Source organism: Kineococcus sp. GCM10028916 (genome assembly GCF_042674865.1).
Taxonomy (GTDB): Bacteria; Actinomycetota; Actinomycetes; order Actinomycetales; family Kineococcaceae; genus Kineococcus.
This window is the reverse complement of sequence record NZ_JBHTFM010000006.1, coordinates 286,766-343,719: the sequence shown is the minus strand read 5'-3', so window position 1 is coordinate 343,719 and position 56,954 is coordinate 286,766. Positions and strand designations below refer to the sequence as shown.

General features: G+C 73.0%; 55 protein-coding genes (2 of these 55 running past the window's edge). 34 read left to right on the top strand and 21 right to left on the bottom strand.

Annotated features, from left to right (window positions below; all coding sequences use genetic code 11):
• On the bottom strand, nt 1-958 hold the 5' portion of the coding sequence (locus ACFQ46_RS08795) for an extracellular solute-binding protein (RefSeq protein WP_380259118.1). 407 nt of this gene lie to the left of the window's left edge; only the first 958 of its 1,365 coding nucleotides appear in the window; its start codon is at nt 956-958; its stop codon lies beyond the left edge, outside the window.
• A 302-nt stretch (nt 959-1,260) separates the two neighbouring features.
• On the opposite strand from ACFQ46_RS08795, the gene ACFQ46_RS08790 reads away from it, so the two are divergent.
• Both ACFQ46_RS08790 and ACFQ46_RS08785 read left to right on the top strand, forming a co-directional pair.
• On the top strand, nt 1,261-3,147 hold the full coding sequence (locus tag ACFQ46_RS08790; RefSeq protein ID WP_380259117.1) for a glycoside hydrolase family 2 protein: 1,887 nt from the start codon (nt 1,261-1,263) through the stop codon (nt 3,145-3,147).
• 157 nt (nt 3,148-3,304) lie between these two features.
• Nucleotides 3,305-4,732, top strand: a complete 1,428-nt coding sequence (locus ACFQ46_RS08785) for a CAP domain-containing protein (protein ID WP_380259116.1) — start codon at nt 3,305-3,307, stop codon at nt 4,730-4,732.
• 118 nt (nt 4,733-4,850) lie between these two features.
• Here ACFQ46_RS08785 and ACFQ46_RS08780 read toward each other — a convergent pair whose 3' ends face one another.
• The gene (locus ACFQ46_RS08780) at nt 4,851-5,705 is read right to left on the bottom strand and encodes a helix-turn-helix domain-containing protein (RefSeq protein ID WP_380259115.1); all 855 of its coding nucleotides are present in this window, start codon (nt 5,703-5,705) and stop codon (nt 4,851-4,853) included.
• 102 nt (nt 5,706-5,807) lie between these two features.
• Here ACFQ46_RS08780 and ACFQ46_RS08775 point away from each other — a divergent pair, with 102 nt between their 5' ends.
• From ACFQ46_RS08775 to ACFQ46_RS08755, 5 genes are all read left to right on the top strand, one after another.
• A complete protein-coding gene (locus ACFQ46_RS08775) occupies nt 5,808-6,344 on the top strand; it encodes a nuclear transport factor 2 family protein (protein WP_380259114.1) in 537 nt (178 codons plus the stop codon).
• An 89-nt stretch (nt 6,345-6,433) separates the two neighbouring features.
• Nucleotides 6,434-7,489, top strand: coding sequence for an alpha/beta hydrolase (locus tag ACFQ46_RS08770; protein ID WP_380259113.1), 1,056 nt, complete (start codon nt 6,434-6,436; stop codon nt 7,487-7,489).
• Nucleotides 7,490-7,675: 186 nt separating this feature from the next.
• Nucleotides 7,676-8,101 (top strand): hypothetical protein, encoded by a 426-nt coding sequence (locus ACFQ46_RS08765; RefSeq protein ID WP_380259111.1) that lies wholly within the window; start codon nt 7,676-7,678, stop codon nt 8,099-8,101.
• Nucleotides 8,102-8,165: 64 nt separating this feature from the next.
• Nucleotides 8,166-9,221: an aldo/keto reductase gene (locus tag ACFQ46_RS08760; RefSeq protein WP_380259110.1), complete on the top strand. Its 1,056-nt coding sequence runs from the start codon at nt 8,166-8,168 to the stop codon at nt 9,219-9,221.
• 151 nt (nt 9,222-9,372) lie between these two features.
• On the top strand, nt 9,373-9,699 hold the full coding sequence (locus ACFQ46_RS08755) for an ANTAR domain-containing protein (RefSeq protein ID WP_380259108.1): 327 nt from the start codon (nt 9,373-9,375) through the stop codon (nt 9,697-9,699).
• A 13-nt stretch (nt 9,700-9,712) separates the two neighbouring features.
• Here the strand turns inward: ACFQ46_RS08755 and ACFQ46_RS08750 are convergent, their stop codons facing one another.
• Nucleotides 9,713-10,450 (bottom strand): ANTAR domain-containing protein, encoded by a 738-nt coding sequence (locus ACFQ46_RS08750; RefSeq protein ID WP_380259106.1) that lies wholly within the window; start codon nt 10,448-10,450, stop codon nt 9,713-9,715.
• A gap of 65 nt (nt 10,451-10,515) precedes the next feature.
• Here ACFQ46_RS08750 and ACFQ46_RS08745 point away from each other — a divergent pair, with 65 nt between their 5' ends.
• Together ACFQ46_RS08745 and ACFQ46_RS08740 are read left to right on the top strand one after the other, a co-directional pair.
• A complete protein-coding gene (locus tag ACFQ46_RS08745) occupies nt 10,516-11,595 on the top strand; it encodes a DUF4037 domain-containing protein (protein ID WP_380259105.1) in 1,080 nt (359 codons plus the stop codon).
• 21 nt (nt 11,596-11,616) lie between these two features.
• Nucleotides 11,617-11,970 (top strand): hypothetical protein, encoded by a 354-nt coding sequence (locus ACFQ46_RS08740; protein WP_380259103.1) that lies wholly within the window; start codon nt 11,617-11,619, stop codon nt 11,968-11,970.
• A 7-nt stretch (nt 11,971-11,977) separates the two neighbouring features.
• Here the strand turns inward: ACFQ46_RS08740 and ACFQ46_RS08735 are convergent, their stop codons facing one another.
• Entirely contained in the window at nt 11,978-13,030 is a 1,053-nt protein-coding gene (locus ACFQ46_RS08735; protein ID WP_380259102.1) for a LacI family DNA-binding transcriptional regulator, read from the bottom strand.
• 295 nt (nt 13,031-13,325) lie between these two features.
• Here ACFQ46_RS08735 and ACFQ46_RS08730 point away from each other — a divergent pair, with 295 nt between their 5' ends.
• The 5 genes from ACFQ46_RS08730 to ACFQ46_RS08710 are packed head-to-tail and all read left to right on the top strand — an operon-like array spanning nt 13,326 to nt 18,325.
• Nucleotides 13,326-14,651 (top strand): extracellular solute-binding protein, encoded by a 1,326-nt coding sequence (locus tag ACFQ46_RS08730; RefSeq protein ID WP_380259101.1) that lies wholly within the window; start codon nt 13,326-13,328, stop codon nt 14,649-14,651.
• Nucleotides 14,652-14,692: 41 nt separating this feature from the next.
• The gene (locus ACFQ46_RS08725; RefSeq protein WP_380259236.1) at nt 14,693-15,577 is read left to right on the top strand and encodes a carbohydrate ABC transporter permease; all 885 of its coding nucleotides are present in this window, start codon (nt 14,693-14,695) and stop codon (nt 15,575-15,577) included.
• A 3-nt stretch (nt 15,578-15,580) separates the two neighbouring features.
• Nucleotides 15,581-16,471: a carbohydrate ABC transporter permease gene (locus tag ACFQ46_RS08720; RefSeq protein WP_380259100.1), complete on the top strand. Its 891-nt coding sequence runs from the start codon at nt 15,581-15,583 to the stop codon at nt 16,469-16,471.
• Nucleotides 16,472-16,487: 16 nt separating this feature from the next.
• Nucleotides 16,488-17,213: a ThuA domain-containing protein gene (locus ACFQ46_RS08715; protein ID WP_380161218.1), complete on the top strand. Its 726-nt coding sequence runs from the start codon at nt 16,488-16,490 to the stop codon at nt 17,211-17,213.
• Entirely contained in the window at nt 17,198-18,325 is a 1,128-nt protein-coding gene (locus tag ACFQ46_RS08710) for a Gfo/Idh/MocA family protein (RefSeq protein ID WP_380259099.1), read from the top strand. Before ACFQ46_RS08715 ends, ACFQ46_RS08710 begins: the two co-directional genes overlap by 16 nt.
• Here ACFQ46_RS08710 and ACFQ46_RS08705 read toward each other — a convergent pair.
• Together ACFQ46_RS08705 and ACFQ46_RS08700 are read right to left on the bottom strand one after the other, a co-directional pair.
• Complete coding sequence (locus tag ACFQ46_RS08705) at nt 18,315-19,160, bottom strand: alpha/beta fold hydrolase (RefSeq protein ID WP_380259098.1); 846 nt, start codon at nt 19,158-19,160, stop codon at nt 18,315-18,317. The two genes, ACFQ46_RS08710 and ACFQ46_RS08705, sit on opposite strands and share 11 nt — an antisense overlap.
• A gap of 16 nt (nt 19,161-19,176) precedes the next feature.
• Nucleotides 19,177-20,082: an aminoglycoside phosphotransferase family protein gene (locus ACFQ46_RS08700; protein WP_380259097.1), complete on the bottom strand. Its 906-nt coding sequence runs from the start codon at nt 20,080-20,082 to the stop codon at nt 19,177-19,179.
• Nucleotides 20,083-20,248: 166 nt separating this feature from the next.
• Between ACFQ46_RS08700 and ACFQ46_RS08695 the strand changes: the two genes are divergently transcribed.
• Entirely contained in the window at nt 20,249-20,644 is a 396-nt protein-coding gene (locus tag ACFQ46_RS08695; protein WP_380259096.1) for a hypothetical protein, read from the top strand.
• Nucleotides 20,645-20,658: 14 nt separating this feature from the next.
• Nucleotides 20,659-21,135, top strand: a complete 477-nt coding sequence (locus ACFQ46_RS08690) for a GNAT family N-acetyltransferase (RefSeq protein WP_380259095.1) — start codon at nt 20,659-20,661, stop codon at nt 21,133-21,135.
• A gap of 1 nt (nt 21,136) precedes the next feature.
• On the opposite strand, the gene ACFQ46_RS08685 is transcribed toward ACFQ46_RS08690, so the two are convergent.
• Entirely contained in the window at nt 21,137-21,517 is a 381-nt protein-coding gene (locus tag ACFQ46_RS08685; RefSeq protein WP_380259094.1) for a VOC family protein, read from the bottom strand.
• Between the two features lie 121 nt (nt 21,518-21,638).
• Between ACFQ46_RS08685 and ACFQ46_RS08680 the strand changes: the two genes are divergently transcribed.
• Nucleotides 21,639-22,178 (top strand): DUF1697 domain-containing protein, encoded by a 540-nt coding sequence (locus tag ACFQ46_RS08680; RefSeq protein WP_380259093.1) that lies wholly within the window; start codon nt 21,639-21,641, stop codon nt 22,176-22,178.
• Nucleotides 22,175-22,681: a DUF6328 family protein gene (locus ACFQ46_RS08675; protein ID WP_380259092.1), complete on the top strand. Its 507-nt coding sequence runs from the start codon at nt 22,175-22,177 to the stop codon at nt 22,679-22,681. The genes ACFQ46_RS08680 and ACFQ46_RS08675 overlap by 4 nt, the downstream gene beginning before the upstream one ends.
• On the opposite strand, the gene ACFQ46_RS08670 is transcribed toward ACFQ46_RS08675, so the two are convergent.
• From ACFQ46_RS08670 to ACFQ46_RS08650, 5 genes are all read right to left on the bottom strand, one after another.
• Complete coding sequence (locus tag ACFQ46_RS08670; RefSeq protein ID WP_380259091.1) at nt 22,678-23,679, bottom strand: ABC transporter substrate-binding protein; 1,002 nt, start codon at nt 23,677-23,679, stop codon at nt 22,678-22,680. The two genes, ACFQ46_RS08675 and ACFQ46_RS08670, sit on opposite strands and share 4 nt — an antisense overlap.
• Nucleotides 23,680-23,699: 20 nt before the next feature.
• Complete coding sequence (locus tag ACFQ46_RS08665) at nt 23,700-24,131, bottom strand: GNAT family N-acetyltransferase (RefSeq protein WP_380259090.1); 432 nt, start codon at nt 24,129-24,131, stop codon at nt 23,700-23,702.
• Nucleotides 24,132-24,147: 16 nt separating this feature from the next.
• Nucleotides 24,148-25,971, bottom strand: a complete 1,824-nt coding sequence (locus ACFQ46_RS08660) for a thiamine pyrophosphate-requiring protein (protein WP_380259089.1) — start codon at nt 25,969-25,971, stop codon at nt 24,148-24,150.
• Between the two features lie 51 nt (nt 25,972-26,022).
• Nucleotides 26,023-26,376 (bottom strand): YtxH domain-containing protein, encoded by a 354-nt coding sequence (locus ACFQ46_RS08655; RefSeq protein WP_380259088.1) that lies wholly within the window; start codon nt 26,374-26,376, stop codon nt 26,023-26,025.
• A gap of 63 nt (nt 26,377-26,439) precedes the next feature.
• Nucleotides 26,440-27,561, bottom strand: a complete 1,122-nt coding sequence (locus ACFQ46_RS08650) for an aminotransferase class V-fold PLP-dependent enzyme (RefSeq protein WP_380259087.1) — start codon at nt 27,559-27,561, stop codon at nt 26,440-26,442.
• Between the two features lie 70 nt (nt 27,562-27,631).
• On the opposite strand from ACFQ46_RS08650, the gene ACFQ46_RS08645 reads away from it, so the two are divergent.
• From ACFQ46_RS08645 to ACFQ46_RS08595, 11 genes are all read left to right on the top strand, one after another.
• Nucleotides 27,632-28,438 (top strand): NAD-dependent epimerase/dehydratase family protein, encoded by an 807-nt coding sequence (locus ACFQ46_RS08645; protein ID WP_380259086.1) that lies wholly within the window; start codon nt 27,632-27,634, stop codon nt 28,436-28,438.
• Nucleotides 28,439-28,779: 341 nt separating this feature from the next.
• Nucleotides 28,780-29,478 carry a metal-dependent transcriptional regulator gene (locus ACFQ46_RS08640; RefSeq protein ID WP_328292601.1) on the top strand — a complete coding sequence of 233 codons (699 nt, stop codon included), beginning with the start codon at nt 28,780-28,782 and terminating at the stop codon, nt 29,476-29,478.
• Entirely contained in the window at nt 29,475-30,416 is a 942-nt protein-coding gene (locus tag ACFQ46_RS08635) for a ribokinase (protein WP_380259085.1), read from the top strand. The genes ACFQ46_RS08640 and ACFQ46_RS08635 overlap by 4 nt, the downstream gene beginning before the upstream one ends.
• An 18-nt stretch (nt 30,417-30,434) precedes the next feature.
• Nucleotides 30,435-31,436, top strand: coding sequence for a Gfo/Idh/MocA family protein (locus ACFQ46_RS08630; RefSeq protein ID WP_380259084.1), 1,002 nt, complete (start codon nt 30,435-30,437; stop codon nt 31,434-31,436).
• Nucleotides 31,437-31,446: 10 nt separating this feature from the next.
• A complete protein-coding gene (locus ACFQ46_RS08625; protein WP_328292598.1) occupies nt 31,447-31,884 on the top strand; it encodes a nitroreductase family deazaflavin-dependent oxidoreductase in 438 nt (145 codons plus the stop codon).
• A gap of 185 nt (nt 31,885-32,069) precedes the next feature.
• Nucleotides 32,070-32,483, top strand: coding sequence for a hypothetical protein (locus ACFQ46_RS08620; protein WP_380259083.1), 414 nt, complete (start codon nt 32,070-32,072; stop codon nt 32,481-32,483).
• Between the two features lie 40 nt (nt 32,484-32,523).
• Nucleotides 32,524-33,198 (top strand): histidine phosphatase family protein, encoded by a 675-nt coding sequence (locus ACFQ46_RS08615; RefSeq protein WP_380259082.1) that lies wholly within the window; start codon nt 32,524-32,526, stop codon nt 33,196-33,198.
• On the top strand, nt 33,198-33,812 hold the full coding sequence (locus ACFQ46_RS08610; protein WP_380259081.1) for a nucleoside/nucleotide kinase family protein: 615 nt from the start codon (nt 33,198-33,200) through the stop codon (nt 33,810-33,812). The genes ACFQ46_RS08615 and ACFQ46_RS08610 overlap by 1 nt, the downstream gene beginning before the upstream one ends.
• 51 nt (nt 33,813-33,863) lie before the next feature.
• A complete protein-coding gene (gene ggt, locus ACFQ46_RS08605; RefSeq protein WP_380259080.1) occupies nt 33,864-35,657 on the top strand; it encodes a gamma-glutamyltransferase in 1,794 nt (597 codons plus the stop codon).
• A gap of 121 nt (nt 35,658-35,778) precedes the next feature.
• Nucleotides 35,779-36,159, top strand: a complete 381-nt coding sequence (locus ACFQ46_RS08600; protein ID WP_380259079.1) for a hypothetical protein — start codon at nt 35,779-35,781, stop codon at nt 36,157-36,159.
• Nucleotides 36,160-36,205: 46 nt separating this feature from the next.
• On the top strand, nt 36,206-37,603 hold the full coding sequence (locus ACFQ46_RS08595) for a threonine/serine exporter ThrE family protein (protein WP_380259078.1): 1,398 nt from the start codon (nt 36,206-36,208) through the stop codon (nt 37,601-37,603).
• Here the strand turns inward: ACFQ46_RS08595 and ACFQ46_RS08590 are convergent.
• On the bottom strand, nt 37,587-38,546 hold the full coding sequence (locus ACFQ46_RS08590; protein ID WP_380259077.1) for an MsnO8 family LLM class oxidoreductase: 960 nt from the start codon (nt 38,544-38,546) through the stop codon (nt 37,587-37,589). The genes ACFQ46_RS08595 and ACFQ46_RS08590 overlap by 17 nt on opposite strands.
• 57 nt (nt 38,547-38,603) lie before the next feature.
• On the opposite strand from ACFQ46_RS08590, the gene recC reads away from it, so the two are divergent.
• Genes recC through recD form a run of 3 tightly spaced genes read left to right on the top strand, consistent with a single transcriptional unit; the run spans nt 38,604 to nt 47,202 of the window.
• Entirely contained in the window at nt 38,604-42,008 is a 3,405-nt protein-coding gene (gene recC / locus ACFQ46_RS08585) for an exodeoxyribonuclease V subunit gamma (protein ID WP_380259076.1), read from the top strand.
• A complete protein-coding gene (locus tag ACFQ46_RS08580) occupies nt 42,008-45,361 on the top strand; it encodes a UvrD-helicase domain-containing protein (protein ID WP_380259075.1) in 3,354 nt (1,117 codons plus the stop codon). Before recC ends, ACFQ46_RS08580 begins: the two co-directional genes overlap by 1 nt.
• Nucleotides 45,358-47,202 carry an exodeoxyribonuclease V subunit alpha gene (gene recD / locus ACFQ46_RS08575; protein WP_380259074.1) on the top strand — a complete coding sequence of 615 codons (1,845 nt, stop codon included), beginning with the start codon at nt 45,358-45,360 and terminating at the stop codon, nt 47,200-47,202. The genes ACFQ46_RS08580 and recD overlap by 4 nt, the downstream gene beginning before the upstream one ends.
• Nucleotides 47,203-47,227: 25 nt before the next feature.
• On the opposite strand, the gene ACFQ46_RS08570 is transcribed toward recD, so the two are convergent.
• The 5 genes from ACFQ46_RS08570 to ACFQ46_RS08550 all read right to left on the bottom strand — a co-directional run bounded on the left by ACFQ46_RS08570 (nt 47,228) and on the right by ACFQ46_RS08550 (nt 50,649).
• On the bottom strand, nt 47,228-47,608 hold the full coding sequence (locus ACFQ46_RS08570) for a VOC family protein (RefSeq protein ID WP_380259073.1): 381 nt from the start codon (nt 47,606-47,608) through the stop codon (nt 47,228-47,230).
• Nucleotides 47,609-47,613: 5 nt separating this feature from the next.
• Nucleotides 47,614-48,126, bottom strand: coding sequence for a hypothetical protein (locus ACFQ46_RS08565; RefSeq protein ID WP_380259072.1), 513 nt, complete (start codon nt 48,124-48,126; stop codon nt 47,614-47,616).
• Nucleotides 48,127-48,136: 10 nt separating this feature from the next.
• On the bottom strand, nt 48,137-49,519 hold the full coding sequence (locus ACFQ46_RS08560; protein WP_380161243.1) for an NAD(P)/FAD-dependent oxidoreductase: 1,383 nt from the start codon (nt 49,517-49,519) through the stop codon (nt 48,137-48,139).
• 81 nt (nt 49,520-49,600) lie between these two features.
• Entirely contained in the window at nt 49,601-50,065 is a 465-nt protein-coding gene (locus ACFQ46_RS08555; RefSeq protein ID WP_380259071.1) for a VOC family protein, read from the bottom strand.
• Complete coding sequence (locus ACFQ46_RS08550) at nt 50,062-50,649, bottom strand: DNA-3-methyladenine glycosylase I (RefSeq protein WP_380259070.1); 588 nt, start codon at nt 50,647-50,649, stop codon at nt 50,062-50,064. Before ACFQ46_RS08550 ends, ACFQ46_RS08555 begins: the two co-directional genes overlap by 4 nt.
• Nucleotides 50,650-50,698: 49 nt before the next feature.
• On the opposite strand from ACFQ46_RS08550, the gene aroQ reads away from it, so the two are divergent.
• Both aroQ and ACFQ46_RS08540 read left to right on the top strand, forming a co-directional pair.
• Nucleotides 50,699-51,139: a type II 3-dehydroquinate dehydratase gene (gene aroQ / locus ACFQ46_RS08545; protein ID WP_380161246.1), complete on the top strand. Its 441-nt coding sequence runs from the start codon at nt 50,699-50,701 to the stop codon at nt 51,137-51,139.
• Nucleotides 51,140-51,186: 47 nt separating this feature from the next.
• Nucleotides 51,187-52,851 (top strand): FAD-binding oxidoreductase, encoded by a 1,665-nt coding sequence (locus tag ACFQ46_RS08540; protein WP_380259069.1) that lies wholly within the window; start codon nt 51,187-51,189, stop codon nt 52,849-52,851.
• Between the two features lie 66 nt (nt 52,852-52,917).
• On the opposite strand, the gene ACFQ46_RS08535 is transcribed toward ACFQ46_RS08540, so the two are convergent.
• From ACFQ46_RS08535 to ACFQ46_RS08525, 3 genes are all read right to left on the bottom strand, one after another.
• A complete protein-coding gene (locus ACFQ46_RS08535; RefSeq protein WP_380259068.1) occupies nt 52,918-54,498 on the bottom strand; it encodes a protease pro-enzyme activation domain-containing protein in 1,581 nt (526 codons plus the stop codon).
• A gap of 144 nt (nt 54,499-54,642) precedes the next feature.
• Complete coding sequence (locus tag ACFQ46_RS08530) at nt 54,643-56,292, bottom strand: SpoIIE family protein phosphatase (protein WP_380259067.1); 1,650 nt, start codon at nt 56,290-56,292, stop codon at nt 54,643-54,645.
• Nucleotides 56,293-56,341: 49 nt separating this feature from the next.
• Nucleotides 56,342-56,954: the 3' portion of an SDR family NAD(P)-dependent oxidoreductase gene (locus tag ACFQ46_RS08525; protein WP_380259065.1), read on the bottom strand. The gene runs 218 nt beyond the window's last position; 613 of the gene's 831 nt are visible here — the last part of the coding sequence; its start codon lies off the right edge, out of view; its stop codon occupies nt 56,342-56,344.

The window sequence follows — 56,954 nt, the reverse complement described above, 5'->3', positions numbered from 1 at the left end:
GCACCATGCCGAACTTCAGGTCCTTGATCCCCTGGGCGGTCGTGATCTCCCACTCGCCCTGCAGGTAGAAGGCGGACTTGCCGGTGAACATGTCGGTCTGGGAACCGGCGTAGTCGGCGGCCTTGCTGATGAGGCCGTCGTTGGCCAGCTTCTGGATGTACTCCAGGGTCTTGGCCGCCAGGTCCTCGTTGAAGGTGATCTCCGTCCCGGCCCCGGAGAGGAAGTCGGTGGCCCCCTCCTGCTGCGAGTACAGGGTCTGGAAGAACCGCCAGGGGGTGGCGAACTCGTTGACGTTGGCCACGCTGAGGCCGAGGCCGCCGGTGGCCTGCTTCGCCGCCGTCAGGGCGGCTTCCCACGCCTCCACGCCCTGGATCGGCTTGAGCTTGCCGTCGCCGTCCAGCAGCCCCGCCTTCTCGCAGACCTCGGAGTTGTAGAACATGACGAACGGGTGGGTGTCCAGCGGAACGGTCCAGTCCTGGCCGTTCACCTTCTGGGCCGCCCAGACCTTCTGGTTGAAGTCCGTCGAGGTCAGCCCGACCGTGCCGAGCATCTCCTCGGTGATCGGCGTGAGCAGGCCGGCCTGCGCGAGGTTCGCCGCCCGGGTCAGGTGGGCGACCGCGACGTCCGGCGGCTGGTCGCCGATCGTGGCGAGCGAGACCTTCGTGTAGTACGGGTTGCCCCAGGCGAAGGTCGCCGCCTGCAGGGAGTCGGGGCCGGTGTCGACCACGTACTTGTCCAGCATGGTCTGCAGCCGGGCGCCGTCGCCGCCGCCGAAGAGGTTCCAGAAGGTGACCGTACCCGGGTCGAGCTGGCTGCCCACGAGTCCGGCGCCCAGGGGGGATCCGCACCCGGAGGCGCCGGCGACGAGGCCCAGCCCGCCGGCGGCGAGACCACCGCGCAGGAGGCCGCGCCGGCTGAGGGCACCCCGTGCCGGGGGTGTCGGGGGATGACTGTTCACTCGAGATCCGTCCCTGCCGTCGTTGGCGGTCGTGGCAGTGCGGCCCGGACGCCTGAGCGCCAGGAACCGCACCGTCCCGTTCAGTGCTGCGGAACTTAGCACGCCGTTTGCAACGCTGCATAGACCTTCGGAAGACCCGCCTTGCAACGATGCACAGGACGGCGTGGCCCGGTTGCCGGAGAGCCTGGCGACGGGGCAGAGTGGGGCGCGCACCGCTGGCGCGTCGTGCCCCCGGGAACGCTCCGGACGCCCGCCGATCGCGGCCAGCGACCTCCAGGCAGCAACCCACTGAGGAGAAGCTCGTGCCCGAAGACCAGACCACCGCCGTCGTCGTCGGAGGACCGGTTCCCCGTCCGGAGTACCCGCGTCCCTCCGTGGTCCGCACCGACTGGATCACCCTGAACGGGACGTGGGGGTTCGAGGTCGACGCCGGCGACTCCGGCCTCGAACGCGGACTGCTCGGACGCGACCTGGCCGGGACGATCACCGTGCCGTTCGCCCCGGAGTCCGAGCTCTCCGGGATCGGGAACACCGACTTCATGGCGGCGGTCTGGTACCGCCGCGAGGTGAGCATCCCGCCCGCCTGGGCCGGACGTCGCACGTTGCTGCACTTCGGAGCCGTCGACCACGACGCCACCGTGTGGGTCGACGGCGAGGAGGTCGTGCGCCACCGCGGCGGGTTCACCCCCTTCACCGCGGACCTCGGCCACCGCAGCGGCACCGTCACCGTCGTCGTCCGCGCCCGCGACGACCACCGCGGCCCGCAGGCCCGCGGTAAGCAGTCGACGCGCTACGACAACTACGAGTGCCTCTACACCCGCACGACGGGGATCTGGCAGACCGTGTGGGCCGAACCGGTCGCCGACGTGTCGCTGGGCCGGCCCCGGATCACCCCCGACGTCGCCGGTTCGACGTTTCACCTCGAGCAGCCGTTGCGGCGCACGGGGACCGGGTCCGTCGGTGACCGCGCCGGCTGGACCCTGACGGCGTCGGTCCGCGACGCCGCCGGGGAGGTCGTCGGCGCCACCGTGCGCGCCGACCTCGACCTCTCCCCGCGGCTCACCCTCGTGGTGCCCAGCGACCGCGTCCGGCTCTGGGCCCCGGAGGACCCCCACCTCTACGACGTCACCGTCACCCTCACCGACGCCGCGGGCGAGGTCGTCGACACCGTCGAGACCTACGCCGGGCTGCGCTCGGTCAGCATCGACGGCAAGGCCGTCCTGCTCAACGGCCGGCCGGTCTTCCAGCGCCTCGTCCTCGACCAGGGCTACTACCCGGACGGCCTGATGACCGCGCCCAGCGACGAGGCGCTGGTCAAGGACATCCAGCTCTCCCTCGACGCCGGGTTCAACGGTGCCCGCCTGCACCAGAAGGTGTTCGAGGAGCGCTTCCTCTTCCACGCCGACCGCCTCGGCTACCTCGTGTGGGGGGAGTTCGGCGACTGGGGTGCGATCGAGGAGGGCAGCAGCGTCCGCGGCGAGCACCAGCAGCCGACGTCGAACTTCGTGTCGCAGTGGCTGGAGGAGCTGGAGCGCGACTACTCCCACCCCTCCATCGTCGGGTGGTGCGGGCTCAACGAGACCCGTCAGCCGCTCACCGACCGCGGTCAGGTCCTCGACGACGTGACCCGGGCGATGTTCCTGGCCGCCAAGGCCATGGACACCTCGCGTCCGGTGCTCGACACGTCCGGCTACTCCCACCGCGTGCTCGAGTCCGACGTGTGGGACTCGCACAACTACACCCAGGACCCCGCGAAGTTCGCCGAGGAGATGTCCGGGCTGCCCCAGGGTCGCCCGCACACCAACTACGGCGGCCACGAGGGCGACTACGGCGTCGAGGGCATCCCCTGGTCGCTGCCGTACCAGGGCCAGCCGTGGTTCTGCAGCGAGTTCGGCGGGATCTGGTGGCGTCCCGACGTCGCGGCCAGCAACCCCGAGGTCGACCGGGGTGCGACCTCGTCCTGGGGCTACGGCGAGCCGCCGCGCACCGAGGAGGAGTTCCACCACCGCTTCGAGGGGCTGACGGGCGTCCTGCTCAACGACCCGCTGATGTTCGGCTACTGCTACACGCAGCTGACCGACGTCTTCCAGGAGCAGAACGGCGTCTACTCCTTCGACCGCAGCGACAAGCTCGACGTCGCCCGCGTCCGCGCCGCCCAGCAGCGACCCGCGGCCATCGAGAAGCTCTGACCCCTCCCGCCGGCGGTCTACCCCGAACGCCCGGGGGAGACCGCCGGTGAGGTGCGGTGACGGGACGCTCCGTCACCGGGAGTCGTCCGGGAGCGGCCGGACGGGGGTACCCGCCCGGTCGCTGTCGTGACACCGGCCCGGGGACGATCACTAGGGGGTGAAGAACCCTCGTGCTCGCCTCGTGGCCCCGCTGCTCGCCGCCCTCGTGGCGCTGCCCTGCGCCGGCGTCGCGCAGGTGGCGACCGCCGTCCCGGCGTCCGCGGCCGCCCAGGTCCTCACCCCGCTCGTGCCCGCCGCGACGCAGCAGCAGCAGATCCTCGACGGGCTCAACCGCGAGCGCGCCAAGGTCGGCGCGCCCGCGGTGACCCTCGACCCGACGCTGGAGACCGTCGCCCAGAACTGGGCCGACGTCCTCGGGCAGGGCGACGGGATGAAGCACAACCCGAACCTCTCCACGCTGCTCTCGGACTTCCCGCGCTGGGGGGAGATCGTCGCCACGGCGGACATGGGCAACGCCGACACCCACGGCCTCGAGAACGGCGACCTCGCCGTCGACACCTGGATGAAGTCCGACCCGCACCGCGCCGTCCTGCAGGACGGGCAGTACAACACCGTCGGCATCGGGCTGGTCTACACCACCCTGTACTCCGGTGGCCGCACCGTCTGGCGGTCCTACTGGGTCGCCGACTTCGGCTCGCCGCGTCGCACCCCGCTGGTGACCGCGAACACCGACGGTTCGCGCAGCTACGTGGGGATTCCCGTCAAGGGCGCGATCCTGCAGTCCTACGGGGCCACCGGGGCGAACTCCGGTTTCCTGGGCCTGCCGATGTCGCGCGAGATCGGGCCCCTGCGCGACGGCGGGTACGCGCAGACCTTCGCCGGCGGGTCGATCTACTGGAACCCCGCCACCGGCGCGCAGGTCGTCCGCGGCGCACTGCGCGACCGCTGGGCCTCCCTCGGTTTCGAGAACTCCTGGCTGGGTTACCCGACGGGTGCGGAGTTCGCCGTGCGGAACGGGTTCGCCCAGCGCTTCCAGGGCGGGATCGTCTACTGGTCGCCCGCGACGGGGGCCCAGGCCCTCGGTGGTGCGCTGCTCGACGCCTACGGCGCGACGGGGTACGAGAACGGCGCCCTCGGGTTCCCGACGTCGACCGCGGCCGCCCTGCCCGCCGGTTCCTACGCCGCCTTCCAGAACGGTTCGCTCTACTCCAGCGCGGCCGGCACCCACGTCGTCGCCGGTGCCGTCCGCTCGGCCTGGGGGGCGCAGGGCTGGGAGGGCGGGACGCTCGGCTTCCCGAGTTCGAACCCCTTCGGCGGCCTCGTCGGCGGCGGCTCCGGCCAGCACTTCACCGGCGGCTCGATCTACTCCAGCCCCGCCACCGGTACGCACACCGTCCCGACCTCCGTCCGCACCGTGTGGACTGCCCGCGGCTGGGAGACCGGTGCCCTCGGCTACCCCGTCTCCGAACCCCGCGCGGTGTCCGGCGGGCTCCAGCAGGACTTCCAGGGCGGCACGATCACCGTCGCCACCGGGAAGACCACAGTGGTGTTGCACTCGGTCGCCCGGGGAACGCGCGCGCTGTGACGGTGGTCGTCCCGGGTCGATCGCCCTTCGGATCGCGCGCTCACACAGCTCGTCGGGGTACTTCTCGGCCGCAGCCGTGGGGACCATCCTCCTCCGGGGGGCGTTGCTCGGAGGTCTCCTAGGCCCTCGACGCCCCCGCCACCAGCGCGAGGCGCAGTTTGGTGCTGTCCTCGGTGTCGGGTGCTGCGGTCAGCACCACGATCTTCAGTTCCTCCTCGCCACCGGTCAGGACGTCGCAGTCCACCGCGATGGGCCCGATCTCGGGGTGGGCGACGACCTTGCGGTCCTCCCGATGTGCTCCCACCACTCCGGCGCGCCACAGTTCGGCGAAGCGGGCGTTCGTTCGGACGAGGTCGTCGATGAGGCCGGAGAGTCGTCGGTCGTGGGGGAAGCGACCGGTGGCCCGTCGCAGGTCGGCGACCACCGCGGCTTGCAACGCGTCGCCGGCCAGTGACGTCACCGGCCATCGCGTCAATCGTGCGACCCGGCCGGGGACGGGAAAGGTGTCGAGGGCGAAGTTGCGTTGCGCCGGCGGGGTCGAGGAGGGGTCACCCAACAGTGCCGCCCAGGCGTGGTTCCACCAGATGAGCTGCCAGTCCGCGGCGAACACCGCGACGGCGGCGTCACCGAGGCGGGTCAGCATCCGGTTCAACCCCGGCGGGATGTGCTCGGGCATCACCGCATCGGCCGGCGGAACCAGCCCGGCGAGGCGGTAGAGGTGGTCCCGCTCCGCACGGGTGAGGTGCAGAGCGCGGGCCAGGGCGGCGACGACCTGCGCGGAGGGGGTGGCGAACCGTCCCTGTTCCAGGCGGACGACGTAGTCCACCGAGATCCCGGCGAGGTCGGCCAGTTCCTCGCGGCGCAATCCGGCGGCCCGGCGGGCCCGGCCACGGGGCAGACCGACCGCGCTGGGATCCAGCCGGTCGCGCCACGCCCGTAGCGTCGCTCCCAGGCCGGCGTCGTACGTCTTCACGATCGCATTCTGGGGCAACGCCCCGGGGTCGAGGGTGGGAACGGTTTTCCTGCTGTCGAGCTGTCTCTGGTTGATCGCTTCCCGTCCCTTCACGATGGCGTCATGAACAACACCACCACGAGCACGACGAGTCCCGCCGACGCTGGAACCCCGGACGCCACGACCACGGACGCGGCCCTCGCCCACCTCCTCGACCAGCTGGCCGTCCGGGACACGATCGCGCGGTTCGCCGACTGCGCGACCCACGCGGACTTCGACGCCTTCGCCACCTTGTGGGCGCCGGACGCGACCTGGGTGATCGGTGGCACCGAGGACCAGCCCTTCGAGCGGCGAGCGGAAGGGGCCGAGGACATCACCGCGCTCTTCCGCAGCCTGCGGGAGGAACGGGACTACTTCATCCAGTTCGTGACCCCCGGCGTGGTCGAGGTCGACGGCGACGTCGCCACCGCTCGCAGCCTGTGCCACGAGGCCGCGCGCGGACCCGGTGAGCGCTACTACCGCACCAACGGGGTGTGGACCGACACCTTCCGGCGCGCAGGGGAGCGGTGGGTGTTCACCAACCGCACGTACCGCTACCTGTGGTTGGACTTCTCCGCCTTCTCTGGTGACGTCTCCTGGGGCGGTGACGACGCGAAGTGAGGACTTCCGACCGAACCCCTGGTCGATCCTTCGACCAGACCGCCGGGCGGGTCCTCGAGGCTGAGCCGGTCCGGTGGCAACCCGCTGAGGTGTCGAGTCCCCACCTCAGCCGTCCTGTTCCCGTGGTCGTGGCCAGCGGAGTTCCGTACGTCCGTGGAGCCAACCGCTTCCAGACCCTGAACGTCTACCTGCCCGCGACCTCGGACACGTCGGCGCTGATCGGAACCCCGGTCACCGGGTTGCCCGGACTGGAGCGGGGACCGGAGCCGGGTGCGCAACCGGATCCACCGCGCTACCTCGTCCACGTCCACGGTGGGGCCTGGCGCGACCCCCACCTGAACGCCCGCTCCGTCGAGCCCACGGTGGCCCACGCCTTCACCGGCACCACTTCCGCCACGCCGGCCCTGCTCGGTGTGGTGTCGCTGAACTACACCCTCTCCCCCTTCCCCACCCACCCCACCGAGCCTCACGACCCGGCCACCGGTCCTCACCGGGACCCGGCGCGTGAGGCGGTGCACCCCGGTCACGTCGGCGACGTCCTGCACGGTCTGGACCTGCTGCGTTCCCTCGGCCTGACCGGTGGTTCCTACCTCCTCTCCGGTCACAGCGCGGGTGCCTGCATCGCCGCCCAGGCGGTCCTCCAGTCGCCGGCTCACCACGGGATCACGACGGTGGGGGAGGTTCCGCGTCCGGCGGCGCTGCTGGGTCTGAACGGCCTCTACGACCTGCCCGGGCTCATCGACGGTCTCGGTCCTTCGCACGAGCACCTGCGCGGGGAGTACGAGATGCTGCTGGGTCAGGCTTTCGGGGTCGATCAGAGCAGGTGGCCCGCCGCCAGCCCGGCGCTCTTCGACCCCGGGGTCGTGACCGGACGAGTGCAGGCCGGAAGGGCACCGCGGCTGGTCGTGCTGGACCAGAGCAGCCAGGACCAGCTCGTCCCGCTGAACCAGCTGGAACGTCTCACGACGAACCTGCGCCGGGTGAGCGGACTGAGGGTGGTGCGAGGTCACCGGTGCACGGGTAGGCACGCAGTCCCGTGGGAGGACGGCCTGATGATGTGGGAGGGCGTGGCCGACACCCTCCAGCTGCTGCAGCAGCCGGGTTCAGCCGTGCCCGTCGCTGCACCCACGTGGGAACACCCGTGAGTGCGGCGAAGTCGTCGTCATGACGCCCAGTCCGGCGCACCTGCGCGTGCACCCGTCGCCGCCGCCGACCTCAGGGCCCATGGCGACGAGCTCGACCGCCTGCGAGGAACGGGTGGGGCTCGCTACGGTTCGATCATGGACCGTGTCGCGTTGGCACCCACCCGAGCATCCCGGCGCGGTCGGGGCGTGTTCCGGGTGCACGCAGCCGGGTCGGTGGCCCTGCTCGCCCTGCTGGGTGCGCTGAGTTCCTGTTCGCACGACGACGCACCGAGCACCTCTTCGGCCGACCTCGACGAGGTCACCACGATCGTCGACGCCGCGGCGCTCGCCGCAGGTGGCTCGTCGATGGGGGGCGCCGCCGGTGACGCGCAGACCGACGGCAGCGTGTCCCTGGGGCTCACCGCGAACAGCACCGTCCGCGCGTTCTACGCCTGCACCGGCGGGGGCAGCATCGAGCTGAACCTCAACGGCACGGAGGAGGACCTGGACTGCGACGAGAAGACCCACGAGATCGAGGAGTTCGTCGTCCCCGACACCGGATCGGTGGTGTTCAGGGCGAGCAGGCCCAACGGCGTTCCCTCCGCGTGGGGTGTGGCGTTGGCCTCCACCTGAGCGGGAGCGGCCCTCACCGGGTGCCGGGGACGCCGGGTGCCGGTGGGGGAGTAGCGTCCGGCCCATGGAGTACCGACGACTCGGAAGGTCGGGACTGCGGGTCTCGACGATCACCATGGGAACGATGACGTTCGGTGGGCAGGGAGGTTTCGCCGCGGTCGGGAACACCGACGTCGCGCAGGCGCGCCGCCAGGTCGACCTGGCCCTGGACGCCGGCGTGAACCTCTTCGACACCGCGGACGTGTACTCCGACGGTCTCAGCGAGGAGATCACCGGTGAGGTCCTCGAGGGACGCCGCGACGACGTCCTGCTCGCCACCAAGGCCCGGATGGTCGTGGGCTCGGGCCCCAACGACGGCGGCGCCTCGCGGTACCACCTCGTCCGCTCGGCCGAGCGGAGCCTGAAGCGGCTGCGGACCGAGCACATCGACCTCTACCAGATCCACGAGTGGGACGGCCAGACCCCGCTGGAGGAGACCCTCGAGGCCCTCGACACGCTGGTGCGCTCGGGCAAGGTCCGCTACGTCGGTGTCTCCAACTACGCGGGCTGGCAGCTCATGAAGGCGCTCGCCGTCTCCGACGCGCACGGCTACCAGCGCTACGTCTCCCAGCAGATCCACTACACGTTGCAGTCGCGCGACGCCGAGGACGAACTCATCCCGCTGACCCTCGACCAGGACCTCGGGGTCCTCGTCTGGAGCCCGCTCGCGGGCGGGTTGCTGTCCGGGAAGTACCGGCGCGACGTCACCGCGCCCGCCGGTTCGCGACACCTGGGGGAGTGGAGCGAACCCCCGGTCCACGACGAGGGGAAGCTCTACGACACCGTCGACGTCCTCGTCGAGGTCGGAGCGGCGCACGGGGTCTCGGCCGCGCAGGTCGCCCTGGCCTGGTTGCTGGGGAGGGTCGGCGTCACCTCGGTCGTGATCGGTGCCCGCACCGAGGACCAGTTGGTCGACAACCTCGCCGCGGCCGACCTCGTCCTCACCGACGAGGAGCGGGCCCGCCTCGACGTGGTCAGCGCCGTCCCGCTGCGTTACCCGCACTGGCACCAGGCGGCGACGGCCGCCGACCGGCTCTCGCCCGCCGACCTCAGCCTGCTCGCCCCGCACCTCCCGGGCTGACGTCCGACGCGGTCCCCGCGGCGTCGGCGTGCCGCGGGGACCGCGTCCCCGTACCATTCGTCACGGCTTCGCACCGCCCAGACCTCGCTGCGCGAACCGCCTCTCCGTCGACCGACGGGACGAGGACGGCTCCAGTGGAGGACGCACGAGGATGCACGACGCTTCGCGCCGCAACGGACAGGCGCAGGTCGAAGACCGGTACGAGGCCCACGACGACGCCGAGACCCTGCGCAACGAGTTGACGCAGCTGCGGACCGCGCTCACCCGACGACCGGTCATCGACATGGCGAAGGGCGCCATCATGGCCCTCACCCGGTGCGACGACGACACGGCGTTCAAGCAGCTGTCGCAGGTCTCGCAGACCCACAACATCAAGCTGTTCGACCTCGCGAGCGCACTGCTCGCCGACCTGCGGGGCGAGTCCTCGGACGACGACGACACCCAGCAGCTCGTGCGGCGGACCTGGACCCGCCGCTGACGGTGCCGGCCGGTCAGGCCTGACCGGCCGGCGCGTCGGCGCCCACCCCGCCCGGCGTGGCCCCGACGACCTCGGTCGCCACGTCGAGGAGGCGACGGCGTCCGCTGCGGGCCTGCGTGCGCAGGAGGCCGAACGCCTCGTCGGGGTGGATCCGGTGCCGCTCGGCGAGGATGCCCTTCGCCTGCTCCAGCACGACGCGGCCCTCCAGCGCGGCCTGGAGCTGGTCGCGCAGGCGTTCTCCCTGCGCGCTGGCCTCGAGCTGGCTGATGCCGATGGCCGCGAACGACGCCATGGCGTGCGCGACGTCCGTCTCCACCGTGGAGTAGGGACCCTCGTGGTCGCGGAACAGGTTGAGAGCGCCGATGGTGCGCCCGCGCAGCTGCACCGGCACCGCGTGGACGGACACGATGCCGTGCTCGCTCGCAGCACGCGACCAGACGGGCCACCGGCGGGCCAGGTCGGCCGCGTCCGGGGACACCACGGGCCTACCCGAGCGGTGGCAGTCCAGGCAGGGTCCCTCGTCGGTCTCCAGCTGGAGGAGCTCCACCACCCGCGCCTCGCTCGAGGACGCCGCCAGCAGGCCCAGCCGACCCGCGCTGTCCTCCACCAGGAAACCCACGGCGCTCGCCGAGAGCAGCGTCGCGCAGTGCTGCACCACGCGGTGGGCGAGGTCGAGCGGGTCGCCCCGTTCGGCGAGGACCTGCGCGACGTCGTCGACCGCGGCCGCGACCCCCTCTGCACGAACCTCCACCTGGACCTCCTCCGAGTCGACCTGCACCGCTGGCGGTCACCTGCGGTGACTGCGAGGGTGGCCGGGTGTCCGGTGCCGAACTCGCACGATCCTTGCACGACGAGGTGGTGGCACCGCTGCTGCGACGGGAGTTCCCGGCGGCGTCCTGGGTCGCGGGTCGCTTCGGTGGGGGCTCCGACGTCCTCGGTCTCGACGACGAGGTCTCCACCGACCACGACTGGGGACTGCGGCTCACCGTCCTCACCGACGCGGCGACCGACGCCACCGACGTCGTGCGGTTCCTCGAGGAGGACCTGCCGGAGGAGTTCCTCGGCGCTCCCGTGCGGTTCCCGACGACCTGGGACGCGGTCGCCCGACACCGCGTGGAGGTCGCCCCGCTCGCGGAGTTCGTCGCCGGCCGTCTCGGGGTCGGGCCGGAGGACCCCTGGTCGGTCACCGACTGGCTCGCCTTCACGGGGCAGGCGGTGCTGGAGGTCGTCGCGGGACCCGTCTTCGCCGACGACGAGGGACGCTGGGCGGCGTTGCGCGACAGGCTCCGCTGGTACCCCGACGACGTGTGGCGCCACCTCGTGGCCTGTTCGTGGAAGCAGCTGGAACAGGAACTGCCCTTCGTGGGACGGGCGGGTTCCCGCGGCGACGACCTGGGGTCGCGCCTCGTCGCGGCCCGGCTCGTCGACGTCGCGGTGCGCCTGGGTCTGCTGCTCGACCGGGTCTGGGTCCCCTACCCGAAGTGGGTCGGGACGGTCTTCGCGCGGTCGGTGTCGGGAGGGACCGGGTCGCAGTTGACGGCCTGCCTGACGGCCTGCCTGACGGCCCCGGAGTGGCGTTCGCGGGAGGCCGCCCTGTGTCGGGCGCTGGAGGAGTTGCGCGAACGGCAGCGCGAGGTCGGTCTCCCCGTCGCCGACGTCGCCACCGGACGGTTCCACGACCGGGAGTTCCAGGGGGTCCCGGAACGGGCGAGCGAGGTGGTCCTGGAGACCGTCGAGGACCCGGGGGTGCGGGCCCTGCCCGTCGGGGTTGGGTCGGTGGACCAGTGGGTGAGCTCGGTCGACCTGCTGGTCGACACCACCCGGCGGCGGTCCGCGACGGCCGCGGTCGCGGGCCGCGCGTCGCCCGTGCGCGGGGACACGACCCCCGCCCCCTGACCCGGGTGGTAGGACGGGGGGGTGTTCTCCTCCGACCCGGGCGCGGCCCGCTCGATCCTCGCCGGCCGCCTGAGCCAGAGCGGCGAGACCCTGCTGGCGGAACTCCCGTTGTCCGGCGGGGCGCTGGGCGGGGCGGGCGCGCTCGCCGTCACCGCGCAGTCGGTGTGGCTGGCCCAGCCGCAACTCGTGGGTGCCCCGTCCGTCGCCTCCGTCCCGCTCTCCGACGTCGGACGGGTGGGCTTCCGGGCACGCCCGGTGTTCGGCGGACTCCGGGTCACGCTGGAGATCGCGGGTCACCCCGTGAAGCTGACCACCCCCGCCGGCGAGGACGAGGTCAGCGAGTTCCTGCGGGTCCTCGAGGCCGCGCGCACCTGAACCGGCGTCAGAACCTCGCCGTCGAACCGCGGACGACGAGTTCCGTCGCCAGTTCCACGTGGTGGGAGTCGAGCTGCTCCCCGTCGGCCATGCGCAGGACGGTGCGCAGGGCGACCCGGCCCATCTCGCGCAACGGCTGGCGCACCGTCGTCAGCGGGGGAGCGGCCATCGGGGCGAGCTCGGTGTCGTCGAAACCCGTGACGGAGAGGTCCTCCGGGATGCGCAGACCGAGGATGCGCGCCGCCTCCATGACCCCCAGGGCGATGGAGTCGCACCCCCCGACGACGGCGCTCGGCCGGTCGGGCAGGGCCAGGAGCTCGGCGCCGAGGCGCCGGCCGGCGTCGTACTGGAAGTCCTCGTTGCGGATGTGGTTCTCGGCCGGGACCAGGCCCGCGTACTCCATCGCGGCGCGGTACCCGTGCAGCCGGGCCTGGTTGCACGACGCGGCCGGGGGACCGCCGACGTAGGCGATGCGTCGGTGACCCTGGGCGATGAGGTGGTTCGTCGCGCTCATGCCCCCGGTGAAGTTGGTGGACCCGACGCTCGCGACCTCGGTGCGGGGCAGGTTCAGCGGGTCGATGACGACCAGCGGGATCTTGACCGCCGCGAGGGCGTCGACGTGGGCCCCGGTCAGCTCACCCGTCACGACGATGACGCCGGTGCGGCCCGACGCGGCCAGGGAACGGGCCCACGACCGCGGCGGCACGGTGAAGCGGCCGTTGCGCCGGTCCCGCAGGACGCCCACCACGATCGAGGCCCCCTGTTCCGCCGCCGCCTGCACGACCCCGTCGACGACCTGGGTGGAGTAGGAGGAGAAGTCACCGTCGATGAGGAACTCGACCGCCCTGGTCGTCGCGCTCGCGCGCCGGCCCGACGGGGGGTTGTAGTCGTGGCGCACCAGCAGGTCCTCGACGATGGCCCGGGTCTCGGCGGAGACGTCGTCGCGGCCGTTGACCACCTTCGACACGGTGGCGATCGACACGCCGGCGCTCGCGGCGATCGTGGCCAGCGTGGTCTTGTCCCTGGGGCTGTCCCGGGTGCGTTGCGGGTGGTCCAGCACGGGTCCTCCTCGACTCGGTGGTGAGGTGACTGTACGAGTGCAAGAGCCCCCGGCGCCAGCCCTTCTCGAAAAGTTTCGTGATGCGATCGCAACCTCGCGCCCCTACTGCGGCAGCGGATCGAGCACGAACTGGTCACGAGTTCACCGAGCCGCTTGACCGAGCCCCGATCGTCCTCTTATCGTTCCGGTCAGACGACGTGGTCGAAAGCTTTTCGATCATGTTTCGGCACCGGCCCACCAGGGTCTGGTGCGTTGAGCAGCCGCAGGGACGCGGCTCGGCACATCGGAGATCAGAGTGGATCACAACCGGACTTCGCGTCGGTCCTTCATCGCCCTCGCCACCGCGACCCCCCTCGTCGCCACGGTCCTCGCCTCGTGCGGCGACTCCGGCCCGGGGTCGGCGAGCTCCGACGGGGCGACCGACTGGATCCTGACGGGGGCCCCCAAGGAGGGCATCCGCCAGGGCGCCGTGGACGACTGGAACAAGGCGCACTCGGACCAGAAGATCACGACCAGCGCGTTCCAGAACGACGCCTACAAGGCCAAGATCAAGACCGCCATCGGCGCCGGTCAGGCCCCGACCATCATCTTCGGCTGGGGCGGCGGCACGCTGCGCAACTACGCCGAGTCCAAGCTGGTCGACGACCTGACCCCGTGGCTGACGGAGAACCCCGACGTCAAGAACCGCCTCTTCGACGCCGCCTTCGCCGCCGGCACCGTCGACGACAAGGTCTACGGCCTCCCCACCGAGACCGTGCAGCCGCTGGTGTTCTTCTACAACAAGAAGCTCTTCAAGCAGATCAACGCCGAGCCGCCCACCACGTGGGACGAGCTCATGGCGCTGGTGCCGAAGTTCAACGCCGCGAACATCGCCCCGATCTCCCTGGGCGGGCAGTCGCGCTGGACGAACATGATGTGGCTGGAGATGCTCTTCGACCGCATCGGCGGCCCCGAGCTGTTCGAGTCCATCTACAACGGCACCCCGGCCTGGACCGACCCGGCGGCCATCGACGCCCTCACCAAGGTGCAGGACCTCGTCAAGGCCGACGGCTTCATCAAGGGCTTCGCGTCCATCACGGCCGACTCCAACGCCGACCAGGCGCTGCTGTACACCGACAAGGCCGCCATGATGCTGCACGGCACCTGGACCTACGGCGGCATGAAGACCGACGGCGGCGACTTCGTCTCCAGCGGCAACCTCGGCTACATGAACTTCCCCGCCGTCACCGGCGGCAAGGGTGACCCGACGAACACCTTCGGCAACCCCGCGCAGTACGTGTCGATCTCCTCCAAGGCCACCCAGAAGGCCAAGGACGTCGCACTGGCCTTCTTCAAGAGCGGCCTGCTGCAGGAGAAGGAGGCCGAGGCCTACATCACCGAGGCCGGCGAGGTCCCGATCGTCAAGGGCATCGACGCCAAGTTCTCCGGCATGGACGACGAGGAGTGGCTGAAGTTCACCTACGACCTCGCCACCAACGCGCCGTCGTTCGCGCAGTCCTGGGACCAGGCGCTGTCCCCGACCGAGGCCGAGACCCTGCTGGACAACATCGAGAAGCTGTTCGGCCTGGCCATCACCCCGCAGGAGTTCGCGGCGAACATGAACGCGGCGATCGGCTCGTGAGCACGTCCGTGAGCGCGGCCCCCAGCACCACCCCGGCGAAGATCACGCCGTCGGCCCACACGTCGACGGGTCGACTGGGGTGGCTGGTTCTGCCGGCGCTGCTGTTCTTCGTCGTCTTCGCCGTGGTCCCCCTGATCGGGGTGTTCGTCCTCAGCTTCACCTCGTGGGACGGCATCGGCGCGATCTCCTTCACCGGGCTCAAGAGCTGGACCGCCGTGCTCACGGACCCGGGTCTCCCGCACGCCCTGTGGGTCACCCTGCAGATCATCGTGCTCTCGTGGATCGCCCAGACCCCGCTCTCGATCCTGCTCGGCGTCTTCATCTCCGGGCACCAGAAGTACCGCGCGGTGCTGGCGGTGCTGTTCTTCCTGCCGCTGCTGCTGTCCGCGGCGGCGGTCTCGATCGCCTACAAGGCGCTGCTCGACCCCAACTTCGGTCTGGGTCCGGGTCTGAAGCTCGGGTTCCTGACCCAGGACTGGCTGGGCAAGGGCACGCTGGCGATGGGCGTCGTGATCTTCATCATCGCCTGGCAGTGGATCCCGTTCCACTCCCTGATCTACCAAGGTGCGATCCGCCAGATCCCGACCTCGATGTACGAGGCCGCCCAGATCGACGGTGCGGGCCGGGTGCGTCAGTTCTTCTCCATCACGCTGCCGCAGCTGAAGAACACGATGATCACGTCCTCCACGCTGATGATCGTGGGCTCGCTCACCACGTTCGACCTCATCTTCGTCCTCACCGGCGGCGGACCGAACGACGCGACCCGCGCCCTCGCCCTGGACATGTACCTCACCGGTTTCCGGGCCAACCAGATGGGTCTGGCCTCGGCCATCGCCGTGATCCTCGTCGTGGTCGGCCTGATCCTGGCGCAGGTCCTGCAGCGCCTCGGTGGCAAGGAACGCAACTCCCAGCTGGAAGGTGCCTGACCGATGGCCACGCAAGCAGCCGCCACCCGTCCGGCCCGCAGCGGGAAGTCCGACGCTTCCGGCTCCCGCCGCAGTTCTACCGAGCGCAAGAACTGGTTCGGTGGAGCGTTCGGCTGGCTGTGGCTCCTCATCGTCCTGATCCCGATCTACTGGATCGTCATCACGAGCTTCAAGAGCTCCGCCGGCTACTTCGGCACCAACCCGCTGCTCCCGTCGGGTTCGCCGACGCTGGACAACTACAAGCTGGTGCTCGAGAACGACTTCGCCCGCTACTTCGCGAACTCCGTCATCGTGACGGTGGGCGCGACGATCCCCGCGGTGCTCATCTCGTTCATGGCGGCCTTCGCGATCGTCCGCGGTGCCGGCCGCTGGCTCAAGGCGGTCAACGCCCTGTTCCTCATGGGTCTGGCCATCCCGCTGCAGGCGACGATCATCCCGATCTACCTGATCATCATCAAGTCCGGGATGTACAACTCCCTCGGCGCGATCATTCTGCCCTCGATCGCCTTCGCCATCCCGCTGACGGTCCTCATCCTGAGCAACTTCGTCCGCGACGTCCCGAACGAGCTGTTCGAGGCCATGCGCATGGACGGTTCCAGCGAGTGGGGCACCATGTGGCGCCTCGCCTTCCCGCTGACCCGCCCCGCGCTGGTCACGGTGACGATCTACCAGGGCCTGCAGATCTGGAACGGCTTCCTGCTCCCGCTGATCTTCACCGACCGGGCCGACCTGCGCGTCCTGCCGCTGGCGCTGTGGACCTTCCAGGGCCAGTACAGCGTCAACATCCCCGCGGTGCTCGCCTCCGTCGTCCTGACGACCCTGCCGATCCTCGTGCTCTACATCCTCGGGCGTCGTCAGCTGCTCTCCGGCCTGACCGCCGGCTTCTCCAAGTGATCCGAAAGGCTCTTCCGTGACTCGCCAGGCTCTCGTCGTCCGCGGCGGCTGGGACGGGCACTCGCCCGTCGAGGCCACCGACCTCTTCATCCCGCACCTGGAGGCGAACGGTTTCACCGTCCGCGTCGAGGACCTCGGGACCGAGCTCGGCGGCAGTTCCCCCAGCACCCCGAAGGTCTACACCGACGCCGACTACCTCGCCACGGTCGACCTCATCGTCCAGTGCAACACCATGAACTCCATCGAGAAGGCGGAGTTCGAGGGGCTGCAGAAGGCCGTCGAGGCCGGTACCGGTTTCGCCGGCTGGCACGGCGGGATCGCCGACTCCTACCGCAACAACTCCGACTACCTGACGCTGGTGGGCGGGCAGTTCGGTTGCCACCCCGGCAAGCACCCCGACGAGCGCGAGGGTGGCCCGCAGGACAACTACATGCCCTACCGGGTCAACATGGCGCCCGCGGCGGCCTCGCACCCGATCACCGAGGGCATCGAGGACTTCGACCTCGTCACCGAGCAGTACTGGGTGCTGTCCGACGACTACATCGACGTCCTGGCCACCACCACGCAGGCCGTGCGCGAGTGGGACGCCTGGAACCGCCCGGTGACCTCCCCGGCGGTCTGGACGCGCCAGTGGGGCAAGGGCCGGATCTTCGTGGCCACCCCCGGCCACGACCCCGAGACGCTGAAGAACCCCAACGTGAAGACGATCATCGAGAGGGGTCTGCTGTGGGCAGCCCGTTGAAGGTCGGCGTCGTCGGCGCCGGTGTCATCTCCGCCCAGTACTCCGCGTCGCTGAAGAAGCTGCCGCAGCTGCAGATCACCGCGGTCAGCGACTTCGTCCCCGAGCGTGCGCAGGCCCTGGCCGACGAGCACGGCGCGCAGGTGCTGTCCCTGGACGAGCTGCTGGCCTCGCCCGACGTGGACGTCGTCCTCAACCTGACGCTGCCGCGCACCCACGCCGAGGTCGCACTGGCGGCCATCGCCGCGGGCAAGCACGTCTACGGCGAGAAGCCGCTGGCTTCGACCGTCGCCGAGGGGCGCGACGTGGTCAAGGCCGCGGCCGCCGCCGGGGTCCGGGTCGGTTGCGCCCCGGACACCGTGCTCGGCACCGGCGTGCAGACGGCCCGGGCTCTGCTCGACGCCGGTGAGATCGGGACGCCGCACTCCGCGACGGCGTTCATGACCACCCCGGGTCACGAGCGCTGGCACCCGCAGCCGGACTTCTACTACCAGCCCGGTGGCGGTCCGCTGCTGGACATGGGCCCGTACTACCTGACCTCGCTGGTGCACCTGCTCGGGCCGGTCGTCCGGGTCGTCGGCGCCTCGACCCGCCCCTCGCAGACCCGGACCATCGGTTCCGGTCCGCGGGCGGAGGAGTCGTTCCCCGTCACCATCGACACCCACATCACCGGGATCCTCGAGCACGCCTCAGGAGCGCTGTCGACGCTCATCATGAGCTTCGACACCTGGGCGGCACGCCTGCCCCGCATCGAGGTGTACGGCACTGGCGGGACGATCTCGGTGCCCGACCCGAACATGTTCGAGGGGTCGGTGGAGCTGTTCTCCGCGGCGACCGCGCCGGCGCCGGGTCCCGACGCCGACAACGACGCGAACTGGAAGGACGTCGGCGTGAAGGCCGGCTACCTGGACTCCGGTCGCGGCTACGGTCTGGCCGACCTGGCCATGGCCGTGGACGAGGGGCGTCAGCACCGTGCGAACGACGAGGTCGCCCTGCACGTCCTCGAGATCATGGAATCGGTGCAGCAGGCCGCGGACGGGAACACCTCGGTGACCCTGACCACGACGTGCGAGCGCCCCGAGGCGATCAGCTCCCCGGTCGACCTCACGAACTGAGCAGTTCCCGCACGGCCGCCGCCGCGGCCGGGTCGAAGAGCATCGTGGCGTGGTTCGCCTCGACGCGCTCCCACGTCAGGTGGGGGACGACCCGGTTGCCGGCGGCGATCGCGTTCCCGGAGAGGAACGCGGGTTTCGTGTCGTCGGCGCCGTGCGCGGCGGCGACGAGGTGGACCGGTGCGCCGGCGGCCACCAGGAGTCCCAGGTGCGGTGCGCGGGTGAGGCTGTCGACGGCGTCGGCCACGAGCCGACGCGCGTCCAGGTTCGGCCGGAACCCCTGAGCGCTGGGGCGCAGCACCGCCTCCGCCCAGGCCCGGAAACCCGGCTGCAGGTCCGGCCGGTTCGCCGCGGCCTTCCCCTCGGCGACCGCCGTGTAGGCGTCGGCGTCGGGGAAGTCCCGGACGAGGCGCCGGGTCTGCACGCCGAACGCTCCCCGGACGACGAGCGGTTTCAGCAGCATCGACGGTTCGGGGGCGACCCCGCCGTCGAGCAGGACCGTGCCGACCACCCGCCCGCCCAGTCCCTCGACGACCAGCGGGGCGAGGAACGCACCCATCGAGTGCCCCACGACGACGACGTGGCGCAGGCCGAGCTCGTCGACGCTGCGCACGACCTCCCGCGCCAGACCGGCCAGGCCCGGTCCCGCGGCCGCCGCCACCGAGAACCCCCGTCCGGGCAGGTCGGGAGCCACCACGGGGACGTCGAGGCGGCCGGCGAGGTCCGCCCACACCGCGGAGGTGCTGGTCAGCCCGTGCAGGGCGAGCACGACCGGTCCGTCGGGTGCGGGGGTCCCCCAGCTGCGGACGGCGAGACCGGCGACCTGTGCGAGAGCCATCGCGCCACCGTACGACTCAGACGTCCGGGGCCAGCCGGGCGGCGGTCTCGAGGAACGGGGCGGCCAGGTCCTCCGCACCCAGCGAGCGTGCGTACAGGCCGGTCGAGACCCGCTCGAGGAAACCCCACTCCCAGACGGTCTGCGGGTCCTGACCGGACTCCGTGGCCAGGGTCCGGCAGTAGCCGCGGAGCAGGTCCGCGGGGTCGCGCGCGGCGAGCAGTTGCGGGAACCAGTCGCGCAGCGCCACCCCGGGGTCGTAGGCAGGGTCGCCCGTGAAGCCGTCGGGATCGACGAAGACGACACCGAGCTCGGCGCCGCGTCGAGGTTCCGGGACGGTCAGCGTGTTCGCCGGCGCCGGGTCCCCGTGCAGGACGAGGGCGTGCTCGGGGTCGAAGGCCGCGGAGCGGCGCCGGGCGAACTCGAGGGCCCGCTCGAGCGCCGGACCCTCCCACCCGTCGATGCGGTCCGCCACGAACTCCAGCAGACCGGCCGCCTTGTCGAACGGTGCGTCGTGGTCTCCGGGGCGCTGCCACGCCGTCGGCAGCAACCGTCCCAGCCGCTCGATCTGCTCGCGGACCGGTCGCCCCGTCGTGGCCAGCGACGGGCCTAGGTGTTCCAGCAGCAGCGCCCGCTCGTCGTGGCGCAGCAGGCGCACGTAGCCCGCCCCGTCGGCCCGGGTCAGCACCCGCACGACGCGGTCGTCGTACAGACCCGGGACGGGGACCTTGAGGACGACCGTCGTGCCGTCCCCGGTCAGCGCGCGGGTGACGAACGCACCCGTCCCCCCGGCCAGCGTCTCGGTGACCCGGATCCGCCAGCGGTCCTCGAGCTCCGCGACGAGCGCCGGGAGCGCGGCGACCCAGTCGCTGCCCTGCGGGCCGGACTCGAGGGCACGAGCGACGACGACGTCCGGGAGTTCCACGTCCACGATCCTGCCGGACGTCGGGACGGGTTCACGCCGCCACCGCCCAGTCGCTCGCAACGGAGTTGGTCCCGCCGTTCTGCCGGGCCCTCCGACACGACCGCCCGGTCCGCCGGGGACGGGAAACGGCGTGGACCGGCCCGCGCCGACGTCGTAGCTTGGGCAGGTGGACGAGGTCGTGCGGCACGTCGAGTTCCGGGTCGCCGTCGAGGAGCTCGGGATCGGACGGCTGCCGACCGTCGAACCCGTCGTCGACGGTGTCCCGTTCCGCGAACTCATCGCATCGGACATGCACGCAGGGTTGGCCGATCTCGGCGTCCGCTGGCCCGCGCGGCACTTCCTCGGTGAGCCGGTCCTGGGCGCGGGTGGCCGGACCGGCGTCCTCGGCTGCACCTGCGGCGACTTCGGGTGCGGGCCGTTGACCGCCGCGGTCACGGTGACCGACGCGAAGGTCACCTGGTCGGAGTTCCGCGGCACGCCGGGCGACGGGGACCTGGGCGCGGTGCGGTGCGTGTTCGCCCGCCGTCAGTACGAGGCCGCGCTGCGGGCCACCGCGCTGTGACCTCCGACCGCGCTGTGACCGTCCGTCTCGCGGGACCCGGCGACTGGGACCTGCTGCCCGCGGTGGAGCGGGCCGCGGACGGACTGTTCCGTGACCTCGGCGTCGAGCTCCCCGACGACGTCTCGTCGGTGGAGGAGCTGCGCGCCGCGGAGTTCGTGCTCGTCGCCGGCGCGCCGCCGGTGGGTTTCGCGCGGGTCGAACGGGTCGACGGGCTCGCGCACCTCCAGCAGGTGTCCGTGCACCCCGCCGCCGCTCGTCGTGGGGTGGGGAGTTCTCTGCTGGCGGCGGTCCTCGACCGGGCCGCCGACCGGGGTTTCACCGGCGTCACGTTGACGACCTTCGCCGACGTCGCCTGGAACGGGCCGTTCTACCGTCGCCGAGGCTTCACGACCATGTCGGACCCCGGACGGGAACTCCTCGGGCACGTGGTGGCCGAGGAACCGCTGACCCGGTTCGGGCCCCGTGAGGTGCTGGTCCACCCGATCCGCTGAGTCAGTGGTCCAGGCAGAGGCAGAACGGGTGGCCGGACGGGTCGGCGTAGACCCGGAACCCGGGGTGGTCGCCGTCGTCCTGGACGGGGGTCGCGCCGAGGGCCAGGGCGTGCGGTTCGGTGCTCTCGTAGTCGGCGACCAGGAGGTCGAGGTGGAACTGCTGGGGAACCTCGCCGGCGGGCCAGGTCGGCGGGACGTGGTCGGGGGCCAGCTGGAACGCCATCGGGGCGCCGCCGTCGCCGCGGATCGTCACCCAGTCGTCGGCGGTGTCCTCCGGGTCGAGCTCCCAACCGAGCAGGCCCGCGTAGAAGGTGGCGAGGCCACGGGGGTCGGGGGTGTCCAGGACGACCATGCCGAGGCGGATACCGGTGGTGTCGGTCATGCGCCGAGCCTGACGCGACGGGGGCGTGCCTGTCCAGGGACGTGTTGCCGCCGGACCTGCACCCCGGCAGGGTGGGGGGCATGGACGGTCCGGACGTGGCGACCTCGGCGGGGGAGTCCTCGTGAGGTGGGTCGTCCTGCTGCGCGGGGTGAACGTCAACGGCGTGACGATCAAGAGCGCGCCGCTCTCGGCCGCACTGGGCCGGGCCGGTTTCACCGGGGTCCGTTCGGTGCTCGCCAGCGGCAACGTCACGCTCGTCGCGCCGTCGCAGGACCGGGAGACGGTGAAGGGTGAGGTCGAGGAGGCGCTGCGGGACGCGTTCGGCTACGACGCCTGGGTCGTGGTCCTGACCCCGGACCGCCTGGCGGAGATCGCTGCGGGGTACCCGTTCGCCCGCCACGACGACGTCGACCACCCGTACTGCGTCTTCGCCTCGGACCAGGGGCAGCTCGCGGAACTCGTGGCGTCGCACACCGCGAACGAGCAGGAGTCCGTGGCGCTGGCCGGCGACGTCGCGTACTGGCGCTGCCCCAAGGGCTCGAGCACCGACACCCCGTTCGCGAAGCTCGCTGCGGCGAGGCGGTGGAAGCCGGTGGTCACCACGCGGAACCTGCGCACAGTCGACAAGCTCGTCGCCGTCTCGACGGACGGCCGGTCGTGACCCCCCTCGATCCCGACGACCCCTACGCGGGACTGCGCAACGAGACCCCGACGGAACGGATGGACCGGAACTGGGTCGAGCTGCTGCAGGAACTCCGCGTCGTCCAGACCGGCGTCCAACTGCTCACGGGGTTCCTGCTGACGCTGCCGTTCCAGTCCCGGTTCGAGTCGCTGGACCGCTACCAGGTGACCGTCTACGTCGTGGTCCTGCTGCTGGCCGTCACGGCCGTGGTCCTGTTCATCGCCCCCGTCGGCTACCACCGGGCGCTGTTCCGGCAGCGCTCGAAGGAACGTCTCGTCGCGGCGGGCACCGCGTTCGCGAAGGCCGGGATGGCCACGGTGGGGGTCGTCGTGTCCGGCGGGGTGCTGCTGGTCGCGGACGTGATCGGCGGTCGTGTCGCCGGCTGGGTCGCCGGCGGCGCGGTCGCCACCCTCATCGTCGTGTGCTGGTACGTGTTGCCGCACAGGGTGTTGCGGCAGGTGCTGGCCTCCCGGGAGGGTTAGGCCAGCGCCGCCGCGAACTGCGGGACGAGGGCGTTCACGCCGTAGGGCACGGACAGGACGCTGTTGTAGGTCATGGCTCCGCGTTCGTCGACGCTGGGCAGCACGAGCCCACCGCGCTGCACGACCGGCAACTGCTGCAGGACGGGGTCGGCCTGCACCTCCGCGCGGTCGGCGTCGTCGGTCAGCACCACGAGCAGGTCGGCGTCGAGCAGGTCCAGACGCTCGGCGGAGAGGTCGATGAAGAAGCTGTCCCCGGTGTCCAGGGCGGCGACCGCCGGGGGCAGGACGAAACCGAGGTCGGCCATGAAGGCGCCCCGGGCGTCACCGGGGGTGAACACCCCGTACCTGCCCTGGTAGGGCAGGGCGACCAGGGCCGTCCGGCCGGCGAACTCCGGGTGGGCGGCCGCGGCGTCGGTGAAGGCCCCGTCGGCGGTCTCGACGAGGGCCTGTCCTTCCTCGCTCCGGCCCAGGGCGGCGGCGATGGTGAGCGTGTTCGCGCTGCGGTCGGTGCCGTAGTCGGTGCTCCCGACGGGCCGGGCCAGGACGGGGGCGATCCGGGAGAGCTGGTCGTACAACGCCTGGTCGATGCCGGAGACGAGCGCGAGGATCAGGTCGGGTCGCAGCGCCGCGATCTGCTCGACGCTGAACTCGGTGTCGGAGTCGATCTTCACGAGGTCACCCGTGAGCAGGTCCGCGGCCCAGGGGCCGAGACCGGTCTCGGGGTAGAAGGTGAATCCCGTGTTGGTGAGCGGTTGCCCGCCGAGGGCCAGCAGCGGGTCGGCGTCGGTGACCCCCAGCACCGCGACCCGGGTCGCGGGGGCCTCGACGACGGTCTCGCCGAAGGCGTGGCGGTAGCGGAACGGAAAACCGGCTGCGGTGGAGGCGGGTTCGGCGCCGTCCGCGGTGGACTCCGACGACCCGCACGCGGTGAGGGTGGCGCCGGCGAGGCTCAGGCCGGCGCCGGCGAGCAGGCGTCGGCGGTTCAGGAGAAGAGGCACGGACGGAGCTTAGCCTACCCTCACCGAGGTGGTCGCACCATGATCACATCGACGCCGTCCGTGTGGTCCTCGACGAAGCCGTGCCGCTCGTAGAGGCGACGGGCGTCGCTGCCCACGAGGACGTCGAGGAGCAGCGTGGTTCCCGTCCTGTCCGCCGCGGCAGTCACGTCCGCGAGCACCGCCCCGCCCTGCCCCGTTCCCTGCAGGTCCCGCGCGAGGTAGAAGTGCTCGATCCAGGTGCCCTCGGGGCTCGGCCGCACCGCGATCGAGCCGACGATCCCCTCCGGGCCGTCGAGCACCCGGGTGAACTCCGGAGCGAAGGAACCCAGGAAGTAGGCCCGGGCGCGGGTCGGGTCGAAACGCCCGACCCGCTCGAGGGACTCGCGCAGCACGTCCACCCGGAGTTCCGCGATCGCGGGACCGTCGGCGAGCCGCGCCGCTCTCCAGTGCACGTGGTGACCTCCGGAACTAGTCACCGGGCAGGTGCTTCCCCAGGGCCCGGGCCGCGGCGCCGATCGTCTCACGGACGCCTTCGACGACGATCCCCTTCGCCGCCGGGTCGCCCTTGAGCTGCGACTTCGCCGTCCCGAGGAGCTGGTCCAGGCTGACGTGCGGCGGGATCATCGGGACGTTCGGGTCGACCACGGCGTCGAGGACGTAGGGCCGGCGCGCCGCGAACGCCTCCTCGAGCACGTCGTCGACCTGGGCGGGGTCCTCGAGCCGCCGGCCTCCGAGACCCAGGAGTTGCGACCAGCCCGCGTAGGGGACGTCGGGGACGTCCATCGCGGCGTCGAAGGGGACCTCGCCCTGCAGGGCCCGCGCCTCCCAGGCGACGAACGACAACTGCCGGTTGCTGAGGACCACCACGACGAACCGCGGGTCGGACCAGGTCCGCCACCGCTGGGCCACGGTGATGAGTTCGTTGACCCCGTTCATCTGCATCGCGCCGTCGCCGATGAGGGCCAGCACCGGCCGGTCGGGGTGGGCCTGCTTCGCGGCGATCGCGTACGGGAGGCCACCACCCATCGACAGCAGCGTCCCCGACAACGAGGCCTGCATCGTCGGGCGCAGGTCGAGGTCGCGGGCGAACCAGCTCGTCGCCGTCCCGCAGTCCACGGCGATCTGGTGGTCGTCCTCCAAGCGGGACGACAGACCGCGGACGACGAGTTCCGGGTTCACCGGATCCGCCTTCGCCGCAGCGCGTTCCTCGCCCCACTCCCGCCACGTCGTGTTCCACCGGGTGATGTCGCGGCGCCACCCAGGGTCGGGTTCCGCCCCCGCCAGCATCGGCAGCAGGGCCTGCAGGGTGAGCTTCGCGTCCCCGACGAGGTTCACCTCGGTGGGGTAACGCAGCCCGCAGCGGGTTCCGTCGACGTCGATCTGGACCGCGCGGGCCTGACCGGGCGCGGGGTAGTACTCCGTGTACGGCATGGTGGTCCCGACCATCAGCAGGACGTCGCACTGCCGCATCAGGTCGTAGCTGGGGCGGGTGCCGAGCAGTCCGATGGACCCGGTGACCCAGTCGAGGGTGTCGTCGAGGACGGCCTTGCCCAGCAACGCCTTCGCGACCCCGGCCCCCAGGGCGTCGGCCACGGCGGTGAGTTCGGCGGTCGCCCCCAGCGCTCCGGCCCCGGCGAGGATCGCGACCTTCTTGCCCGAGCGCAGCAGTTCCGCGGCCTGTTCCAGCGCCTCCCGTCGGGGGATGCCGGGCAGCGACCCCGGTACGGCGGAGGTGTGGGTGAAACCGTGGGCGTCGGGAACCTCCAGGACGGCGTCGAGGTCCTGGACGTCGCTCGGGAGGATCACCGCGGTGACGGTGCGCCGTTCCAGCGCCGTGCGGGCGGCGCGGTCGATGGCGTGCTGCACCTGCTCGGGCTTCGTCACCTGGAAGACGAACTCCCCGGCGACGTCGCCGTAGAGGCGCACCAGGTCGAGTTCCTGGTAGTAGGAGGTGCCCAGGGCGGCCGTCGCGGTCTGACCCACCAGGGCCACCACGGGGACGTGGTCGAGCTTCGCGTCGTAGAGCCCGTTCAGGAGGTGCACGGCACCCGGTCCGGACGTCACGGCGGCGACCCCGAGGGGCGAGCCGCCGAACTTCACGTCCGCCGTGGCCGCGAAACCCGCCGTCTCCTCGTGCCGGACCTGCACGAACTCCGCGTCCCCGGCCTCGACGGCGCGGCCGACGGCGGAGATCACCCCGCCGATCCCGTCGCCGGGGTAGCCGTAGAACCGTCGGGCGCCCCACTGCCCCAGACGCGAGACGACGTGGTCACCGACCGTGGGAGAACTCATGCCCCCACTGTCGGCGCCACGTCGTCACGTCGCACCCGGAACTCCGCGGAACTAGTCCGTCGGCATGCGGGTGTGGTGCTGCTCCCCGAGGGGAGCGTCACTGCTGTCGTCGCTGCTGCTGCTGCTGCTGCTGGTGCTGCTGTCGCCGCTGCCGCTGAACTTGTCCTTCACGGAACCCGCGACGGAACCGGCGGCGGCGCCGACCTTCTCCTGGGCCAGCGAACCGGCCTGCTTCGCGAGGTCGCCGGCCTTGTCCTCGAGGTCACCGACCCGGGACTGGACCTTGGGGTTGCCCCACAGGCGGCCGACCGCCGAGGCGATCTGGTCGTAGCGTTCCCGGCCCGCGCGAGCCCCGAGCACGTAGCCCGTGGCCCCGGCGGCCAGGAAGATGATCTTGCCCTTCACGTCGTACCTCCTCGATGCGTGGAATCGGCACCCACTCTGGCAGCGGTGCCCGCCGGGCGCGCGTCAGGAACGGCGCAGCAACGCCCGGGCCAGCGCGTCGACGTCCTCGTCGGTGGTGTCGAGGTGACCGCTGACCCGCAGGGTCGGCGTCGTCATCTCGCCCGGGGCCCGTTCGGGACCGACGTAGGTCGTGACGATGCCGTCGCGCGCGATGAGTTCGGCGCGCAACCCGGCCAGGTCGATCGCCTCCCGCGGGCGCAGCGTGACCGTCGCGGAGGGTTCGTCGAGGTCCTCGACGACCTCCCACGTCCCGCTGAGCTCGTCGGCCAGGCGTCGCCGCGTCCGCGACCCGAGGGCCGCGAGCCCGGCGTGCACGGCGGCCGGACCGAGGGCGACGTGCTCGGCGACCGCGGTGGCGAACCCGACCCGGCCCGCGACGTGCGCCTCCGCCTGCTCCAGCCCGCCCATCCGGTCCGCGAGGTCGCCGCGGACCGCGACGAAACCCACCCCGCGCGGGCCGGCCAGCCACTTGCGCGAGGTCCCGTAGACCACGTCGACGTCGGTGGCGCCGGTCGTGTCGACGTGCCCGAAGGCCTGGGCGGCGTCGACGACGACGGGCACCCCCGCCGCGCGGGCGAGCGCCGCGACCTCCGCCACCGGCTGCACCGTCCCGACGTGGCTGCCGAGCCAGGTCAGGTGGAGCAGGTCGGGACGGTTCGCGGCGAGGGAGGCCTCGAAGGCGGCGGGGTCGAGGCGGTGCGGGCCGGCGACCTCGCTGGTGCCGATGCCGAGACGGCGCAGGACGGTGAGGTTCGGGCCGTACTCGCCCCGGGCGTGGGCGACGGTGACGGGCAGGTCGCCCGGCCAGCCCAGCAGCACCTGACGCCACGCGTCCTCGGCGCTGTGCACGAAGGCGACGATCCCCTCCGCCCAGCCGAGCAGGTCGAGGACGTGCCGGCGGGTCGCGTCGAGGAGGTCCGAGACCTCCTGGGCGGCGACGTAGCCGCCGCGCTCGGCCTCGCGACGGGCGTGCTGGGCGGTCGCGTCCAGCACCGCCCAGCTGCTGCGGCCGGCGGCGGCGGAGTCCAGGTGGAGCGTCGTGCGTGGGGGGCGGGTGCGTCGCCACGCCGAGGAGAGGTCGGGTGAGAGGTCGGAGGTGGGTGCGTCAGGAGCGTCGGGAGCCACCCGGGGATCCTGGCACCGTCGGGCGCGCGGTGACCGGGAACGCGCTTTCCGCACTGGCTAGGCTGCCGCCGTGGCACAGAGAGAGCAACGACTGCTCATCACCGGGTCGAACGGGGTCGTCGGACGCATGCTCACGGCGCGGCTCGCGCGCGAGGGGCGCCGACTGCGACTGCTGGACCTCGACCACGACCCGGACTTCGTGCCCGCAGGCGCCGAGGTCCTGACCGGGTCCGTCGTCGACCGCGAGCTGGTGGCCCGCGCGGTCGACGGCGTCGACGCGGTCGTCCACCTCGCGGGGATCCCCGGGGAGGACACCTGGGAGCGGATCCTCGAGGTCAACGTCCACGGCAGCTGGGTGCTGCTCGACGCCGCCCGGGCCGCGGGGGTCCCGAAGGTCCTGCTCGCCTCCAGCAACCACGCCGTCGGGATGGCCCCGACCCTGGACGCCGGGGCCGACCTGGCCGTGGACGCCATCGCGCCGCCCGACTCCTACTACGGGTGGAGCAAGACGGCGGTCGAGTCGCTGGGCCGGCTGTTCGGCGCGCGGACCGGTCTCGACGTCCTCGCCGTGCGGATCGGCAGCTGCTTCCCCGAACCCAACGGGGAGCGGGCCCTGGCGACGTGGATGTCGCCGGACGACGTGGCCCGCCTCGTCGAGGCGTTCCTGGTGGCGCCACCCGCGGGGTACCGCTGCATCTGGGGCGTCTCGGACAACACGCGCCGGTGGTGGTCCCTCGAGGAGGGCCGGGCGATGGGCTACGAGCCCGTCGACGACGCCGAGGGCTACGCGGGGTCGGTGCCCGCCCTGAACTCCGTCAGCGAGTGGCTGGGCGGGAGGTTCCCGGAGCACCCGCTGGGAGAACCGATGGAGTTGTGACAGCAGGGCCGGCCGGAGGGGTGGGCCGAGCGCGCCGGCGGGCGCGGATCCGGACGGCGGCCACCGCACCCCAGGCCAGCGCCAGCACGAGCGCGGCCCCGGCGTCGAGGGGGCGGCCCCGGCCGAGGGCGGCACCGGCGGCCACCAGCAGGGCGAGGCTCAGCACCACGTCGGCGACGTCGATCCACGGTCGGCGCACGGTCGCTCCTCTGCTCCGTCGGTGCTGCTCCGGTGGTCCTCCGGCTGACCGGTCCACTGTAACCACGTTTTCGGCGCACCGAACTCGGAACCGCCGACCTGCTGCGACCCTGCCCGCACACGCCGGGTGGCAAGCTTTCCCCGTGCCCCGCCCCTCGACGACCGCTGCGGCCACCCCGGCGGCCGAGGACTGCCTCAAGACCGTCTACGCGGCGGGGGAGTGGTCCGACGCCAAGATCACCCTCTCGATGCTCGCGACGAGCATGGGCGTCTCGCCGTCCACCGCCTCCGAGGCCGTGCGCAAGCTCACCGACGCGGGCCTGCTGAGCCACGAGCGCTACGGCGGGGTCGAACTCACCGCCGAGGGCCGCCTGCGCGCCCTGGCCGTCGTCCGCAAGCACCGGCTGCTCGAGACCTTCCTCGTCGCCGACCTCGGCTACTCCTGGGACGAGGTCCACGAGGAGGCCGAGGTCCTGGAGCACGTCGTCTCCGACCGCCTGCTCGACCGTCTCGACGCCCGCCTCGGCCACCCGGAACGCGATCCGCACGGGGACCCCATCCCGCGTCCCGACGGGACCGTCCCGCAACCGGGCGCGCACAACCTCTCCGACGTTCCCGAGGGCGGCACAGGCGTCGTCGCCCGCATCTCCGACGCCGACCCGGACGTCCTCCGCTACTTCGCCGAACTCGGCATCGGTCTCGACCTGACGCTGGAAGTGCTGCACCGCAGGGAGTTCGCCGGAACCACCGTGGTCCGGGTGGGCGAGGGGCGCGACGTCGACCTCGGCGACCCGGCCGTCGCCGCCATCTGGGTCCTCCCCGTCCGTCAGGAGCACGCGTGAGCATCAGCTACGACAGCCACGGCAAGCCGCACGCCGAGAAGACGCACGACGTCACCGTCGTCGGCAGCGTCAACGCCGACCTGGCGATCCGGCTCGACGAGCTGCCGCCCGCCGGTCAGACCGTCCGCGGCTCCGACGCCGAACGCGGGCTGGGCGGCAAGGGCGCCAACCAGGCCGTCGCCGCCGCCCGCCTCGGGCGCAGCGTCGCGATGGTCGCCGCGCTCGGCGACGACGACGAGGGACGCGGCCTGCGTGCGGCGCTGGCCGGCGAAGGGGTCGACGTCGAGCACGTCGCCGCGCTCGACGTCCCGACCGGGGTCGCCGTCGTGCTCGTGCACGGCGGGGAGTCCACGATCGTGCTCAGCCCCGGGGCCAACGACCGGATGGACGAGACCCGCGTGCAGGCCGCCGCCGAGGCCGTCAGCAGCGCCCGCGTCGTCCTCCTGCAGTGCGAGGTGCCCGACGAGGCCCTGCTCGCCGCGGCCCGGCTGTGCACCGGTCTGCTGGTGCTCAACCCCGCCCCCGCCCGGCCGTTGCCGGCCGAGCTGCTGGCCCGCGCCGACCTGCTCGTGCCCAACGCGGGTGAACTCGCCGTCCTCGCCGGCGAGCCCACCGCCCGCGACGTCGAGGGGATCGTCGCCCAGGCCCGTCGCGTCCGGCCCGCCGGCACCACGATCGTCACCCGCGGTGAGCACGGCTCGGTCGTCATCACCCCGGGCGGGCACGCCGAGGTCGCGGCCGTCCGCGCGGACCTCGTCGACGCCACGGCGGCGGGCGACAGCTTCGTCGCGGCGCTCGCGGACGCCCTGCTCGACGGGGCCGGTCTGCTCGACGCCGCGCACTGGGCGGCCCGCGTCGCCGCGGTGACGGTGAGCCGCGCGGGTGCGTCGCAGTCGCTGCCGCGCAAAGCTGACGTTCCGCAGGAGACACCTGCCTGAGGTTCGAGGGGGAGACACGTGAGCGTCGGCTGGGGTTTCGTCGGGACCGGGGGCATCGCCCGCACGGTGGCCCGTGCGCTGGAGCTCGCTCCGGGGGGCCGGTTGGTGGCCGTCACCTCCCGTGACCTCGAGCGGGCGGAGGGGTTCGCCGCGGACCAGGGGACGGGGATCAGCGCCTACGACGACGTGGACGCCATGCTCGCCGACCCCGCCGTCGACGCCGTGTACGTGGCGACGACCCACCCGCAGCACCACGCCCCGGCCCGGGCGGCCCTGCTCGCCGGCAAGGCCGTGCTCGTGGAGAAGCCCATGACCGTGAGCCTCGCCGCCACCCGCGACCTGCTCGACCTGGCCCGCGAACGGTCGGTCTTCCTCCTCGAGGCGTACTGGACGCGGTTCCTGCCCGGGACGATCGCGCTGCTGGAGACGATCGAGCGCGGGGACGTCGGCGAGGTGCTCGGGGTGCACGCCGACTTCGGCTTCCCCGCTCCCGACTCCCTCACCCGCTTCCACGACCCGGCCATCGGCGGCGGGTCCCTCTTCGACCTCGGTCCCTACCCGGTGGGCCTCGCGCTGACCCTGCTGGGGACCCCGGACCAGGTGCAGGTCGCCGGGTCGCTGGGGCCGACGGGGGTGGACCGCCAGGTCGCGCTGGCGCTGGGGTTCCCCTCCGGCGCGATCGCCGCGCTGTCGACGACGATGGCCGCGCGGACCCCGTCCAAGGCGTGGATCGAGGCGAGCGAGGGCTGGATCGAGGTCCACCCCGTGCTGCCCGCGGCGCCGGGTTTCACCGTGCACCGCAGCGGCCTCGACGGCACCGAGCACGTCGAGGTCCACGACCACACCGTGGCCGACGGGCACCGCTTCATGCTCGAGCACGTGCACGAGTGCCTGGCCGCCGGTCTGACCGTCAGCCCGCTGCTGTCCCCGCAGTTCAGCCTCGACCTGGCCGGCGTCTTCGAGGAGGCCGTGACGCGGCTCGGGGTGGCCCGCGCGGCGGAGCTCACGGGCACCGATTAGCCTGCCGCACATGCCGTTGACTGGTGAGTACGAACCGAGTCCCGAAGCCTGGGTGCGCGAGCAGGTCGAGAAGTACGAGGCCTCCGGCGGTCAGGAGGCGGGCGACCTGCGGGGCATGCCCGTCGTCGTCCTGACCACGAAGGGGGCGAAGTCCGGGAAGCTGCGCAAGCAGGCCCTGATGCGCGTCGAGCACGACGGACGCTACGCCGTCGTGGCGTCGCTGGGCGGCGCCCCGAAGCACCCCGTCTGGTACCACAACATCGTCGCGACCCCGCTGGTGGAGCTGCAGGACGGGGCGGTCAGGCGGGACTACACCGCCCGCGAGGTCACCGGCGACGAGAAGGCGGTCTGGTGGGAGCGTGCCGTCGCGGCCTACCCCGACTACGCCGACTACCAGCAGAAGACCGACCGGGAGATCCCGGTCTTCGTGCTCGAGCCGGTGTCCTGAAGCCCACGTGAGCCCCACGTGAGCCCCACGCGAGCACAGCGTGAGCGGATCGTCCGGGTGGCCCATCCAGGGGTCACCCGGACGTCCACTGCTCCATCCGGGTGACTGACCCTCAGGTCGATCATGGCCCCGGGTAACACTGGGAGTCACACAGCAGACACCCTGGGCTACGAATGGAGACGGTCATGCGAATCGGAACGGTGACCTCGGCACCCGCGGTGCGCAACGCGTCCCGCCTCGACGGCACGGCGGGCATCACCCCCGTCCAGCGGATCAGCCCGGACTGGGTCGACGAGGACCCGTTGGACGAGCTGACCCAGTCCGACCGCACCCTGCTCGGCCACCTCTACGGGCAGGACGAAACCGGGGTCGCGCACGAGATCGGTTCCACCCAGGTCTCCTCCCTGGCCCGCGAGATCAACCGCGAACGCGCGGCCGGCATGGTCTCCGACCAGCGCGACCTGACCGCCGAGGACCTGCGCCGCATGATCGGGCGCATGACCTTCGCGGCCAAGGAGCCCGTCCCGGTCGAGGTGCAGCTGCGCCTCATGACGATGCTCAACGGCAGCACCCAGGGGCGCCTGGACGTCGTGCTCTGAGGGGTGCTCCGAGGGTTCTGTCGCTCTGAGAGGGTGAGGCGTGCGCCTCTACCTCGTGAGACACGGTCAGACCTCCTCCAACGTCGAGCACCTCCTCGACACCGCCGTACCCGGTGCGGACCTCACCGCCCTGGGGCGCGACCAGGCCGCCGCGCTGGTGGACCTGCTGGGGGAGCAGGGGATCGGTGCCATCACGGCCTCGACCCTGGTGCGCACCCAGCAGACCGCGGCCCCCCTCGCCGCCCACCTCGGCCTCCCGGTGCAGGTCGCCGACGGTCTGCGCGAGGTCCAGGCCGGCGACCTGGAGATGCTCGGCGACGAACCGTCGGTGATGCGCTACCTCGGCGTCGTCGGTGCCTGGCTCGAGGGCGACCTCGACGCCGCCGAACCGGGCGCGGAGGACGGGCACGCGTTCTTCGCCCGCTACGACCGCGCCGTGCTCGACGCCGTCACGGCCGCCCGCGCCGCCGGGGTCGACACCCTCGCCCTCGTCAGCCACGGTGCCGCGATCCGCTGCTGGGCGGGCGAGCGTGCGCTGAACCTGTCCGCGCAGTTCGTCATCTCCACCGGGCTGGAGAACACCGGGGTCGTCGCCCTGACCGGGTCACCCGAGGACGGCTGGACCTGCGAGAGCTGGATGGGTGCCGTCGTGGACGCCGCCGCCGCCGAGGCGGCGGGCGAAGGTCCCGCCGCCGAACCGGGGACGGTGTTCTGATGGACCTCGCCGACCTCGTGGAACGTGCCCGTTCGATGACGACGGGACCGCGCCGCGTGCTGGGCCTCGTCGGAGCGCCCGGTTCGGGGAAGTCCACCCTCGCCGCGCAACTGGCCGCCGCCCTCGGACCGCAGCTGTGCGTCGTCGTGCCCATGGACGGCTACCACTACGCCAACGTCGTGCTCGAAGCGCTCGGCCGCCGCGAGCGCAAGGGAGCCCACGACACCTTCGACGCCGGCGGGTACGTGTCGCTGCTGCGGCGGCTGCGCTCCGGCGAGGAGGCCGTCGTGCACGCTCCGGAGTTCCGCCGCGAGATCGAGGAACCGATCGGCTCGGCGCTGCCCGTGCCGCGGGAGGTGCCCCTGGTCATCACCGAGGGGAACTACCTGCTGCTGCGCGAGGGTCCGTGGGCCGCGCTCGAAGGACTCCTGGACGAGACCTGGTTCGTCGACCCGGGGGAGACCCTGCGTCACGACCGGCTGATCGCCCGCCACGTCGCCTTCGGCAAGGACCCCGACGCCGCCCGCGCGTGGGCCCTCGGCAGCGACGAGGCCAACGCGCGCGTCATCGCCGCCACCCGGGACCGCGCCGACCTGGTCGTACCGACCTTCTGACCCGTCCGGTTCCGGTGGCGCGGCTGTGGGGTTGCTGAGAGGGTGCGCGGCATGCGACGTCGCGCTGGTGCTGCCGTGGTGTTCTCCGCCGTCCTGACGTTCGGGTTCGTGAGCCCGGCGCACGCCGGCTCCCCGCCCCGGGAACCGCTGGCCACCGGGTTCGGGGGCGCCGTCGCGAGCGTCGACCCGGACGCGACGGCCATCGGCCTCGACGTCCTGCGACGGGGCGGGAACGCGGTGGACGCGGCGATCGCCACGGCTGCCGCGCTCGGGGTCACCGAACCGTACTCGGCGGGCGTCGGGGGTGGGGGCTTCCTGGTCAGCTACGACGCGCGCACCGGGACCGTCCACACCCTCGACGGCCGCGAGACCGCTCCCGCCGCGATGACGCAGGACGCGTTCCTCGGGGCCGACGGGAAACCCCTGCCCTTCGCCGACCTCGTGAACTCCACCCTGTCGGTCGGCGTCCCGGGAACTCCCGCCACCTGGGAGCGGGCGTTGGCCGACCAGGGCACGATGAGCCTCGCCGACGTCCTGTCCGGGCCGCGGTCGCTGGCCGAACGGGGTTTCGTCGTCGACCAGGAGTTCCACGACCAGACCGTCGAGAACGCGCAACGGTTCCGCGACTTCACCTCCACCGCGCAGTTGTTCCTCGCCGACGGCAACGCCCCCCAGGTCGGTGACGTGTTCACCAACCCTGACCTGGCCCGCACCTACCAACTGCTCGCCGACCAGGGTTCCGGGGCGTTCTACGGCGGCGAGCTCGGCCGCGCCGTCGTCGACACCGTCGCCGCGCCGCCCCTCGCCGACGGCGTCACGCGCGAGGTCCTGCGCGGCGGGATGACCCTCGACGACCTGACCTCCTACCAGGCGCGGCAACGGGTCCCGACCCACGTCGTGCACCAGGCGCCCGGCGCCGGCGGACCGGTCGACGTCTACGGCACGCCCGCCCCGAGTTCCGGTGGCACCACCGTCGGCGAAGCGCTGAACGTGCTCGACGCCGTCGACGCCCAGCGCGGAGCGACCTCCGACCCCGTCCAGTCCGAGCACCGCAAGCTCGAGGCCGCGGCGCTCGCGTTCGCCGACCGCAACCGCTACGTCGGTGACCCCGACGTGCAGGACGTGCCGCAGTCGATGCTGCTGTCCCCGGAGTTCGCGGCGCAGCGGGCCTGTCTCGTCGACCCGGGCTCGGTGCTGCCCCGGCCGGTCGCGCCCGCAGAGGGGTGCACCACCGCTGGGACGGGAACCCCCGAACCCTACGAGGGGACGTCCACGACCCACCTCGTCACCGCGGACGCCGCCGGGAACGTCGTGTCCTACACGTTGACCATCGAACAGACCGGAGGTTCCGGGATCGTCGTGCCCGGGCGCGGGTTCCTGCTGAACAACGAACTCACCGACTTCTCCGCCGCCCCGGCGGTGGCGGACCGACCCGACCCGAACCTGCCCGGCCCGGGCAAGCGACCGCGGTCCTCGATGGCGCCGACGATCGTGCTGAAGGACGGCCGTCCCTTCCTCGCCGCCGGTTCCCCGGGTGGGGCGACCATCATCGGGACCACGCTCGGGATCCTCGTCGACCGCCTCGACCGGGGGGTCGACCTGCCCACGGCCGTCGCGAACCCGCGGGTCTCGGAGCAGAACGGTGCCGCCACCTCCGCCGAGCCGGCCTACGTCGACTCCCCGCGGGGTCAGGCGCTGGCCGCGATGGGCCACGTGTTCACCCCCACCGAGGAGATCGGCGCCGCGGTCGCGCTGGAGTTCCGTGCCGACGGCAGCGTGCAGGCCGTCGCGGAACCCGTGCGCCGCGGAGGCGGAGCCGCCGGGGTCGTCCACCCCCTGGGGTGAGCACACGACCTCCACACCACCTCCAGGTGATCGGACGACGGATCGTGCAACGGGTCGAGGGTGCGGTGCGTCCCACCCTCGACCGCACGACCGTGCGGTCGATCGACCAGGAGGTTCGACCATGGCCCGCCGCACCACCGCACTGCTCCTCGCCGCGCCGGCCCTCGCCGTCACGATCGCCGCGATGACGACCGGGTCGGCCAGCGCGGACACCACCAGCGCTCCGGCCGAGATCAGCACCGCCGTCACCACCAGTCCCGCCGTGGCCGGGGTGTCCGCCTCCGACTACTCCGTCACCGACGTCCGCCTCGCCGACAGCGACCCCACGTGGGCCGCCGCGCAGCTCACCCCCACCGCGGCCGGAGCCGACGTCCTCGACCCCGCCACCGTCGTCCTCCAGCAGGTCGACGGCACCTGGCAGGTCGTCGACCTCGGCACCGCCCAGGTCGGCTGCGGACTGGTGACCCCGGCCGTCGCGGGGGAGCTCGCCCTCTCCTGCTGATCTCCTGCTGAGGCCGCCGGGGCCGGGGGTTCGATAGCGTCGGCGCGTGCCTGCGCTGCGAACCGTGCGACACCTGCGTGCCCGGTTGGCGGACCTCATCGCGGGTGAGTCCCTGCCCGACCCCGAGCCGCTCGTCGAGGGTGGACTGACCCGGTCCGAGGCCCTCGAGGTCCTCGACGCCATGGCGCGGATGGCCGAGGCCCTGCTCTCCGCAGGGGCCTCCGCCGCCGACGTCACCGCCCTGACCCTGCGCGCCGCCGACGGCGCCGGCCTGCAGCACACCCAGGTCGACATCACCTTCACCGCGGTCATCGTCTCCACGGCCGGTGACGACCGGCAGCCGCTGACGGCCGTCCGCGTCGTGAAGGTCCGCGCCAACGACTACTCGCGGCTCTCGGCGCTCTACGACCTCGCCCACGCCGCCGCCGACGGCCTGGCCCCCGACGAGGTCGACACCCGGCTCAAACGGCTGCTGACCCAACGCCGCCCCTACCGACCCTGGATGTCGGGGGCGGGAGCGATCGGGCTCGCCGTCTCCGTCGCGGTGCTGCTCGGGGGGAGCTGGGCCGTCGCCGTCGGTGCCGGCCTCGTCACCACCGTCCTGCAGCTCGTCCTCGCCGCCCTGAACCGGCGCGGGCTGCCCGCGTTCTTCCAGCAGGTCGCGGGGGCCGGGATCGCCACCGGGTTCGCCCTCGCCCTGCTCGAGTGGCAGCCCTACCTGCCCGACTGGATCGGCCAGCTGCCACCCTCCCTCGTCGTCGGGTCGGGGATCGTCGTGCTCCTCGCCGGGCTGTCCCTCGTCGGCTCCGCCGAGGACGCGATTTCCGGGTTCTACGTCACCGCGGGCGCCCGGGCCTTCGAGACGGTGCTGCTCACGACGGGCCTGGTCCTCGGCATCGCCGGCGTCCTCGACCTCGGCCAGCGCGCCGGCATCTCGCTCAGCCTCAGCTTCTCGGCCGCCACGTCGACCCCGTTCCTCGTGCAGGTGGTCGCCGGCACCTGCGCCGCCGTGGCGTGGGCCGTCTCCGGCTACGCCGACGGCCGGGCCGTCGGGCTGGCCGCCCTGGCGGGGGCCACCGCGACAGGCACCTCGGGTGCCTGCGTGCTGCTCGGCATGGGACCGGTGGCCGCCGCCGGGGTCGCCGCGCTGCTCGTGGGGTTCATGGCCGAGGGCACCGCCTGGCGCTGGAACGTCCCCGGCCTGGTGGTGTCGATCTGCGGGATCGTGCCGCTGCTGCCCGGTCTCGCGATCTACCGGGCGATCTTCGCGATCGTGGGCGGAGGGACGTCGGCCGGACTCGCCCAGCTCGTGACCGCCCTGGGGACGGCGCTGGCGCTCGCCGCCGGGGTCACGCTTGGGGAGTTCTGCTCGCAGCCGCTGCGCCGCGAGTTCGACCGCATCGAGCGTCGTGTCCGCCGGCGCAGCCTCAACCGCCAGTTCTGAGGCGGGCGAGCAGACGGGCGAGGCGGGTGTCGGCCTCGGCCTCGGCCGCTTCGTCGTGCACCGTCGTGCTCGTCATCAGCTCGACCGCGCCGGTCCGCTGCACGAGGTCCTGCAGGCGGTCGAGGACCTCGGCCTCGTCGCCGTGCACCGTCGACGCGAGGTTCCGCTCGACGTCGGCGCGTTCCCGGGCGCTGAGCTGCGCGGCGGCGGCCTCCTCGGGGCTGGGCAGGGCGCCGAACTCCCCGCGACTGCGGGTGCGGGCCAGGGCCACCGCCTGCGGCAGCAGCTCGCGCCGGGCCGCCGCCACGGAGTCGGCGACGAGCACGTCCACGGAGAGCGTCACCCTGGCCCGCCCCGGCGGGGAGGTGGCCCGGTAGCGGTGCAGCGGCTCGGGATCGGTGAGCACCGGCCCCGCCACGACCACCGGCAACCCGGCCCGGGCGGCGATCTCCAGCCCACCGCCCGTCGCGAGCAACCACACCGGCGGGGGCGGGACCAGCGGACGCAGGGTCACCGGACCCCGCCCGTGCAACCAGTCGAGCAGCTCCGCGAGGCGGTCCTCGAAACCGTCCGCGCTGCTCACCCCCAGCGCCCGGCGCACGGGCGCCGTGAAGCCCACCGACCGCCCGACCCCGACGTCGATGCGCCCCGGGTGCAGCGCCGCCAGGGTCGCGATCTGCTCGGCGACCACGAAGGGGGTGTGGTTGGGCAGCATCACCCCGGCCGTCCCGACCCGGATCCGCGACGTCACCGCCGCGACGGAGGCCATCAGCACCGTGGGCGCGGAACCCACCACTCCGGGGACGGCGTGGTGCTCGGCCACCCAGAACCGGTGCAGGCCGAGCTGCTCGGCCCGCCGGGCCCGGCGCAGCGTCGCCTGCAGCGCGTCGGCGTCGGAGCGGCCGGTCCGGGTCCGCGAACGGTCCAGCAGCGACAGCAGCACGCCCTCAGCAGACCACGCGTGTGCCGCCGTGTCGTTCCCATCGGATAGACAGGGGGCGTGCTCCACGTCCACCGTTCCGAAAGCGCCACGGCCCTCGTCGCCGGCCTCGCCGACGTCCTGCGCCACCCGGCCCCCGGGGCGGACCCCTTCGCCCCCGACGTGCTGGCCGTCGGCGCGCGCGGGACGGAACGCTGGATCGCGCAACGCCTCTCCCACCACCTCGGCGCCGGGGCGGGCGGGGACGACGGGATCTGCGCCCGCGTCGACTTCTCCTCCCCGGCCGCCCTGCTCGACGGCGTCCTGGCCGACGTCGTGGCCCGGATCCGCCCGGAGGTGGCCGACGCCGTCGAGCGCTGGGCGCCCGAGGCCCTCACCTGGAACGTCCTCGAGGTCCTCGAGGACATCGCCCCGCTCGAGGGCCCGACCCCCGACGACCGCCCCGGGTTCGCCGTCCTGCGCCACCACCTCGGGACCGCACCGGGCGAGGACACGCCCCGCGTGCGGCGCACGGCCGCGGCCTCGCGCCTCGCCGACCTCTTCGCCCGCTACGGCGGGGCCCGGCCGGAGCTGCTGCGCGACTGGGCCGCGGGAGGCGACGGGGGAGTGCCCGCCGACCTGGCCTGGCAGCCGGAGGTGTTCCGCGCCGTGCGGGAGCACGTCGGCCTGCCCGCCCCCGCCGAACTGCTCGACGACGTCTGCACGGCGCTGCGGGCCGACCCGTCCCTGACCGGCGTCGGGTCGCGGTTCGGGGTCTTCGTCGTGACGCGCCTCGCCGCGAGCCGGCTCCAGGTGCTCTCCGCGCTCGCCGAGCACCGCGAGGTCCACCTGTTCCTCCAGCACCCGAGCCCCGCGGTGTGGGACGCGATCGCCCGTCGGGGCCCGACCGGGGTCCGACGGGGACCGGACGCCGACGACCTTGTCACCCACCCGCTCCTGCAGTCGATGTCGCGCGACGTGCGCGAACTGCAGGCGCGTCTGCGTCAGGCCGCCCCCGGCCACGGGGACGTCCACCACCCCGCGCCGCCCCCGCGCGACACCCTGCTCGGACGGCTGCAGGACGCCCTCGCCCACGACGAGGTCCCGCTCCCGCGGCCGGATCCGGGTCCGGGCGACACCTCGGTCCAGGTCCACTCCTGCCACGGCCGCGCCCGTCAGGTCGAGGTCCTGCGTGAGGTCGTCCTGGGCCTCCTCGACGCCGACCCCACCCTGCAGCCGCGCGACGTCCTCGTCATGTGCCCCGACGTCGAGACCTACGCACCGCTGGTGTCCGCGGTCTTCTCCACCGACTCCCACCCCGGCGGGGGCCTGCGGGTCTCGGTGGCCGACCGCTCCGCGCTGCAGACCAACCCGCTGCTCGGCCTCGCCGCCCGCCTGCTGGTGCTCGCCCAGAGCAGGCTCACCGCCACCGACGTCCTCGACCTCGCCGGCTCCGCCGCCGTCCGCGAACGCTTCGACCTCGACGACGAGGCGCTGGAGCAGATCCGCGAGTGGACCGTCGACGCGGGCGTGCACTGGGGCCTCAGCGCCCGGCACCGCAGCGCGTGGGCGCTGGGCAACCTCGCCCAGGGGTCCTGGCGGGCCGGGCTCGACCGCCTCCTCGTCGGGGTCGCCGTCGGCGGTGCCCACGAGGAGGACCTCGTCGGGCCCCTCGACGCCGCCGTCGTCCCGCTCGCCGACGTCGAGTCCAGCCGGATCGACCTCGCCGGACGCTTCGCCGAGCTCGTCGACCGCCTCGACGGGGCCGTGACCCGCCTGTCCGGTCGCCGCAGCGTCGCCGCCTGGTGCGAAGCGCTGCTCGACGGGGTCCTCGACCTCGCCGACACCACCGCGGACACCACCTGGCAGGTCACGCAGCTACGCCGTGAGCTCGGGGTCGTCGCGGCCGACGCCGCGCGGGCCGGGACGGCCACCGTCGGGCTCGCCGACGTCGCCGCGCTCGTCGCCGAACGCTTCGCCGGCCGCCCGCAGCGCGCGAACTTCCGCACCGGAGCGCTGACCGTCTGCACCCTCACCCCGATGCGCTCCGTCCCGCACCGCGTGGTCTGCCTGCTGGGCATGGACGACGGCGCCTTCCCCCGGGTCACCTTCCCCGACGCCGACGACGTCCTCTCCCGCGATCCCCACCTCGGTGACCGCGACCCGCGCAGCGAGGACCGCCAGGTCCTGCTCGACGCGATCTGCTCCGCGCGCGACACCCTCGTGCTCACCTACTCCGGCAAGGACGTCCGCACCGGCGCGAAGCTGCCCCCGGCCGTCCCCGTCGGTGAGCTCCTCGACACCCTCGAGGCGGCGGCCCCCGGCGTCAAGCAGCGCATCGTCGTCCAGCACCCGCTGCAGCCGACCGACCCCCGCAACTTCACCGCCCACGCCCTGGGTCGCCCCGGCGCGTTCAGCTACGACCGCACCGCCTTCGGCGGAGCGGCGACGGGCCACCGGGAGCCCGTCGCGCCCCCGGAGTTCCTGCCCGTCGGCCTGCCGCCCGCCCCGCCGGCCGACCTCGACCTCGACCAGCTCGTGCAGTTCTTCCAGCACCCCGCCCGCGGGTTCCTGCGCCAACGCCTCGAGGTCGCTTCCGCGACCCGGGAGGAGGAACCCGCCGACGCGCTGCCCGTCGAGCTCGACGCCCTGCAGAAGTGGGCCGTCGGCGACCGGGCGCTCGCGGCCCGGCTCCGCGGCACCGACCCGGGGGAGATCATCCGGTTGGAGTCCGCGCGGGGGGACCTCCCGCCCGGCCCGCTCGGGACGGCCGTCCTGCGCGACGTCGGGCCGGTGGTGGACCAGATCGCCGGGGTGGCCGCGGAGTTCGACACCGGCCACCCCCGCAGCGTCGACGTCGAACTCGACCTCACCGTCCCCGGCGTCGGGGAGGTCCGGCTCACCGGCAACGTCCGCGGGGTCAGGCCGGTGCGCGCCGGGGGCCGCGCCACCGGTGACGTCGCCGTCACCACCACCTTCTCCCGCGTCCGGGCCAAGCAGACGCTGCGCGCCTGGCTCGAGCTGCTCGCCCTCTCCGCGGCCGACCCCGGCACGGAGTTCCGCAGCGTCGTCGTCGGCCGCGGCGGCGGCGGCAGCGTCGGCCTGCTGACCCTCGGCCCGGTCCCGGCGCAGGTGGCCCGCGACCTGCTCGTCGACCTGCTGGAACTGCGCTCGCACGGTCTGCGGTTCCCGCTGCCGCTGCCCGTGGACACCACCTTCGCCTGGGCCCAGTCCGCCTGGAACCGGCGTCCCGACGAGGTGTGCCGCCGCGACGCCTCCCGGAGCTGGGTGTCGGAGCACGCCTTCGACAAGGAGGACAAGCAGGAGGAGAACGTCACCGTGTGGGGGGAGGGTGCGCCCGTCGACGTCCTGCTCGACTGGACCCCGCCACCCGGCGCACCGCCGGGCAGTCCGCAGACCTTCGCCGCTGCGGCGCAACGGGTCTGGGAACCGCTGCTGGGTGCCTACCGGATGGACGAACGCTGATGCCCGTCGAGGAGTTCGCACTCACCGGCCCGCTGCCGAGCGGGACCACCGTCCTGGAGGCCAGTGCCGGCACGGGCAAGACCTACACGATCGCCGGGTTGGTGACCCGCTACGTCGCCGAGGGGGTCGCCGCCGTCGACGAGCTCCTCGTCGTCACCTTCGGCCGGGCCGCCACGGCGGAACTGCGCGAACGCGTCCGCGAACGGCTCGTCGCCGCCCGCGACGCCCTCGCCGACCCCGCCGCGGCGCTGCGCTCCGAGGACGCCGTCATCGCCCAGCTCGCCACCGCCGACGTCGCGCAACGCCGGGCCCGGTTGAGCGCGGCCCTCGCGGGTTTCGACTCGGCCACGGTCGCGACGTTGCACGAGTTCTGCCGCCAGGTCCTCACCAGCCTGGGGACCGCCGCCGACGTCGACCCGACGGCGACGCTGGTCGAGGACGTCGACGACCTCGTCGAGGAGGTCTGCGACGACCTCTACGTCCGCTTCGCCGTGCGGCCGGGAGCCACCCCGCCGCCGTTCCCGCGCGCCGTCGCCCTGCGGATCGCCCGCGAGGCCGTGCACCGTCCCGACGCGCGGATCGAACCCCGGGGCACCGTCCCCGAGACACCCGAGAACCTCCGGGTCCGCTTCGCCGAAGGGGTGCGCCGTGAGGTCGCGCAGCGCAAGCGCTCGCGCCGCGTCATGGGCTTCGACGACCTGCTGACCCGGTTGAGGGACGCGCTGACCGCCGACGTCGCCGGTCCCGTCGCCTGCGAGCGGTTGCGGCGCAGGTACTCCGTCGTCCTGGTCGACGAGTTCCAGGACACCGACCAGGTGCAGTGGGACATCCTCCGGACCGCGTTCCACGGGTACTGCCCGCTGGTGCTCATCGGCGACCCGAAGCAGGCGATCTACGCCTTCCGCGGCGCCGACGTCCGCAGCTACCTCGAGGCCGCCGGCGTCGCGGGACGGACGGCGACGCTGGGGACGAACTTCCGCAGCGACCCCGCCGTGCTGCGGGGGACGGCGGCGCTGCTGCGGGGTGCCGCCCTCGGCGACGGGCGGATCGTCGTGCGACCGGTGAGTCCGCGGTGGGCGGCGGCGGCGCTCGTCGGTGCGGACGGCACCGACGATCCCGCCCCCGTCCGGTTGCGCGTCGTGGCGCGCGACGGACTGCCCACCACGGCCCGGACGGGGGTCCCCGCCGTCGCCGACGTGCGGAAGGTCGTGGCCCGCGACGTCGCGGAACAGGTCGTCGCGGTGCTCTCGGAGGGGCTCGAGGTCCGGGCGCGCACGGGCGGTGCGCCGCGACCCCTGGCGGCCGGCGACGTCGCCGTCCTCGTCCGGACCGGGGCGCAGGCGGTGCTGGTCCAGGAGGAACTGCGGCGGCGCAACGTGCCGTGCGTGCTCTCCCGCGGTCCCAGCGTCTTCGCCACCCCTGCCGCCCGGGAGTGGGTCTCGCTCCTCGAGGCCGTCGAGCAGCCGCACCGCGCGCTGCGGGTGCGGCGCGTCGCCCTGTCCGCCTTCGTCGGTCTCGGCGCCGCCGAGCTCGTCGAGCAGGGGGACCGCGCGACGGACCGGTTGTCCGTCGACCTGCGCGCCTGGGGTGGCGTGCTCGCCGAGCGCGGGGTGTCGGGGATGTTCGCCGTCCTCGGCGAGCAGTACCAGCTGGCCGGTCGGCTCCTCGGGATCGAGGGCGGCGAACGCCGCCTCACCGACCTGCGCCACATCGCCGAGGTCCTGCACGCCGAGTCCGCGCTGAACCCCGGCGGTGGGGTGTCGAGCCTGCTGTCGTGGCTGCGCGGTCGCGTCGACGAGGCCGCGGGCGACGTCGACCAGGAGAGGTCGCGGCGGTTGGACACCGACCGCGCCTCGGTCCAGATCGCGACCGTCCACACCAGCAAGGGCCTGGAGTTCGAGGTCGTCTGCGTGCCCTTCGGGTGGGACTCCACCGGGGGTGGTTCCAAGGACCGGCTCCCCGTCGCGCACGCCCCCGACGGGCCGCGCGCCCTGCACGTGGGCGGCGCCTCCGCACCCGGCTACGACGCGGCCTGCCGGGCCGCCGACACCGAGGACCTCGGCGAGGAACTGCGGTTGTTCTACGTCGCGGTGACCCGGGCGATCTCCCGCCTCCTCGTGTGGTGGGCGCCCAGCACGAACACCCAGCGCGGTGCGCTGCACCGGTTGCTGGTGGCCGACGACGTCCTCGACGTGCCCGAGAAGGTGTCGCTGCCCACCGACCCGGTGCTGCGCGACCGGCTCGGCGTGCTCTTCCCGCCCGGTTCCGGGGTGGCCGTCGAGGACGTGCCCGCCCGCGGGTCGCTGACGCGGCTGGCGAGCACGACGACGGCGCACACCGACCTCTCGGTCGCCACGTTCCGGGGGGACGTCGACCTCGGCTGGCGGCGCACGTCGTACTCCGGCCTGACCCGGGGCGTGCACGACGACCACGGCAGCGGGCGGTCGGTGCTCTCCGAACCCGAGGTCGGGGCCACCACCGACGAGGTCGACGCCGAGTCCGCCGAACCGGTCGACGCCGGTGACCCGCTGGGCTGGAAGGAGATCGGATCGCCCATGGCCGACCTCCCGGCGGGGACGGGGTTCGGGACCCTGGTCCACTCGGTGCTGGAGGGTTTCGACCCCTCCTCCCCGGACCGCCCGGCGCACCTCGCGGCGCTGGCCCGCGAGCAGTTCGCACCGCACCTGGCGGAACCGTTGGCCCTCGCCCTCGACCCGGTGCTGCGCACGGGGATGGGACCGCTGGCCGGGGGTCGCGCCCTGGACGGTTTCGGCGTGGCGGACCGTCTCGCCGAACTCGACTTCGAACTCCCGTTGGCCGGGGGCGACGAGTCCACCGGTGGGGGTTCCCGCCTCGGTGACGTCGCCGGGTTGTTGCGCCGCCACCTGCCGGTCGGTGACCCCGTGCACCGCTACGCGGACCTGCTGGAGGACCCCGTCCTCGCGGCCGAGGGGTTGCGCGGCTACCTCACCGGGTCCATCGACGCCGTCCTGCGCGCCGACGGCCGGTTCCTCGTCGTCGACTACAAGACGAACCGCCTCGCCGGGCCGGGGGAGGTCCTGACCGCCTGGCACTACCGGCGCGAGGCCCTCGACGAGGCCGTCCTCGCCGCGCACTACCCGCTGCAGGCCCTGCTGTACTGCGTCGCGCTGCACCGCTTCCTGCGCTGGCGCCAGCCGGGGTACGACCCGGCCGTCCACCTCGGTGGGGTCCTGTACCTGTTCCTGCGCGGGATGTGCGGGGCGGACGTCCCCGTGGGGCCGGACGGCGTGCCGCCCGGCGTCTGGTCGTGGCGGCCACCGGCCGAGCTCGTCGTCGCCCTGTCCGAACTGCTCGCCGGGAGGCACGCGTGACCAGCCCCGCCGCGACCGACGGGGAACCGGACCGCTCGGTCACGCTCGCCCGCAGCGCCACCGGCCTGCTGCGGGAGTTCAACGACCTCGGGCTCCTGCGCGCCGCCGACGTCCACGTCGCGCGCCGGCTCGGGGCGGTGACGGGGGAGGAGGACGAACGGGTCCTGCTCGCCGTCGCCCTCGCCGTCCGCGCCGTCCGGCACGGTTCCGTCGTCCTGCACCTGCGGACGGCCCCGGAGACCGTCGTCCCCGAGGACGTCGACGACTCCGGTGCCATCGCCGCGGTCCCCGTCCAGTGGCCCGAACCGCAGGCGTGGCTGGAGGCGGTGCGGCGCAGCGCGTTGACCGTCGAGCACGCCGCCGGTGCCGACGAGGACACGACCGCACCGCTGCACCTGGTCGGGGACGGGATCTGGCTGGACCGGTACTGGCGCCAGGAACTCACCGTCGCCCGCGACCTGCGCGACCGCAGCACCGCCGTCGCCCACTACGACCCGGCGCTGGTCGTCGAGGTGCTCGACCGGTTGTGGCCGGGGGACCCGGGCGACGACCAGCGGGTCGCGGCGGCGCTGTGCCTCTCGCACGGGGTCTCCGTGCTCGGCGGGGGGCCGGGGACGGGCAAGACGACGACCGTCGCCCGGTTGCTGGCCGCCGTCCACGCGCTCTCGCCGGGAACCCCGCGGGTCGCGCTGGCCGCGCCCACGGGCAAGGCCGCTGCCCGCCTGACCGAAGCCGTCGTGCAGGCGGGCGGCACCGAGGTGTTCACCGCCGCCGAGCGGGAGTTCCTGCAGGGATCCAGCGCCTCGACCCTGCACCGGCTGCTGGGGATCCGCCCCGGTTCGGTGCGGGCCCGCTTCGACGCCGAGCACCGGTTGCCGCACGACGTGGTCATCGTCGACGAGGCGTCGATGGTCGGGCTGGGGGTCATGGCGCGACTCCTGGCGGCGCTGCGGCCCGGAGCCCGGCTGGTGCTCGTGGGCGACCCGCAGCAGCTCGCCTCCGTCGAGGTCGGCGCCGTCCTCGCCGACCTCGTCGCCCCCGCGGGGTCCGGCAGCGCCCCGCACGGGGTCGCGATGCTGACCCGGACCCACCGCTTCGCCGACCGCGGCGGGATCGCGAACGTCGCCGCGGCCGTCCGGGCCGGGGCCACCGACGAGGTCGTCGACCTGCTGCGGGCCGGGGGACCGGACGTGGAGTTCCTCGAGGTCCCCGACGAGGAACTCGTCTCCGGGGCCGCGCTGGAGACGATCCGCGCCGACGTGCTCCTGCGCTCCCGCGCCGTCGTGGAGGCCGCTCGGGCGGGCGACGCCCGGGCCGCGCTGATCGCCCTGGACACCCACCGGATGCTCTGCGCCCACCGGCGGGGAACCCGTGGGGTCTCGCACTGGAGCTGGCTCGCCCAGCGCTGGGCGGTCGAGGAACTCGGGGTGCAACCCCGCACCGACGGTCGCTACGTCGGCCTCCCCGTCATCGTCACCGCCAACGACGCGGGCGTCGGCGTCTACAACGGCGACACCGGGGTGGTCCTGGAACGCGAGGAGACCCTCGTCGCCGCGATCGCCCGCGGCGAGGGACCGCTGATCGTCCCGCTCGCCCGGCTCGCGGCCGTCGAACCCGTCCACGCCATGACCGTCCACCGCAGCCAGGGCTCGCAGTTCGACACCGTCACCGTGCTGGCCGCCCCGGCGCGTTCCCCGCTGGCGACGCGGGAGATGTTCTACACCGCTCTGACCCGTGCGAAGGTCCGGGTCCGGGTGGTGGGGTCCGCCGACGCCGTCGCCGCCGCGGTCAGTCGTCCGCTGGCGCGGGCGACGGGGTTGGCGGACCGGTTGCGGGGGTAGGGCTCAGCGCAGCCGTCGGACCTGCTCACCCGACGCCGTCCAACCGCGTCCGCAGCAGGCAGAACTCGTTGCCCTCGGGGTCCTGCAGGACGTGCCAGCCCTCGGTGCCGTCCTGGCCGACGTCAGCGGGGCGGGCACCGAGCGCGAGCAGGCGCTGCAGTTCCTCGGCCTGGTCGCGATCGGTGGCGTTCACGTCGAAGTGCAGGCGCGACTTCGCGGTCCGCGGCTCGGTCGTGGGGGACAGGACGATCGTCGGGGCCGGCCCCCCGAAACCGCTCGCGGGGCCGATCTCGATGGCACCGTCGTCGACGTCGAGTTCGACGTAGCCGAGGACGGCGCACCAGAACTCCGACAGCTTCGCCGGGTCGTGGCACTCCAGCACGAGTTCGCTCAGGTGGCAGGCCATGGCACTCAGACTAGGACGAGCGCCGGTGGCAGGTCATCGCGTCGGGCCTCGCCGACGGCGGCGGCGTAGGCCGCCGGGTCCTTCGCTCCCAGTCCCGACCCGGTGCGGTGCAGGGCGGCCAGGAAGGAGGGCCAGTCGCGCAGCGCCGCTTCGAGGTCGACGGGGAGCACGTGGACGACGGTCCCGGAGAGCAGGTCGAGCAACCGTTCGCTGCCGCGGTGGGCCCGGTGGTGGTGGGCGTCGGCGTCGAGCACGACGCGTGGTTCGCACCCGTGGGCGCGGGCCACGGCCACGGCCAACGGCAGGACGTTCTTCCCGCCGACGGCGAGCACCGGGACGTCCACCAGAGCGGAGAACACCGCCACGTCGGTCGGGCCCTCGACGAGCAGGGCCTCGGAGGTCCGCGACACCGAACGCACGAAACCCGCCGGCAGCGCGGTGTGCGCCAGCCGACGGGCCCGGTTCGTGCTGATCCGCAGGGAGGCGGCGACGTGCGCCACCGCCTCCTCGCTGATCACGACAGCAGTGTCAGCCGACCTTGGGCTTCTCGGCGGCCTTGGGGTAGATGTCCGTGTTCTGCGCCGGGGTGATGAGCGCGTCCTCCGGACGGGTCTGGTTCAGCGCCACGGCCTGCGGCGGCAGGACGAGGTGCAGCGCCCAGTCGGTGAGCACGCGGATCCGGTTGCTCATCGCGGGGAGGGCGTACAGGTGGTACCCGCGGGCGACGATCTTGGCCGGCAGGCCGGTCATCTCGATGCCCAGCGGCTTGGCGACGGCGGTGCCGCCGCCGAGGTCGGCCACCAGGCCGAGGTCCTTGTGGACGTAGTCGGCGGCCTGGCCGATGCCGAAGCTGGCGGCGATGTTCTTGCCGACCGCGGTGCCCTGGCGCTGCGCGTGCTGCGCGGTGGGCGGGGTGATCGGCTGCGGGCCGTCGGCCGGCTTCGGCTTGGCGAGGTCGGGGACGGCGGCGGCGTCGCCGGCGGCCCAGACGTCCTCGGCGCCGGCGACCTTCATCTTGGCGTCGACGATGAGGCGACCGCGGTCCAGCGGGAGACCCATGGTGCCCATGAGGGGGCTGGCCATGATGCCCGCGCCCCAGATGAGGGTGCGCGAGGGGATCGGGGTCCCGTCGGTGAGGTTGATGACGTTGCCCTCGACGGAGGCCACGGAGACCCCGAGGCGCACGTCGATGCCACGGCCCTTGAGGGCGGACAGCGCGTACTGGCCCAGACGCGGCCCGAGCTCGGGCAGCACGGCGGGGGCGACGTCGATGAGCAGCCAGCGCACGTCGCGCACGTCGATGCTCGACCAGCGGTCGGCGACGCGGGAGAGCCAGCGGTGGGTCTGGGCGACGATCTCGGTCCCGGTGTAGCCGGCACCGACGGCGACGACGGTCATGCGCTCGGCGCGCTCGGCGTCGAAGCGGGGGTCGTCGGGCAGCGAGTCGGCCGCGTCGAGCTGGGAGAGCAGGTGGTCGCGCACGAACGCGGCCTCGCTGATCGTCTTGACCCCGCGGGCGCTCTCGGAGACGCCGGGGATCGGGAACCGGCGGGTCACCGAACCGGGGGCGAGCAGCAGCTTGTCGTAGGACAGCACCTGGGTGTCGTCGGTGACGACGCCGCGCTCGGACCGGGAGATGGTGACCGTCTTGGCCTCGGGGTCCACCGACGTGGCGTGGCCGATGACCAGCTTGTGACGGGGGAGGACCTGGCGCAGGGACACCGCGACGTGACGCGGTTCGATGACGGACGCGGTCACGTCCGGCAGCAGCGGCGCGTAGCTGAGGTGGTCAGTCGGGCTGACGATCACCAGCTCCGCCGTGGAGGCCGGAAGGAGCTTCTCGAGCTTCTTGCCGGCGTACAGGCCGGTGAAGCCACCCCCGACGATGACGACTCGCTGTCGATCGACCATGTGAACACCTTCTGTTCTTGGACTCGCCGGGACAGGTTCCCGCTTCGGTGCTCAGTCTTCCACCCGCGCGGGCGGGAACGTTCACGCGGGTGCGTCGGCCGCTGCTTCCAGCTCGGCGACGACGAGGCGCTTCATGCCCATCATGGCGTTCGTGGCCCGCCCGGCCCGTGCGCGGTCGGGGTCGCCGAGCAGCTCGTACAGCCGGTTCGGGACGATCTGCCAGGAGACTCCCCAGGGGTCCTTCAGCCAGCCGCACCGGCCCTCCGTACCGCCGTCGGCGACCAGCCCGTCCCAGTAGCGGTCGACCTCCGCCTGGTCGGCGCAGGCGACCTGGATCGAGAACGCCTCCGACTGAGGGTAGAGCGGTCCGCCGTTGATGATCGTGTAGGGCCGGCCGTCCAGGTCGAAGGACACCGTCAGCGGCGCCCCGTCGGGACCACCGGGCGACGTCGACGTGATGGCCGAGCCCGGGAAGAGCGAGACGTAGAGCTGTGCGGCTGCGAGGCCGTCGTGGTCGAACCACAGGCAGGGGGTCGTGCTGCTCATCGTCGATCCGCCTCGATCTCGTTCCGGGCCGGGCACTGCGCCAGGTGGTCGTTCACGATGCCACAGGCCTGCATCGTGGCGTAGGCCGTCGTGGGGCCCACGAAGCGGAAACCCTCCGCCTTCAGCGCCTTCGACAGGGCGCTCGACTCCGCGGTGAGGGCCGGGACGTCACTGGGGCTGCGCGGAGCCTCCGGACGCGGTCGCGGGGCGGAGGACCACACGAGGTCGGAGAGGCTCCGGCCCCGCTCGGCGAGCGCGAGCAGCGTCCGGGCGTTGGCGATCGTGGCCTCGACCTTGAGCCGGTTGCGGATGATCCCCGGGTCGGCCAGGAGCCGGGCGACGTCGTCCTCGCCGTAGGCCGCGACCACCTCGGGGTCGAACCCGGCGAAGGCCGCCCGGAAGGTGTCGCGGCGACGCAGGACGGTGATCCAGCTGAGCCCGGACTGGAACGCCTCGAGGCTGATCCGTTCGTAGAGCTCCCGGTCACCGTGGACGGGACGACCCCACTCCTCGTCGTGGTAGGCGGAGTAGAGGGGATCACCGTCACCGAAGCACCGGAACGGTCCGGCGGTCTGCACGTTCACCCGCCGAGCGTGGCACCCGGCTCCGACACGGGTCGCTACCGTCCACCGGGTGAAGATCCTCGTGCTCAACGGTCCCAACCTCGGCCGGCTCGGCAAGCGCCAGCCGGAGGTCTACGGGACGACGACCCTGGCCGACGTCGACGCCCGGCTGCAGCGCCTGGCCGCCGAGCTCGGGGTGGAGGTCGAACTGCGCCAGACCGACGCCGAGCACGAGATGCTCGCCTGGATCCACGACGCCGCCGACGCCCGCCTCCCGGTCGTGCTGAACCCGGCCGCGTGGACCCACACCTCGGTGGCCCTGCGCGACGCCTGCGCGGAGCTGTCGGCCGGACTGGTGGAGCTGCACATCTCCAACGTGCACGCGCGGGAGGACTTCCGGCGCCACTCCCACATCACGCCGATCGCGACCGGTGTGATCGCGGGACTCGGCACGCAGGGCTACGAGCTGGCGCTGCGGTTCCTGGCCACGCGTGTCGGAGGTGGCGCGTAGGCTCGCCCGCGACCGAGGTGCCGTGTGGACAGTTGGGGAGAGTCGTCGTGGTCGAGCACATGAAGTGGTGGGGTTGGGGCCAGGAGGGCGTGGCCTTCCACCACGAGGACAAGCCGAACCTGGCGCCGTTCGTGAAGCGCGTCTCCGGCATCGACTTCAACGCTCCGCCCGCGCAGGTCCCGGAGCTGTCCGAGCTGGACGTCCCCGGATCCCGTGCCCCGCAGGAGCTGCGCGACGCCTTCGTCGAGGCGCTCGGTGCCGAGCACGTCCACGACGACGACCTGGACCGCGTCGTCCACTGCTACGGCAAGTCCATGCGCGACCTCGTCCGCATCCGTCGCGGGGACTTCGGCCGCGTGCCCGACCTGATCCTCTACCCCGGCACCGAGGCCGAGGTGGAGACCGCCCTGCGGATCGCCCTGGACGCCGACGCCGTCCTCATCCCCTTCGGGGGCGGATCCAACATCGTGGGTTCGCTGGAGGCCCCGCGCGAGGAGACGCGTCCGGTGCTCTCCCTGGACATGGGCCGCATGCGCTCGGTGCTCTCCCTCGACGAGACGTCCCAGACCGCGCGCATCCAGGCCGGTGCCCTCGGCCCGGACCTGGAGGCGCAGCTCAACGCCCGCGGCTGGACGATCGGGCACTTCCCGGACAGCTTCAAGCACTCCACCCTCGGCGGCTGGATCGCCACCCGGTCCTCCGGCATGCAGTCCGACCGCTTCGGCGACATCGCGGACATCACCCGGGCCGTGCGGGCCGTGACCCCCAAGGGGATCGTCGCGACCTCCGAGGTGCCGGTGCAGTCCGTCGGGCCGTCGGTGCGGGAGATGATCCTGGGCAGCGAGGGTCGCCTCGGGATCATCACCGAGGCGACCGTGCAGGTGCACCGGATCGCCGAGGAACGGGTCATCCAGGCCTACTTCTTCCCCGACTACGCCAGCGGTCTGAAGGCGATGCACGACATCGCCGCCTCCGACGCGACGCCCAGCATCACCCGGGTCTCGGACGCGAACGAGACCCAGTTCACCCTGGCCACCTCCAAGAAGGGCAGTGCGCTGGGGCAGCTGCTCAACAAGGGCGTCCAGCTCTACGCGAGCAAGCGCAAGGGCATCGACCTCGAGCAGATGTGCCTGTCGTTCATCGGGTTCGAGGGGTCGGCCCTGTCGGTGCGCCGCAACAAGTCCCTCGTCGGCGACATCGTCAAGAAGCACAGCGGCTTCGGGGTCGGCTCGGGCCCGGGGAGCCTCTACGACCAGAAGAAGTTCGACACCCCCTACATCCGCGACTTCATCCTCGACCGCGGCGCCTACGGCGACGTGTCCGAGACCTCCTCGTCGTGGACGACGCTGAACACGTTGCACGACAACGTGGTCGCGGCGGCGAACAAGGCCTTCGCCGAGGTCGGCATCAACGGCTTCGTGTTCTGCCACCTCTCCCACAGCTACCACTCCGGGGCGTGCCAGTACTTCACGTTCGCCTTCCAGCCGCCGACGGACCGCGACGGTCTGGAGGCCTACGACGCCGTCAAGGGCGCCATCCAGCAGGCCTTCATGGACAACGGCGGAACCCTCTCGCACCACCACGCGGTGGGGCGTGAGCACAAGCGCTGGGTGAACGAGGACGTGTCGCCGGCGGGGGCCGAGATCATCGGTGCGCTGTTCACGGGGGTCGACCCCGGCCGCAACCTCAACCCGGGGGCCATCGTCGACTGAGGACTCAGCCACGTCCGCGGGGCGAGGACACGACCCGAGCCGGTCGCGTCCTCGCCCTGCGCACGTTCAGGCGCTCGTCAGGCGCCGGGCCAACGTCGTCCCGACGGGTACCCCGAGCTCGGTGCAGGCGTCCCACCCGGGACCGGCGGAGTAGTCGCCGTTGTCCCCGACGGTGATGTCGCGGAACCCCTCGGGGCTGTTCCCGGCCCTGGCTCCCGCGTACACGAGGGGTTGCAGCAGACCGAGTCCCGAGCCGCGGGCCTGGACGATCCGCGCGACCAGCGCCGCCCACAACGGGGCCACGGCGCTGGTTCCGCCGATGACCTGGCGCTGGCCGTCGACGAGGACCTCGTAGCCCGTCTCGGGATCGGCCACGGCTGCGACGTCGGGAACCCCCCGCCCGGCCCCGCCGCCGACCCGGTCGGGCACCCCGGCGTCCCGTTGCCAGTCGGGGAGTCCGAAGGCCGCGCTGACCCCGCCGCCCGTGGCGCCGCGGCCGTTCCACACGATCTCGCGCTCGACGGCGCCGTCCGCGCCGACGCGCAGACTCGTTCCCCCGCAGGCCAGCGCGTGCGGGCTCGAGGCCGGGAAGTCCGCGTGCGGGGCGCCGTCGACCCCGTCACCGCTGCCGTTGTCGCCGGCGGCGGCCGTCACCGTCACCCCGAGGGCCGCCGCGTCGGCGAGGGCGTCGTCGAAGGCGGCCCGGGCCTGCTCGGTCCAGGAGTCCTCGGGGCCGCCCCAGCTGATGCTGACCGCGGCCGGGGTGGGGTCGGCGTGCACCGCCGTGGAGAGGGCATCGAGGAACCCGCGGTCGGTGTTCGGGGCGAAGTAGACGGCCAGCCCGGCGCCGGGGGCCATCGCCCCGACGACCTCGATGTCCAGCATGACCTCGCCGTCGGCGCCGGCGGCCGCGCCGGGGGAGTTCGACCCTCCGTCGACGCCGATGGCACGGATCGCGGGGGTCGCGAGGCCCAGGCCCCGGAAGTAGGTGTCGAGGTCCTCCGGGCGGAACCCACCGCCCAGCTCGAGGATCGCGACCTCCGTCCCCGAACCGTCGGAGTCGGTGGGGAAGTCGTAGACCTCGGCCAGGCGGAGCGGGGTGAAGCTGCTCGTCACGGCCTCGGCCCGGGCCACGCGGAACTGGGCCCGCGCCTGCGGCCGGTCGTCGAGGCCGAGCACCGCGGTCACGATCCCGTCCAGCCCCTCCGGCAGACTGACCGAACCCTCCCGCTGCCGGTGGCGGACGTCCTCTCCCGCAAGACCTTGCGAGACCACCTCGCGCAGGTCGACGTCGAAGAGGGCCGTGACGGCGGTGACCGGACCGCTCACCGACACCCGCCGCCCGGCCTCGTCGACGGCGTCCACGCGCAGCCCCGCGCCCTCGACGATCGAGCGCACCGTCGCGACGTCGGCGGGGTCCGCCCCGAACCCGGCCCGGAGTTCGTCGCGGGAGAGGGCCCGCGCGGTGTTCACGACCTCCGCGGGCAGCGGTGCCCGCCGGCGCAGGACCAGCGTCACGTCGATCGACGCGTCGGGGGTGAGGGGGACCGCGTCGCGCGCACGGGACGCGGCGGCCCGGGAGCTGCCCGAGAGGGGGCGGCGAGGGTCCTGCGACTGACGACTCTGCCGGGGCGTCTGGTCCGTCATGGCGTGGACTGTGCCACCCGGTCCTGACACCTGCCCGTGGGGGAGCTGACCGCAGTCGTGCGCGACGAACCGTGGTCGGCGGAGGTCCGGGTTCGCGCCCTTCGACCACGAGCGCCTGCACGCCGAGACCGAGGCGATCCTCGGCTAGGCGACCAGCAGGTCGGCCCAGACCGTCTTGCCGTCCCCGCGCGGTGCCACCCACCAGCGCTCCGCGACCATCTGGACGATGAGCATCCCGCGCCCGCCCGTCGCGTCGTCGGCGGTCTCGCGGGGTTGGGGGTGCTGGGTGGAGGTGTCCTCGACGCCGACGCAGAGCAGGGACTCGGCCAGGTCGTGGCGCAGGGTCAGGGTGGCGGGGGAGCCGGTGTGCAGCAACGCGTTCGTCACCAGCTCCGAGACCACGAGCTCGGCCTCGTCGGCCCGGTCGACGAGGTCCCACGCCTGCAGCGTCGACCGCAGGTAGTCGCGGGCGGTGCGCACGGCGCGGCCGTCCGCGGGCAGCACCAGGCTCGTCTCCCGGGTCCCCGGGGCCGGGCCGGCGTAGTCGACGACGAGCAGGGCGGCGTCGTCGTTCCTGGTGCGGCGCGCCGGGGCCAGGACGTGGTCGGCGAGCAGTTCCGTGGGAGCCCCGGCCATCTCGGCCAGCGCGAGTTCGAGGGTCTCCTCGCCGGCGTCGCCGTCACGCGGCCACTCCACGAGACCGTCGGTGTAGAGCAGCAACCGGCTGCGGGCGGCGAGCCGGTGGCGGGCCTGCGGGAACGTCGCGTCGGGGAGGACCCCCAGCGGCGGACCCGGCTCGACGTCGAGCTCACGGACCGGACCGGGAGCGAAGAGCAGCGGGACGGGGTGACCGGCGCTGGCGACGACGACCTCCCCGGTGCCTTCGTCCAGCGACACCAGGCAGCACGTCGCGAACAGGTCGCCCTCGAAGCTCTGCATCAACCGGTTCGTCCGCTCGAGCACGGCGGCGGGGTCGTGGCCTTCGCTGACGTAGGCCCGCACGGCCGTGCGGACGCGGCCCATCAGCGCCGCGGCGGCCGCGTTGTGGCCCTGCACGTCGCCCATGGACAGCACGAACGCACGGTCCGTGGGGATCGCGTCGAAGAAGTCCCCGCCCACCTCGGCCCCGTCGGTCCCGGGCAGGTAGCGCGAGGTCAGGCGCACCGCCCCGGTCTCCGGCAGCCGGTGCGGCAGCAGGGCGAGCTGGATGGCCCGGGCCGTCTCGGCGGCCTGGTTGGCGTGCAGCAGCTGCTCCTCGCGCGAGGCCGTCTGGCGGGCCCGACGCTCGCGGTCGAAGATCGACACGACGAGCTGCGCGAGGTCGGCGAGGTCGGCGCGCTGGTGGTCGCTCAGTTCTGCGGACACCTCGTCGAAGACGCAGAGCGTGCCCAGGGCCAGGCCCTCGGGGGTGAGCAGCGGGGCGGCGGCGTAGCTGCGGATCCGACCGAGGCGACCGTCGACCCACGGGTTGGCCGCGAACCGGATGTCGCGGCGGGCGTCGGGGGCGTGGACGAGCCCGCCGTAGCCGAGGGAGTAGTAGCACATCGAGTCCTCGCGGGCGCAGTCCGCGCGGTCGAACCCCTCGGTGGCCAACTGCCGCTGGAGCTGGTCGTCGATGATGTTCACGACGGCGTTGGGCATCCCCGTGACCTTCCGGGCCAACCGCACGACCGCTTGCAGTTCGTGCGGGGGCGCCGCCGCCACGTCCACGTACTCGCGCAGCGCCGCGAGGCGCGCGCTCTCGTCGTCGACCGGAGCCACCTCGGTGGACCGCGCCGAGGAGGCACCGTTCATGCCATTTACGTTACTACCGGACTACCCTCCGTGTTCTAGAAACCCGCAGTCAGTGCTGCCCGGGGTGGCGGCGCTTCGCCCCGGACGGCATGGCGTTCCAGACCCGGCTGACGAGCCGACGCGGGACGACGTCGAGAGCCGTCGAGACGAGCTTCCAGCGACGCGTCGGGATGCTCACCGTGCGGCCGGCGAAGAGGTCGTCCAGCGCGGAGTCGACGACGTCGTCGATGTCCAGCCAGATCCGGTTCGTCAGGCCCGACCCCCCACCCGAACGCATCCCCGAACGGGCGTGGAACTCGGTGCGCACGTAGCCCGGCTCCACGACCGTCGCGCTGACGCCGCTGCCCTTCAGCTCACCCGCCAGGGTCTCGGTCAGCACGATCACGTACGCCTTGGCGGCGGAGTAGTGCCCACCCCCGGGGACCAGGCCGGCGACGGAGCCGACGTTGAGGATCCGACCGCGACCGCGGGGCACCATCGCCCCCGTCGCCGCCCGGGACAGGACCATCACCGCCCGGCAGAGCACGTCGAACATGCGCTCGTGGTCGCCCGGCACGCCGTCGAAGAACCGCTGCTTCAACCCGAAGCCGGCGTTGTTCACGAGGACGTCCACGGGGGCCCCGGGGCTGGCGACCCGCTCGGCCACCCGCTGCAGGTCCGCA

Excerpts from the sequence above, each read along its gene's own strand:
- ACFQ46_RS08775 (WP_380259114.1), top strand. The coding sequence starts at position 5,808 with ATGAACAACACCACCACGAGCACGACGAGTCCCGCCGACGCTGGAACC.
- ACFQ46_RS08720 (WP_380259100.1), top strand. The coding sequence starts at position 15,581 with ATGGCCACGCAAGCAGCCGCCACCCGTCCGGCCCGCAGCGGGAAGTCC.
- ACFQ46_RS08755 (WP_380259108.1), top strand. The coding sequence starts at position 9,373 with ATGCACGACGCTTCGCGCCGCAACGGACAGGCGCAGGTCGAAGACCGG.
- ACFQ46_RS08535 (WP_380259068.1), bottom strand. The coding sequence starts at position 54,498 with ATGACGGACCAGACGCCCCGGCAGAGTCGTCAGTCGCAGGACCCTCGC.
- ACFQ46_RS08705 (WP_380259098.1), bottom strand. The coding sequence starts at position 19,160 with ATGGCTCTCGCACAGGTCGCCGGTCTCGCCGTCCGCAGCTGGGGGACC.
- ACFQ46_RS08570 (WP_380259073.1), bottom strand. The coding sequence starts at position 47,608 with ATGGCCTGCCACCTGAGCGAACTCGTGCTGGAGTGCCACGACCCGGCG.
- ACFQ46_RS08620 (WP_380259083.1), top strand. The coding sequence starts at position 32,070 with ATGCGAATCGGAACGGTGACCTCGGCACCCGCGGTGCGCAACGCGTCC.
- ACFQ46_RS08530 (WP_380259067.1), bottom strand. The coding sequence starts at position 56,292 with ATGAACGGTGCCTCCTCGGCGCGGTCCACCGAGGTGGCTCCGGTCGAC.
- ACFQ46_RS08625 (WP_328292598.1), top strand. The coding sequence starts at position 31,447 with ATGCCGTTGACTGGTGAGTACGAACCGAGTCCCGAAGCCTGGGTGCGC.
- ACFQ46_RS08600 (WP_380259079.1), top strand. The coding sequence starts at position 35,779 with ATGGCCCGCCGCACCACCGCACTGCTCCTCGCCGCGCCGGCCCTCGCC.
- ACFQ46_RS08760 (WP_380259110.1), top strand. The coding sequence starts at position 8,166 with ATGGAGTACCGACGACTCGGAAGGTCGGGACTGCGGGTCTCGACGATC.
- ACFQ46_RS08580 (WP_380259075.1), top strand. The coding sequence starts at position 42,008 with ATGCCCGTCGAGGAGTTCGCACTCACCGGCCCGCTGCCGAGCGGGACC.
- ACFQ46_RS08555 (WP_380259071.1), bottom strand. The coding sequence starts at position 50,065 with ATGAGCAGCACGACCCCCTGCCTGTGGTTCGACCACGACGGCCTCGCA.
- ACFQ46_RS08560 (WP_380161243.1), bottom strand. The coding sequence starts at position 49,519 with ATGGTCGATCGACAGCGAGTCGTCATCGTCGGGGGTGGCTTCACCGGC.
- ACFQ46_RS08685 (WP_380259094.1), bottom strand. The coding sequence starts at position 21,517 with ATGACCGACACCACCGGTATCCGCCTCGGCATGGTCGTCCTGGACACC.
- ggt (WP_380259080.1), top strand. The coding sequence starts at position 33,864 with ATGCGACGTCGCGCTGGTGCTGCCGTGGTGTTCTCCGCCGTCCTGACG.
- ACFQ46_RS08660 (WP_380259089.1), bottom strand. The coding sequence starts at position 25,971 with ATGAGTTCTCCCACGGTCGGTGACCACGTCGTCTCGCGTCTGGGGCAG.
- ACFQ46_RS08610 (WP_380259081.1), top strand. The coding sequence starts at position 33,198 with ATGGACCTCGCCGACCTCGTGGAACGTGCCCGTTCGATGACGACGGGA.